Annotated in this window: 43 protein-coding genes; 24 read left to right on the top strand and 19 right to left on the bottom strand. The window is 61.3% G+C overall.

Going from position 1 to position 48,910, the window contains the following annotated elements; translation table 11 throughout:
- The first annotated feature begins 226 nt into the window (after positions 1-226).
- On the top strand, positions 227-1,288 hold the full coding sequence (locus AB5Y68_RS09275) for an IS110 family transposase (RefSeq protein ID WP_080770117.1): 1,062 nt from the start codon (positions 227-229) through the stop codon (positions 1,286-1,288).
- 42 nt (positions 1,289-1,330) lie between these two features.
- Positions 1,331-2,326 carry a hypothetical protein gene (locus tag AB5Y68_RS09270; protein WP_152610183.1) on the top strand — a complete coding sequence of 332 codons (996 nt, stop codon included), beginning with the start codon at positions 1,331-1,333 and terminating at the stop codon, positions 2,324-2,326.
- Positions 2,327-2,419: 93 nt separating this feature from the next.
- Here the strand turns inward: AB5Y68_RS09270 and AB5Y68_RS09265 are convergent, their stop codons facing one another.
- Positions 2,420-3,343, bottom strand: a complete 924-nt coding sequence (locus AB5Y68_RS09265; RefSeq protein WP_039040105.1) for a WYL domain-containing protein — start codon at positions 3,341-3,343, stop codon at positions 2,420-2,422.
- A 100-nt stretch (positions 3,344-3,443) separates the two neighbouring features.
- Between AB5Y68_RS09265 and AB5Y68_RS09260 the strand changes: the two genes are divergently transcribed.
- Both AB5Y68_RS09260 and AB5Y68_RS09255 read left to right on the top strand, forming a co-directional pair.
- Complete coding sequence (locus AB5Y68_RS09260; protein ID WP_005300164.1) at positions 3,444-3,734, top strand: DUF4258 domain-containing protein; 291 nt, start codon at positions 3,444-3,446, stop codon at positions 3,732-3,734.
- 6 nt (positions 3,735-3,740) lie between these two features.
- Positions 3,741-4,382 carry an ADP-ribosylglycohydrolase gene (locus AB5Y68_RS09255; RefSeq protein WP_234704020.1) on the top strand — a complete coding sequence of 214 codons (642 nt, stop codon included), beginning with the start codon at positions 3,741-3,743 and terminating at the stop codon, positions 4,380-4,382.
- 527 nt (positions 4,383-4,909) lie between these two features.
- Here AB5Y68_RS09255 and AB5Y68_RS09250 read toward each other — a convergent pair.
- Positions 4,910-5,620, bottom strand: coding sequence for a metallophosphoesterase (locus tag AB5Y68_RS09250; RefSeq protein WP_039040103.1), 711 nt, complete (start codon positions 5,618-5,620; stop codon positions 4,910-4,912).
- A 219-nt stretch (positions 5,621-5,839) separates the two neighbouring features.
- On the opposite strand from AB5Y68_RS09250, the gene mprF reads away from it, so the two are divergent.
- Together mprF and AB5Y68_RS09240 are read left to right on the top strand one after the other, a co-directional pair.
- Positions 5,840-8,395: a bifunctional lysylphosphatidylglycerol flippase/synthetase MprF gene (gene mprF, locus AB5Y68_RS09245; protein WP_039040102.1), complete on the top strand. Its 2,556-nt coding sequence runs from the start codon at positions 5,840-5,842 to the stop codon at positions 8,393-8,395.
- A gap of 10 nt (positions 8,396-8,405) precedes the next feature.
- A complete protein-coding gene (locus tag AB5Y68_RS09240) occupies positions 8,406-9,119 on the top strand; it encodes an AcvB/VirJ family lysyl-phosphatidylglycerol hydrolase (RefSeq protein WP_039040101.1) in 714 nt (237 codons plus the stop codon).
- Between the two features lie 92 nt (positions 9,120-9,211).
- On the opposite strand, the gene AB5Y68_RS09235 is transcribed toward AB5Y68_RS09240, so the two are convergent.
- From AB5Y68_RS09235 to AB5Y68_RS09225, 3 genes are read right to left on the bottom strand one after another with little or no spacing between them, the layout of a single operon-like run.
- Positions 9,212-9,982, bottom strand: a complete 771-nt coding sequence (locus AB5Y68_RS09235) for an ABC transporter substrate-binding protein (protein WP_039040100.1) — start codon at positions 9,980-9,982, stop codon at positions 9,212-9,214.
- Between the two features lie 53 nt (positions 9,983-10,035).
- Positions 10,036-10,851 (bottom strand): carbon-nitrogen hydrolase family protein, encoded by an 816-nt coding sequence (locus AB5Y68_RS09230; protein WP_039040107.1) that lies wholly within the window; start codon positions 10,849-10,851, stop codon positions 10,036-10,038.
- Between the two features lie 8 nt (positions 10,852-10,859).
- A complete protein-coding gene (locus AB5Y68_RS09225; RefSeq protein WP_039040099.1) occupies positions 10,860-12,011 on the bottom strand; it encodes a methionine aminotransferase in 1,152 nt (383 codons plus the stop codon).
- 115 nt (positions 12,012-12,126) lie between these two features.
- On the opposite strand from AB5Y68_RS09225, the gene AB5Y68_RS09220 reads away from it, so the two are divergent.
- Positions 12,127-13,017 carry a LysR family transcriptional regulator gene (locus AB5Y68_RS09220; protein WP_039040098.1) on the top strand — a complete coding sequence of 297 codons (891 nt, stop codon included), beginning with the start codon at positions 12,127-12,129 and terminating at the stop codon, positions 13,015-13,017.
- Between the two features lie 78 nt (positions 13,018-13,095).
- On the opposite strand, the gene araA is transcribed toward AB5Y68_RS09220, so the two are convergent.
- The 3 genes from araA to AB5Y68_RS09205 are packed head-to-tail and all read right to left on the bottom strand — an operon-like array spanning position 13,096 to position 16,981.
- Complete coding sequence (gene araA / locus AB5Y68_RS09215; RefSeq protein WP_039040097.1) at positions 13,096-14,595, bottom strand: L-arabinose isomerase; 1,500 nt, start codon at positions 14,593-14,595, stop codon at positions 13,096-13,098.
- 14 nt (positions 14,596-14,609) lie between these two features.
- The gene (locus AB5Y68_RS09210) at positions 14,610-15,308 is read right to left on the bottom strand and encodes an L-ribulose-5-phosphate 4-epimerase (RefSeq protein ID WP_039040096.1); all 699 of its coding nucleotides are present in this window, start codon (positions 15,306-15,308) and stop codon (positions 14,610-14,612) included.
- Entirely contained in the window at positions 15,305-16,981 is a 1,677-nt protein-coding gene (locus AB5Y68_RS09205; RefSeq protein ID WP_039040095.1) for a ribulokinase, read from the bottom strand. Before AB5Y68_RS09205 ends, AB5Y68_RS09210 begins: the two co-directional genes overlap by 4 nt.
- A 360-nt stretch (positions 16,982-17,341) precedes the next feature.
- Between AB5Y68_RS09205 and AB5Y68_RS09200 the strand changes: the two genes are divergently transcribed.
- From AB5Y68_RS09200 to araC, 4 genes are all read left to right on the top strand, one after another.
- On the top strand, positions 17,342-18,325 hold the full coding sequence (locus tag AB5Y68_RS09200) for an arabinose ABC transporter substrate-binding protein (protein WP_039040094.1): 984 nt from the start codon (positions 17,342-17,344) through the stop codon (positions 18,323-18,325).
- A 66-nt stretch (positions 18,326-18,391) separates the two neighbouring features.
- Positions 18,392-19,888 (top strand): L-arabinose ABC transporter ATP-binding protein AraG, encoded by a 1,497-nt coding sequence (gene araG, locus AB5Y68_RS09195; RefSeq protein ID WP_039040093.1) that lies wholly within the window; start codon positions 18,392-18,394, stop codon positions 19,886-19,888.
- 48 nt (positions 19,889-19,936) lie between these two features.
- Positions 19,937-20,938: an L-arabinose ABC transporter permease AraH gene (gene araH / locus AB5Y68_RS09190; RefSeq protein WP_010674477.1), complete on the top strand. Its 1,002-nt coding sequence runs from the start codon at positions 19,937-19,939 to the stop codon at positions 20,936-20,938.
- 132 nt (positions 20,939-21,070) lie between these two features.
- A complete protein-coding gene (araC, locus tag AB5Y68_RS09185) occupies positions 21,071-21,982 on the top strand; it encodes an arabinose operon transcriptional regulator AraC (protein WP_039040092.1) in 912 nt (303 codons plus the stop codon).
- A 69-nt stretch (positions 21,983-22,051) separates the two neighbouring features.
- On the opposite strand, the gene ykgO is transcribed toward araC, so the two are convergent.
- Positions 22,052-22,177, bottom strand: coding sequence for a type B 50S ribosomal protein L36 (gene ykgO, locus AB5Y68_RS09180; RefSeq protein WP_010674479.1), 126 nt, complete (start codon positions 22,175-22,177; stop codon positions 22,052-22,054).
- Positions 22,174-22,443, bottom strand: a complete 270-nt coding sequence (locus tag AB5Y68_RS09175; protein WP_039040091.1) for a type B 50S ribosomal protein L31 — start codon at positions 22,441-22,443, stop codon at positions 22,174-22,176. The genes ykgO and AB5Y68_RS09175 overlap by 4 nt, the downstream gene beginning before the upstream one ends.
- Positions 22,444-22,657: 214 nt before the next feature.
- On the opposite strand from AB5Y68_RS09175, the gene AB5Y68_RS09170 reads away from it, so the two are divergent.
- The gene (locus AB5Y68_RS09170) at positions 22,658-22,912 is read left to right on the top strand and encodes a DinI family protein (protein ID WP_039040090.1); all 255 of its coding nucleotides are present in this window, start codon (positions 22,658-22,660) and stop codon (positions 22,910-22,912) included.
- A gap of 222 nt (positions 22,913-23,134) precedes the next feature.
- Here AB5Y68_RS09170 and AB5Y68_RS09165 read toward each other — a convergent pair whose 3' ends face one another.
- The 5 genes from AB5Y68_RS09165 to dcuC form a co-directional block, all read right to left on the bottom strand.
- A complete protein-coding gene (locus tag AB5Y68_RS09165) occupies positions 23,135-23,947 on the bottom strand; it encodes a DUF2927 domain-containing protein (protein ID WP_052258834.1) in 813 nt (270 codons plus the stop codon).
- 20 nt (positions 23,948-23,967) lie between these two features.
- Complete coding sequence (locus tag AB5Y68_RS09160) at positions 23,968-24,471, bottom strand: M48 family metallopeptidase (RefSeq protein ID WP_039040088.1); 504 nt, start codon at positions 24,469-24,471, stop codon at positions 23,968-23,970.
- A 131-nt stretch (positions 24,472-24,602) separates the two neighbouring features.
- Positions 24,603-26,246, bottom strand: a complete 1,644-nt coding sequence (locus AB5Y68_RS09155) for a hypothetical protein (protein WP_039040087.1) — start codon at positions 26,244-26,246, stop codon at positions 24,603-24,605.
- A gap of 280 nt (positions 26,247-26,526) precedes the next feature.
- The gene (locus AB5Y68_RS09150) at positions 26,527-28,176 is read right to left on the bottom strand and encodes a bifunctional UDP-sugar hydrolase/5'-nucleotidase (RefSeq protein WP_039040086.1); all 1,650 of its coding nucleotides are present in this window, start codon (positions 28,174-28,176) and stop codon (positions 26,527-26,529) included.
- A 90-nt stretch (positions 28,177-28,266) separates the two neighbouring features.
- On the bottom strand, positions 28,267-29,619 hold the full coding sequence (gene dcuC, locus AB5Y68_RS09145; RefSeq protein ID WP_039040085.1) for an anaerobic C4-dicarboxylate transporter DcuC: 1,353 nt from the start codon (positions 29,617-29,619) through the stop codon (positions 28,267-28,269).
- A 323-nt stretch (positions 29,620-29,942) separates the two neighbouring features.
- Between dcuC and AB5Y68_RS09140 the strand changes: the two genes are divergently transcribed.
- Positions 29,943-30,548, top strand: a complete 606-nt coding sequence (locus AB5Y68_RS09140) for a DUF922 domain-containing protein (protein ID WP_039040084.1) — start codon at positions 29,943-29,945, stop codon at positions 30,546-30,548.
- A 117-nt stretch (positions 30,549-30,665) separates the two neighbouring features.
- Here the strand turns inward: AB5Y68_RS09140 and mnmC are convergent, their stop codons facing one another.
- Positions 30,666-32,681, bottom strand: coding sequence for a bifunctional tRNA (5-methylaminomethyl-2-thiouridine)(34)-methyltransferase MnmD/FAD-dependent 5-carboxymethylaminomethyl-2-thiouridine(34) oxidoreductase MnmC (gene mnmC / locus AB5Y68_RS09135; protein WP_200886019.1), 2,016 nt, complete (start codon positions 32,679-32,681; stop codon positions 30,666-30,668).
- 90 nt (positions 32,682-32,771) lie between these two features.
- Between mnmC and fabB the strand changes: the two genes are divergently transcribed.
- Positions 32,772-33,983 carry a beta-ketoacyl-ACP synthase I gene (fabB, locus tag AB5Y68_RS09130; RefSeq protein WP_029314417.1) on the top strand — a complete coding sequence of 404 codons (1,212 nt, stop codon included), beginning with the start codon at positions 32,772-32,774 and terminating at the stop codon, positions 33,981-33,983.
- A 69-nt stretch (positions 33,984-34,052) separates the two neighbouring features.
- On the opposite strand, the gene AB5Y68_RS09125 is transcribed toward fabB, so the two are convergent.
- From AB5Y68_RS09125 to AB5Y68_RS09115, 3 genes are all read right to left on the bottom strand, one after another.
- Entirely contained in the window at positions 34,053-34,577 is a 525-nt protein-coding gene (locus AB5Y68_RS09125; protein WP_039040082.1) for a GNAT family N-acetyltransferase, read from the bottom strand.
- Between the two features lie 97 nt (positions 34,578-34,674).
- A complete protein-coding gene (locus tag AB5Y68_RS09120; RefSeq protein WP_039040081.1) occupies positions 34,675-34,989 on the bottom strand; it encodes a DUF4377 domain-containing protein in 315 nt (104 codons plus the stop codon).
- Positions 34,990-35,082: 93 nt separating this feature from the next.
- The gene (locus AB5Y68_RS09115) at positions 35,083-36,369 is read right to left on the bottom strand and encodes a citrate synthase (protein WP_039040080.1); all 1,287 of its coding nucleotides are present in this window, start codon (positions 36,367-36,369) and stop codon (positions 35,083-35,085) included.
- A 423-nt stretch (positions 36,370-36,792) separates the two neighbouring features.
- On the opposite strand from AB5Y68_RS09115, the gene sdhC reads away from it, so the two are divergent.
- The 10 genes from sdhC to AB5Y68_RS09065 all read left to right on the top strand — a co-directional run bounded on the left by sdhC (position 36,793) and on the right by AB5Y68_RS09065 (position 48,304).
- Positions 36,793-37,182 (top strand): succinate dehydrogenase cytochrome b556 subunit, encoded by a 390-nt coding sequence (sdhC, locus tag AB5Y68_RS09110; protein WP_029314418.1) that lies wholly within the window; start codon positions 36,793-36,795, stop codon positions 37,180-37,182.
- Positions 37,176-37,520, top strand: a complete 345-nt coding sequence (gene sdhD, locus AB5Y68_RS09105) for a succinate dehydrogenase, hydrophobic membrane anchor protein (protein ID WP_010674495.1) — start codon at positions 37,176-37,178, stop codon at positions 37,518-37,520. The genes sdhC and sdhD overlap by 7 nt, the downstream gene beginning before the upstream one ends.
- A 1-nt stretch (position 37,521) precedes the next feature.
- Positions 37,522-39,288: a succinate dehydrogenase flavoprotein subunit gene (gene sdhA, locus AB5Y68_RS09100; protein ID WP_029314421.1), complete on the top strand. Its 1,767-nt coding sequence runs from the start codon at positions 37,522-37,524 to the stop codon at positions 39,286-39,288.
- 17 nt (positions 39,289-39,305) lie between these two features.
- Complete coding sequence (locus AB5Y68_RS09095) at positions 39,306-40,022, top strand: succinate dehydrogenase iron-sulfur subunit (RefSeq protein WP_010674497.1); 717 nt, start codon at positions 39,306-39,308, stop codon at positions 40,020-40,022.
- A gap of 114 nt (positions 40,023-40,136) precedes the next feature.
- On the top strand, positions 40,137-42,947 hold the full coding sequence (gene sucA, locus AB5Y68_RS09090; RefSeq protein WP_039040079.1) for a 2-oxoglutarate dehydrogenase E1 component: 2,811 nt from the start codon (positions 40,137-40,139) through the stop codon (positions 42,945-42,947).
- Positions 42,948-43,034: 87 nt separating this feature from the next.
- Positions 43,035-44,225: a 2-oxoglutarate dehydrogenase complex dihydrolipoyllysine-residue succinyltransferase gene (gene odhB, locus AB5Y68_RS09085; RefSeq protein WP_039040078.1), complete on the top strand. Its 1,191-nt coding sequence runs from the start codon at positions 43,035-43,037 to the stop codon at positions 44,223-44,225.
- A gap of 106 nt (positions 44,226-44,331) precedes the next feature.
- On the top strand, positions 44,332-45,498 hold the full coding sequence (gene sucC / locus AB5Y68_RS09080) for an ADP-forming succinate--CoA ligase subunit beta (RefSeq protein WP_005300220.1): 1,167 nt from the start codon (positions 44,332-44,334) through the stop codon (positions 45,496-45,498).
- Positions 45,498-46,370: a succinate--CoA ligase subunit alpha gene (sucD, locus tag AB5Y68_RS09075; RefSeq protein ID WP_005300222.1), complete on the top strand. Its 873-nt coding sequence runs from the start codon at positions 45,498-45,500 to the stop codon at positions 46,368-46,370. The genes sucC and sucD overlap by 1 nt, the downstream gene beginning before the upstream one ends.
- A 286-nt stretch (positions 46,371-46,656) precedes the next feature.
- Complete coding sequence (locus AB5Y68_RS09070) at positions 46,657-47,262, top strand: PIN domain-containing protein (RefSeq protein ID WP_039040077.1); 606 nt, start codon at positions 46,657-46,659, stop codon at positions 47,260-47,262.
- Positions 47,263-47,848: 586 nt separating this feature from the next.
- Positions 47,849-48,304 (top strand): YcgN family cysteine cluster protein, encoded by a 456-nt coding sequence (locus tag AB5Y68_RS09065; RefSeq protein WP_039040076.1) that lies wholly within the window; start codon positions 47,849-47,851, stop codon positions 48,302-48,304.
- Positions 48,305-48,910: the final 606 nt, after the last annotated feature.

The raw sequence follows: 48,910 nt of genomic DNA, 5'->3' as shown, positions 1-48,910 counted from the left end.
AACTGCTGGGATACTCAGTTCATTATGCTCAAGAACATCAGCCCAATCTGACCCGTGCTGGGATTGGCGAACATAATGCCTTTGCGTTGACCTGTCGATTGGATGCTGGTGTTCCCTGGCATTGCTGGGCCCAGCGTCTGTGACCTAATAGGAGCCTTGTGCTGCATCTTGAGTGTCCTGTCCTGCGTATGGGGTTGGTAGTGCATATTCCTTGGAGGAATGAGCCATGAACAATTCCAGAAACAAAGCTGAAGTTATCCTTGGTGTAGACACCCATCTGGATACCCATGTTGGGGTTTTGCTTAATGCACAAGGACACCAGTTGGGATGCTTGATGGTCACGACCAATATCAGCGGATATGAGAGACTCGTGACCTGGGCAAACTCTTTCGGGTGCTTGAAGAGAGCAGGCGTTGAAGGCACAGGCACGTATGGTGCTGGCTTGGCCAGTGTACTGCGCAAGCACGGTATCGAAGTGTTCGAAGTTAATCGCCCTGACCGCTCCAAACGCAGGCTCCAGGGGAAATCGGATCCTACTGATGCTGAAAGTGCAGCGAGATCCGTTCTTTCCGGTAGTGCTAACGCGATAGCAAAGACCCAGTCAGGCGCGGCAGAAATGATGCGAGTGGTATCAGTAGCCAGACGCAGCGCCGTCAAAGCCAAAACGCAGGCAATGAATCAACTCAGAGCATTGCTTGTCAGTGCCCCCCAGGATGTTCGTGAACGACTCTGGAAAAGTAAGCCCGCTGACTGTGCAAAGGGATGCGCACGAGTGAGGTCATTGGGTACAACTGAACTCCTGCATACGTTAACGACTACCCTGTGTCTGCTGGCCAAGCGTTGGCTGCTATTGGCAGACGAAGTTGAAAAACTTGATGCCATGTTGGATGCCTTGACCCATCAACATGCTCGTCGTCTGCGCGAGCAATTTGGCGTCGGCCCTCAAACCGCAGCGGTGCTGCTTTCAACGGCTGGCGATAACCCGGAACGGTTAAGAAATGAAGCATCGCTTGCGGCACTTTGTGGGGTTAACCCTTTACCCGCATCCTCGGGAAAGACCGTACGACATCGCTTAAACCGAGGCGGTAACCGTGCCGCAAATAATGCGTTATGGACGATTGCAATGGTCCGGATGCGGGGAGATCCACAAACCCAATCTTACGTCGCACGACGTGGCGCCCAAGGGTTATCTTCGAAAGAGATCCAGCGTTGTTTGAAACGCTATATCGTCAGGGAACTCTACCCTTTGATCTTGGCCGATTTAGCTGACTCAGCGCGAGCCTGTTGACATAGGAGCGTCGATCACATCACTCCGGCGCAATGGTTGCGGTTGGCCAACTTCGATGCGCTGACGGGAGCCTATCAGCAGGCGCGCCGTGATCGCGAGCCACTGCTTAAACAGCAGAGAGAAGGGCTTGAGCAAGAGACCGAAGAGCGTCTGAGCCAGTGGCGCGATAACTTTGCCGAGCGGGTGACTCAGCGCATGACGCTGCTGCAAACTCAGGATCTGCAATCCCTGACCAAGCAGCAACAGGGCTGTGATAAGCGATTGTCGGCAATAGCCAATGAGCTGCGAACTTTGATTGAGGGAGTGAAAACCAAAGCGCAGCAGGATAGCCGTGCCATGTTGGGGCAGCTGGATTCGGACCGTGGACGTTTCAGCCGTCTGCAAACCCGTACCGCTACCCATGAGGAGGAGCGCTACCGAACGGTCAGTGACTCCACATGGTATAAGCCTTGGACATGGGGTGATACCAGAAGGGAGTATTACACTCGCACCGTCAGTTATGACTACCTCAGTGCATCTGATGCTATCGAACAGGTACGTGACTATGGCCACCAGTGTGCCGAGCAGATGCGTAACCATATCAACCGACTTATCTCTCCGTTAGAGTTGAAAAACAGTTTGCGCAAGGCACTGCTCAAGCATCTAGATACGGGCAATGAGCACTTCAACCCAGCTCTGTTCAAGGGGACGTTGGAGGGGGCGATCAACCGGTTGGCTCTGCCTACTCTTGAGTTATCACTTGGAGATGCTACCGCCATTATCCCCTTCAGTGGTGAGCTGAAAGAGCAGGGTGAAATGAACAGGCTACGAAGTTATCTGGATCAAGCCCTCTCGAATGTTTTCGCACAGCTGGAAACGCGATTGAAAAAGGGGGTAACTGAGGTAGTTGCGCAGTTGGATCACTTGCAGACAAGCATCCAGAATGATCTGACTCAAGATATTCAGAATGAACTGGAACTGGTTCGTCAGGGCTTGCAGCATAAAGAGCAGGAATTGGCCAATTATGATCAATTGCTGACTCGTCTTGGCACAATGTAATTTGGGGTTTTTGATTGGAGAAGGCTCCCGCCATGGCGGGAGCCTTTCTTGTTGAGTTTTCTTTGCCGGATGTGATGAGTGCAGGGAGTGCCACTAGTGTGGCTGCACTTGCAAATCCGCACTCTTGAGTTTGAAGGTACAGCCTTGCTGGATGAGCTCCTCCCGATTGGCCAGCACCAGCGGGTAGAGCAGGGGATGTTGTTGGTGTTCGCCGTTATAGCTCACCTGCATCCGCTCCAATGCGTAGTGCATCAAAGGGATGCGCTGGCTGATCAATAACTTGCCATCTGACATGGCGTAGTCGCTGGCGATGATGGCTTGCTGACCTTGACTAAGACTTGGATTGGGAACGACTACGCCGCTGACTTGGGTGTTCCACTCCAGATCCAGTTCCCTGCCATGGGGTGACGCATCCAGCAGGTCAGGTTCGCCACGAAAGCGGCTCATCACGAAATCCAGGTATTCCCCTTTCTTCTCGCAATAGGCCCGCACATGCCAGCGGATCCCGTCATAGACCAGGGTATGAGGCACGATATTGCGGCCGCTCTGCTCTTCTGAACTCAGTGAGACATAGTCCACATCTACCCGTAACTGGCCTCGAGCCGCTTGCACCAAACCACGTACGATCTTCGGGTCAATATGTCGGTTTGGCACATCCAGGATCTCGATATGGCCGTAGCGCAGATCCATCAAGGGTAGGGTCAGAACCCCGGATTCGTGCTGGCGCTGATATTGCTTCTCCCGGTGCAGCAGCATCAGATACTCGTCAACCTTGCCTTCACTAAAGCGGGGCACAAACTGGTCGGTTGGTTTGTATCCCTTTAGGCTCTTGTCATAAACCAGCCCCTCAGGTGCGTATTCGTTGAGGTAGAGGTTGATGTCTCGCGAGGCTTGCTGGCGACCGATATTGAAAGCGGTTGTCAGGTGGTTGGTGGTGAGTCGTCCTTCCCACAACAAGACGATCTCCAGCAGGCGAAAACGCAGGGTTTGATCCCAGGTGAGCTCTTTGGGTGTCATATGTGCTCCAAAATGCGACATGTGTATGTAACCAGTATCGGCATGAGTATACAGGCTACATATAATGAGTCCATCTAAAGCGGCACCAAAGGAGAATGTCATGAACGGTAAACTGGATACTACCTATAGCCATCATGCGTCATGCCGGATGCAGCAACGTGGCATCGCACCCGAGCTGGTAGAAGTGCTCCTGAACATCGGATGCTCTACTTATCACAAGGGGCGCGAACTGGTTTATCTCGATCGCAAAGGATTGGCAATGTTGCAAGCCAGCTGGGGCTTGCCAGCGGAATTCTGCCAGCGTCTGCGTCGTCACTATCTGGTGCTGCAGGGCGGCGAGATTGTCACCGTTGGCCACAAAACCACCCATTTCAAACGCGATCGCCACTGAGGCACTATGAACCAACATCTGGTACCGGGTCAGGGGGATGCCCCCCTGATCAAGGGGATTGCTTGCCTGCTGTCAGCTGAGCGAGTCACGGAACTGACCTCTTTACTTGGCAAGGGGGGGTCTCACCAAGTTCGTGGGGCATCACCACTAGCGGTTGTGACCGCATTGGCGATCCATATCGAACAACATCGGCTGGATCGCACGTTACTGCCCATATACCAGGGGCGTGAGCAACTGATGGCCGGAGCTGCTGACTTGCTGGGGAGAGAGGCAAGTTTTGAAGATCAAGACGCGTTTCGCCTGCTGGCACTGCTGCTCGACAAATTGCTGCGGGGAGGGGGTGACAGCCGTCAGGCCAAACTGGATGGACTCACACCTAGCGTGATGGAGCAGCGGGCACTGGCGGCCATATCCCCGAATACCGGTTCCGTAGTGCGCGGCAGCTGGCGGCGCAAGTCACGTAATCAGTTGGGTCATGCCAGTTGGTTGGATGTGGTGGAAGCGGCCCTTTGGTGTTTCTGGCATGGTGACGCCTTGGAAAGCGGCGAAGTATTGCTCGGCGTGCTGTTGGGTCGGGATGAGCGAGTAAGGGGGGTCTATGGTTTGCTGGCCGGGGCTTTCTACATGAATAAGTCAGCTGGGTGCTGATTAGGCTGTTTGAATGTTATTTCAAGGTATTGAAATATAACTGTAAATTGAACTTCTGCAGTTTATGATCACGAACTTCTGCATGTTGTGTTTCACACATGAAACAGCTGGACTGGCCTTACTTGTTTTTTGCGGCCAAAGTGGATGAAGTCCTGGCTGTTCAGTTGCTCAAACGAACACCGTTACTATCTGTAGCAATGGTCCTCAAATTTCATCATGTCCCAATTGTGTACCGCGCTCATCAGCGTAAGAACCATAAACCTTTATAAATCAGTTCATTAAAAAACACATATTGCAAAACGTGGAAGTAGAACGTGGGCCCGCTGGCCGGGTGCGCTGATGTGCTCATGTTGCTCGAAAGGAGTATCCGATGACGGCGGCGCCTGGCGCCTGGGTGGGGGTGCCATGCACCGCAATTGCCTGCATGGTAAACCATCGCGCTGGCAGAGCGAAGTCCGGGGCGTTCGCCTGGCGCTTTAATGGGCAGTGGGCGTTGTCCGTGAGCCTGGTCATCCCATCGGTCCGGCTCAGGGCTGGGGAAAGTGAGGAGTCAGGGTATTGAGGTCCAGCAGGGTGAAGTAGCCGCCCTCCTCGGGATACCAGCCGCCGGTGTCGATGTAGTGGACGTTGCCAAGGCGCACCGGCACCCTCACCGGGGTGTGGCCCACCACCAGGGCGGCGAGATCCGCGACCCCGCCCTCGTCCAGCCGTTCGATACGGCGCCTTGACCAGAGGCAGACGTTCTTGATGGCCCGAAGCCGTCCGCCGCTCACCCCGGCATCGAGTTGGTCCAGCAGCCCCTGCCAGGAGGAGAAGGGACAATCGGCGTGAAGCAGCCCGACGGGGCCGGCCGGGGTGGCCACCTCGATGGCCAGGGGCAGGCTGCGGTAGTGGACGGCGAACGCCGCCTGCTCGGCAGGGGTCAGCTGCTGAAACCAGCCGCCGCCGTTTCGGATCCAGTTCTCCCGATCGCAGCTCTCGTAACGGCAGACGTAGTCGTCGTGATTGCCGCAGACCGGGTGAAACCAGGGCCTGGCCAGCCAGTGGATCACCTCGCTGCACTCGGGTCCGCGATCTGCCAGATCCCCGACGCTGAAGAGACGGTCCCGGGCGGGATCAAAATCCAGGGTGTCGAGGGCCTGCTGCAACAGGGCGAAGTGGCCGTGGATGTCGCCGACGGCCAGATCGCGCCCCTGGGCGTTTTGGGGGAAGCGTCTTATCAGGGGGGAGGGTGTCATGGCGTCTCCTGCCTCTATCCTGGACGGGGATGTTTTGTCTGCCTGTACATAAGGTTACAGAAGAAAAGTGGCAAGCGGACAGGGCCTGGTAAATCATAGGATTGCCCCCGTGAACGTGCGGCGTCACGCGCTGCCTGTGGGGGAGTCACTCCGGGAGGGCGCCTTGTCCGCCCGCTTTCGGAGCCTCTCTTTCTCCACGCTTTTTGACAGGAATCTTGAATGCGGCGTCAGCTGTTGATCTGGATAGGCCCCCTGTGCAGCCTGCTGCTGCTGGGGGCGGCCTTGACCGTCCTCTATCATTTGACCCACCTGTGGCACTGGCACGACATCCGCCAGGCCATCTGGTCTCAACCCTTGCCGCAGTTGGGGGGCGCCCTGCTGCTCACCCTGCTCAGCTATGGCTGCCTCTGCTGCTATGATCTGCTGGCCCTGAAGGTGCTGGACAAGCGACTGCCCTGGCAGCAGGTGGGGATGACCTCCTTCATCGCCTACACCTTCTCCAACACCCTGGGCTTTGCGCTGCTCACCGGCTCCTCGGTACGCTACCGGCTCTACTCCTCCCTGGGGCTTGGCACCGGAGAGGTGGCCAGGGTAATCCTCTTTTGCTCCATCACCTTCTTCCTCGGTCTGCTGGGCTGGGGGGGCAGCGCCCTGCTGCTGGGGCAGGGGGCGGCCCTGCTGGTGGACTGGCCCCGCTGGGCGACCGGGTTGTTGCAACTGGCGGGGGGCCTGGCCCTGCTGACGGTGCTGGCGTATCTGGTGTGGCCGGGGGCAGCCCTGGTCTGGCGCGGGCACCCGCTGTTCCTGCCGCGCATCAGATACCGCCTGCTGCAACTGCTCATCGCCCTGCTCGACTGGATGGCCGCCGCCGCCGTGCTCTATGTGCTGCTACCAGCCGGCAGCGTGCCCTATCCGGTGCTGCTCAGTGCCTTCGTGCTCTCCAGCCTGCTCGGGGTGCTGGCCCATGTGCCGGGGGGCATCGGGGTCTTCGAGGCGAGCATGAGCCTGCTGCTCACCCACTATCTGCCGGTGGACAAGCTGCTCGCCTCCCTGCTTATCTACCGCTGCGTCTACTACTTCCTGCCCTTCCTCTGTGCCCTGCTGCTGTTCGCAGGTCAGGAGCTGCTGCAACAGCGGGCCCGCCTGCACCGGTTGCAGGGGGTGATGATGGCGACCCGGGAGTTTGTGCCCGCCCTGGTGAGCATGGGTACCTTCGCGGCGGGCACCCTGCTGCTTTGCTCCGGGATGATCCCGACCATGAAGGGGCGGATCGAAGCCTTCCTGGAGGTGTTGCCCCTGCACCTGCTGGAGCTCTCCCATGTGCTCGGCAGCGTCAGCGGCGTGTTGCTGCTGTTGCTGGCCCACAGCCTCTACCGCCGTCATGACGGGGCATTCAGGATCACCCAGTGGCTGCTGGGGCTTGGCATGCTGTTCTCCCTGTTCAAGGGGTTTGACTGGGAGTCGGCCCTGCTGCTCGGGGGCTTCTTGCTCATCATCACCCCCTGCCGCCCCCTCTTTTATCGCAAGGGTTCCCTGCTTCACGCCCGGTTTACCCCTTCCTGGCTGATGTCGGTGGGAGCCGTGCTGCTGGGGGCCTTGTGGTTGCTGCTCTTCTCCTATCGCCATGTGGAGTACGACCCCTCCCTCTGGCTGCACGTCTCGGCCCACGGGCCCGGGGCCGCCTCCCGCGCCCTGCGCGCCATGGGGAGTGTCATCGGCGTGCTGGCGGTGGTCGGGGTGGCCCATCTGCTGGCTCCCTTGCGCCTCGCCGCCTGCAAGCCGGATGCCGAGGCGCTCTCCCGTGCCCATGGGCTGGTGATGCGGGCAGGGGGAGGCCACGGCTACCTGGCCCAGCTCGGGGACAAGTCCCTGCTGTTCCACCCAAGCGGCGAGGCCTTCCTCATGTACGGGGCCGAGGGCAGCAGCTGGATAGTGATGGGGGATCCCGTCGGTCAGCCCTCCCTCGTGGAGGAGCTGCTCTGGCAGTTTCGCGAGCGCTGTGACGAGCACGACGTCAGCCCGGTCTTCTACCAGGTGTCGGCCCGATATCTGCCTGTCTATCTGGATCTCGGGCTCATCCCCTTCAAGCTGGGGGAGGAGGCCATCGTGGATCTGCCGAGCTTCGATCTTGCCGGCAGTCGCCTGCGCAACCTGCGCCAGAGCCACGCCAAGGGCAAGCGGGAAGGGCTGCGCTTCGAGGTGGTGGCCCCCGGTGAGATTGCCCCCCTGCTGCCCGAGTTGAAGAGGATCTCCGACAGCTGGCTGCACAGCAAGCAGGGCAGGGAGAAGGGCTTCTCCGTGGGCAGTTTCGATCCTGCCTACCTCACCCTCAACCCGATGGCGCTGGTGCGGCGGGAGGGGCAGATCGTCGGGTTTGCCAACCTCTGGACCAGCGACAACAAGGAGAGCCTCTCCATCGATCTGATGCGCTACAGCCTCGACACAGGGGCGGCGCCTGTCATGGATTTCCTGTTTGTCGAGCTCCTGCTGTGGGGCAAGCAGGAGGGGTATGCCAGCTTCAACCTGGGGATGGCCCCCATGTCGGGCTTCAACGACAACCCCCTGGGCGGTTACTGGGCCCGCCTTGGCAACACCCTGTTCACCCGGGGCAGCCGTTTCTACAACTTCCAGGGATTGCGGCGTTACAAGGAGAAATTCGGCCCAAGGTGGGAGCCCCGCTACCTGCTCTGTACCGGTCATCTGGTGCTGCCCCGGACCCTGACTCATCTCGTCTCCCTCATCAGTCGCGGCCCCTTCGGGCTCATGAAGAAATAGGAGTTGGCCCATGAGAGCCATGTTGTTGCTGTTGATTTGCTGTTTCGTCTCTTCGTTCACCTTGCCGGCAGTGGCCGCCCAGCCGGGGCGGGTCGGCGCGGATCTGGGGCTGGTGGAGTTGCCGGTGGCACAAGCCTCGTCTTCCCCCATGGTGGTCTTCATGAGCGGGGATGGCGGCTGGGCGGCGCTGGACAAGGGGCTCAGCGCCCAGTTGCAGGCCCACGGCATGCCGGTGGTGGGCTGGAGTTCGCTCTCCTATTACTGGAAGAAGAAGACGCCGGAGCAGGCAACGGCGGATCTGGTGCGCATCCTCACCGAGTACCAGTCCCGCTGGGGGCGCCAGCGCTGGTTGCTGGTGGGCTTCTCCTTTGGTGCCGAGATAGTGCCCTTCGTCATCAATCGTCTGCCGCCGGCCTATCGCGACAGCCTGGCGGGGGCCGTGATGCTCTCCCCCTCGACCGCGTCGGATTTCGAGATCCACGTCAGCGACATGGTGGTGCACGACAAGGGGGGCCGCTATCCCACCCTGCCGGAGGTGACACGCATTCAGAGTCTGCCGCTGCTCTGCGTGCAGGGAGCGGAGGACGACTCCCCGGTCAAACTCTGTCCGCGCTTGCAGCAGCCGAACGTGACGACGGTGACCCTGCCGGGCTCCCACCACTTCGACGACAACTACCAGACCCTGTATCAGGAGATTGCCGGGCACCTGGGCCTGGCCCAATAACGGCGAGAGGCCGGGAAAACGACACAGGGCGGCCAATGGCCGCCCTGTTGCCATGGCCCCTTGCAACTGTCCAGGGGGCCGGCATGCCGGGATCAGAGCAGATCTTCGAGCTGGTACTTCTTGAGCAGGGTGTTGAAGGTGCCGTCGGCCTTGACGCTGTCGATGGCGGCATCGAAGCGGGCCTTGAGCTTGTCATCGTGTTTGCGAAGGGCCACCGCCACCCCTTCTCCCAGAATCTTGTCCTGGGTGCCGTTGAACTGGGGACCGACGAAGGCGAACTGCTTGCCCATCTCCTTGTCGAGGAAGCCCACCTTCAACTGCACCATGTTGCCGAAGGTGTAGTCGGCGCGGCCGGACTGCAGATCCAGCATGGGGGACTGGGCGTTGACGTAGCGCTTGATCTTGGCCACCTCACCGTAGCGGGCGGTGACGAAGTTGTCCTGGGGGGTGCCCTCCTGCACCGCGATCACCTTGCCCTTGAAGTGGGCCGGATCGTCTGCAAAGTCGGCGGCCTTGTCGCTGCGCCCCACGAAGCGGTTCTGCATCATGTAGTAGACCTGGCTGAAGTCCACTTTCTGGCGCCGCTCGTCCGTGATGTTCATGGAGGACATGATGGCGTCGTACTTGCGCACCTGCAGGCCGGGTAGCAGGGCATCCCAGGGCTGGTTGATCACCTCGCACTCGGTCTTCATGGCCGCGCACAGGGCATAGGCGAGATCGACCTCGAAGCCGCCGAGCTGGCCGTTGCTGTCGACCATCTCGAAGGGGGGATAGGTGGCATCGGTGGCGATCACCAGGGGTTTGGCGGTGGCCTGGCCGGCGGTGGCCAGGGCCATCAGCATCATCAGTGTGTTGAGTTTCATGGTCAGTCCCTTGAAGTGTGGTGTCATTCCTAGCGTGCTAAAGGGTGCCGGCCTCAAGGGCCGACGGCTATCTTGCGATGGGTGAGGGCCGGCAACTGGCTGCGCACCGTGCGCTGTGCTGCCAGATCCAGGGTGGCGATGGCCAGGCCCTGACCCTCCTCTACCTGGGCCAGTATCCGGCCCCAGGGATCGATGATCATGCTGTGGCCGAAGGTGCGCCGCCCACCGGGGTGGTGTCCCCCCTGGGCACTGGCAAACACGAAGGCCAGGTTCTCTACCGCACGGGCCCGCAGCAGCAGCGCCCAGTGCGCGAGCCCGGTGGTGTGGGTGAAGGCCGCGGGCAGGGCGATAAAATCGGGGGCAGGATCGAGTCGAAACAGCTCCGGGAAGCGCAGGTCGTAGCAGATTCCGAGGCGCAGCACGCCCCAGGGCAGGGGATGGCTCACCACCTCCCGGCCCGGGGTCATGGTCGCGGCCTCGTCATACTGCTCCTGCCCGGTGCAAAAGCCAAACAGGTGCAGCTTGTCGTAGCGGCTTGCGAGCTGCCCTTGCGGGTCGATGAGCAGGCTGCTGTTGTGCATCTTGCCGGGCTCGTGGCTGGCAAGCGGCAATGTGCCCGCCAGGATCCAGACGCCGAGCTCCCGGGCCAGCCTCTGTACCCAGGCAAGCAGGGGGTGATCGCCAACGGGGGCGGCCAGGGCCACCCGCGCCCGCTCGTCAACCGGCATCAGGTAGAAGTATTCGGGCAGCAGGGCCAGCTCGGCCCCCTCGGCCGCGGCCTGACGCAGCAACGCCTCGGCCTGGGCCAGGTTGTGGTCAAGGTCATCCCCGGAGACCATCTGGAGGACGGCAACGCGCAGTGAATCCATGGTGCCCCCTAGACGGCGCACAGGCGCTCGGCGCCCGCCAGCAGGGTGTCGTCATCCTTGGAGAAGGAGAGGCGGATGACTCTTTGATCCGTGCCGTCGTGATAGAAGGCGGAGACCGGAATGGTGGCGACCCCGTGATCGCGGATGAGCCGCTGCACGAACAGGCTGTCCGGCTCGTCGCTTACCCGCTCGTAGCTCGCCAGCATGAAGAAGCTGCCCGCCGAGGGGAGCAGGGTCAGGCGCGAATCCGCCAGGGCCGTGGCGAGCAGGTCGCGCTTGCGCTGGTAGAAGGCTGCCAGCCCCTGATAGTGGGTCGGTTGTTGCAACAGGTGGGCGAAGCCGTACTGCATGGGGGTGTCGGCGGCGAACATGGCGAACTGGTGCACCTTGCGGATCTCCTCCATCAGGGGGCGGGGGGCCACGCAGTAACCCACCCGCCAGCCGGTGACGTGGAAGGTCTTGCCGAAGGAGAAGACGGCGACGGAGCGCTCCACCAGCTCCGGATAGCGGATGACGCTCTGGTGCAGGGCGCCGTCGAACACCACGTGCTCGTACACCTCGTCCGAGAGGATCAGGATGTCGGTGCCGCGCACCAGGCGGGCGAGGCGCTCCTGATCCCCAGCCTGCCAGACGGTGCCGGTGGGGTTGTGGGGGGTGTTGAGCACTATCATGCGGGTGCGGGGGGTGATGCGGGCGGCCACCTCGTCCCAGGGAATGGCGAAATCCGGCGCCTTGAGGGCGATCACCACAGGGGTGGCTCCCTGCAACTGGATCATGGGGCGGTAGCTGTCAAACGCCGGCTCGAACATGATCACCTCGTCGCCGGGGTGAACCAGGGCGGTGATGGCGCAGAACAGGGCTTCGCTGGCGCTGGCGGTAATGGTGATCTCGTCGCCCGCGTCATAGTGATGGCCGTAGCTGGCTGCAATCTTGGCCGCCAGTTGTTCGCGCAGGGCAGGCAGCCCCGTCATGGGGGCGTACTGGTTTTCACCGGCCAGCATGGCCTCGTGGGTCACCCGGATGAGTTCGGGATCGCAGGGGAAGCTCGGCGCCCCTTGGGAGAGGTTGATGCTGGGGTGGCGGGCGGCCAGATCCCCGATCACGGTGAAGATGGTGGTGCCCACCTGGGGCAGTTTGCTGGAAACCTGGGGGATGGACATGGGGCCGTCACCTGCGTGTGTGAAAGAGGTCCCTTTTTAGCCCCCCCAAGGCTTGCCGGACAACGGATTATTCGGCATGGTATGCATGAGTTTTTCTCAAGCATGGAGGCTTGTCATGTTGTCTACCCAGCCGCGTACTCAGTTGCCTCTCTATGGCCTGCAGGTCTTCGAGTGTTCTGCTCGCCACCTGAGTTTTACCCTGGCCGCCGACGAGCTGTGCGTGAGCCAGGGGGCGGTGAGCAAGCAGATCGCCCAGCTGGAGGCGCGCCTGGGCCACCTGCTGTTCGTGCGCGGCACCCGTTGTCTCACCTTGACCCCCGCCGCCGAGCGGCTGCTGCCTTTCGTTCGTGAAGGGCTGGCCCGCATGGGGGAGGGGCTCAGCGCCTTGCAGACCCTGCCCCACGAACAGGCGATCAGCATCAAGGTGCCCTCCTGCGCCAGCCGCTGGCTGCTGCGGCGGTTGCAGGCGTTCGAGGGGGAGGCGGTGGAGGTGCGTGGCAGCCACAGCCATGGCATCGACTTCTCCCGGGAGCCCTTCGATCTCGCCATCGTCTACCAGCCCTGCCTGGGGCGCTATCCCCACAGCCAGCCCCTGTTCCGGGAACGGCTGACCCCGGTCTGCGCCCCCGCCTTTGCCGCCAAGCACCGTCTGTTCGAGCGCGATCTGAACGAGCTGCCCCTGCTGCCCCTCATCCATGCCAGCGCCGATCGGCGGGACTGGCGCAACTGGTTTGCCGCCTTCCTCGACATCCCCTGGCAGCCCCAGGGGGGGCAGCTGTTCGATACCCTGGACTTGGCGATGAATGCTGCGCTGCAGGGGTTTGGCCTCTCTCTCGGGGATCCCACCATAGTGGCCGAGGAGCTGGAGAGCGGCGCCCTGGTCGCCCCCTTTGCCCCCGTGCTGGAGACGGATCACGAATACGCCCTGCTCGCCCGGCCCGACAGCCAGCGCCACGGGGTGCAGCGAGTCTGTCACTGGCTGCTGGAGGGGGAGGGTCATCCCTGAGGGGGCGCGAAATGAAACAGCCCCGCGGGCGGGGCTGTTGTCATTGTGATGGCCGCTGGCCGCTGGCCGATTAAGGGGTCACTGGCAGATCTTGTAGTAGACCTCGTTCCAGCGCAGTTGCTCCTTGAGCGCGGGGATGCGGGTGTACTCGTCGATGACCACAAACTCGATACCCATGATGTCGGCGAAGGTGCGCAGCTGCTCGATGTCCACCGCCTGGGTGAACACCGAGTGGTGGGCGGCGCCCGCCAGGATCCAGGCCTCGGCACTGGTCTGCAGGTCCGGCAGGGGTTTCCACAGGGCGCTGGCCACCGGGAGTTTCGGCATGGCCTCTGGCAGGTCCACCACTTCCAGCTGATTGACCACCAGGCGGAAACGGTTGCCGAGATCGATGAGGCTGGCGTTGACCGCCTTGCCCGCCGGGGCGGCGAACAGCAGGCGGGCCGGATCGGCCTTCTTGCCAATCCCCAGGTGCTGGGCGTCCAGCACGGGTTTGCCGGCGGCGATAGAGGGGCAGACCTCCAGCATGTGGGCCCCCAGCACCAGGTTGTTGCCCGCCTCCAGATGGTAGGTGTAGTCCTCCATGAAGGAGGCGCCCCCCGGCAGGCCTGCCCCCATCACCTTGAGGGTGCGCAGCAGGGCCGCGGTCTTCCAGTCCCCTTCTGCCCCAAAACCAAAACCTTGCTCCATCAGGCGCTGGCAGGCGAGGCCCGGCAGCTGGTGCAGACCATGGAGATCCTCGAAGGTGGTGGTGAAAGCGCCAAAGCCACCGTCGGTGAGGAACTTCTTCATCCCCAGCTCCTGGCGCGCCGCCTCATACAGGGAGGCACGAAGCCCCCCGCCCGCCTGCACCGCCTCGGTCAGGGTGTAGGTCGCCTCATACTCGGCCAGCAGCGCCTCGATGTCGCTGTCGGGCACGGCATCGATCACCTTGACCAGATCGCCGACCGGGTGGTAGTTCACCTGATAGCCGAACTGGATCTGGGCCTCAATCTTGTCGCCCTCGGTGACCGCCACGTTGCGCATGTTGTCGCCAAAACGGGCGATCTTGAGGTGGCGGCTGTCGTGGATGGCGGCGGCAACCCGCATCCAGTTGCCAATCTTCTGTCTGGCCTCTTCATCTTGCCAGTGACCCACCACCACGGTGCGGGGCAGCCGCAGGCGGGCCCCCATGAAGCCGAACTCGCGCCCGCCGTGGGCGGTCTGGTTCAGGTTCATGAAGTCCATGTCGATCTCGCTCCAGGGGAGATCCCGGTTGAACTGGGTGTGGAACTGCAACAGGGGCTTTTGCAACTGGCTCAGCGCCGGGATCCACATCTTGGCGGGGGAGAAGGTGTGCATCCACACCATGAGCCCGGCGCAGCGCTGGTCGTGGTTGGCATCCCGGGCCACCGCGCTGATTTCATCGAGGGTGGTGCCGGTGGGTTTGAGCACTATCTTGAGGGGCAGGTTCGCCCCCTCGTTGAGCTGGCTGGCGATGGTGTGGGCGTGATCGGCCACCTGCTTCAATGTGGTGGCGCCATACAGGTGCTGGCTGCCGACCAGGAACCACACTTCCAGCTGTTTCATCAATTCCATGAGTTTGTCCTCTTTTAGGCTTTTGTCTGGCCGTAATAGGCGTGTTTGCCATGCTTGCGCTGGTAGTGCTTCTCCAGCAGGTAATCGGGCAGGGGGCGGGCCCCCGGGTTGATCTGGCCGGTGAGCCAGGCCATGCGGGCCACCTCTTCCAGCACCACGGCGTTGTGCACTGCGTCCTCGGCGCTCTTGCCCCAGCTGAAGGGGCCGTGGTTGGCCACCAGCACCCCCGGCATGGTGAGGATGGGGGTCTGCTTGAGGGTTTCGACGATGAGATGACCGGTCAGCCCCTCGTAGTCCTCCTCCACTTCGCCCGGGGTGAGCAGGCGGGAGCAGGGGATCTCGCCGTGAAAGTAGTCGGCCTGGGTGGTGCCGAAAATGGGGATGGGACGCCCCGCCTGGGCCCAGGCGGTGGCATGGGTGGAGTGGGTGTGCACCACGCCGCCAAGCTCCGGATAGGCGCGATAGAGCACCAGGTGGGTGGCGGTGTCGGAGGAGGGGCGAAGGTCCCCCTCCACCTGCTTGCCCGCCAGATCCAGCACCACCATGTCCTCGACCCGCATCCGCTCATAGCTGACGCCGCTTGGCTTTATCACCACCAGATTGCGCTCTCGGTCGATGCCGCTCACGTTGCCCCAGGTGAAGGTCACCAGGCCATGGCGCGGCAGATCCAGATTGGCGGCGAGCACCTGCTCCTTGAGGGTCTTGAGGTTCATGCCGGCACCCCCCGGTTGTAGAGGGGTTCGGCGGCGGCGCCCCAGGCGAGGTAGCGCTGGTAGAGGCGCTCGTATTCGGCGACCCGCTCGGGGTGTGGCTGGTGGGTGCGCTCCACGGCGCTTGCCATGTGGTGCTGGGCCTTGGCCACATCGGGATGGATCCCGGCCGCCACGGCGGCAAAGATGGCCGCCCCCAGGGCGCAGCACTGATCCGAGGCCACCACCTGGATAGGCCTGTTCATCACGTCGGCGCAGGTCTGCATCACGGTGGTGGACTTGCGGGCGATGCCGCCAAGGGCGATCACCTGCTCCACCGGCACCTGCTGACTGGTCATGCACTCCATGATGCTGCGGGCACCGAAGGCGGTGGAGGCCACCAGGGCGCCGAAAAGATCGGGGGCATCGGTGCCGAGGTTGATCCCCGTGAGGGTGCCCTGCAGGCGCTGGTTGGCATAGGGGGTGCGCCGGCCGTTGAACCAGTCGAGCACCACCGGCAGGTGCGCCAGGTCGCGCTGCTGATCCCAGGCGGCGGCGAGGCTGGGTAACAGGGCCTGCTTGTGGCGCTCGATGGCGGTGCGAAGCTCCGGATACTGGGCGGCGAGGCTGTCCAGGGGCCAGCCGAGCTGGCGCTGATACCAGGCATAGATGTCACCGAACGCGGACTGTCCCGCCTCCAGCCCCACCATGCCCGGCACCACGCTGCCATCCACCTGGCCGCAGATCCCGGCAATGGCCCGATCACCAATGGTGGCTTCGTCGGCGATCAGGATGTCGCAGGTGGAGGTGCCGATCACCTTCACCAGCGCATTGTTGCCGGCCCCGGCTCCCACCGCCCCCATGTGGCAGTCAAAGGCGCCGCCGGCGATCACCACTTCGCAGGAGAGGTGCAGCCGCTCCGCCCACTCCGGGGTCAGGGCGCCGACCGGGAGATCGGCGGTCCAGCTGTCGGTAAAGAGGGGGAAGTCGAGATCCTCCGTCAGCAGGGGATCCAGGGCATTGAGGAAGTCGGCGGGGGGCAGGCCGCCCCAGCTCGGGTGCCAGAGGGACTTGTGGCCGGCGGCACAGCGCCCGCGCTTGAGGGTGGCCGGGGCCTGGGTGCCGCTCAGGACGGCGGGGACCCAGTCACACAGCTCGACCCAGTTGCAGGCGGCGGCGCGCACGGCGGCATCGGCTCGGGAGACGTGCAGGATCTTGGCCCAGAACCACTCGGAGGAGTAAATGCCGCCGATGTAGCGGCTGTAGTCGGGGAACTGGCCGCCGTGGCACAGGGCGGTGATGGCCTCCGCCTCCTCGATGGCGGTGTGATCCTTCCACAGCACGAACATGGCATTGGGGTTGTCGGCAAACTCCGGACGCAGGGCCAGCACGCGCCCCTCTCTGTCGATGGGGGCGGGGGTGGAGCCGGTGCTGTCCACCCCGATGCCGCGCACGGCGGTACGCTGACTCGGCGTGAGCTGGCTCACCACCGCCACCACTGCCTGCTCCATGGACTCCAGATAGTCGAGGGGGTGGTGGCGGAACTGGTTGTTGACCGGTTGGCAGTAGTGGCCTGCCTGCCAGCGCGGGTAATAGACGACATGGGTCGCCAGCTCGGCGCCGTCCTGGCAGCGCACGGCGAGTGCCCTGACCGAGTCGCTGCCGAAATCGAGTCCGATGACGATGTGCTCAGACATAAGTGCTCCTGACCATCAATGAGGGGTGACTGGGGGGAACCATAGGAGATGGGCAGGAGGGGCGGTTAGCCATTGGCTGCTGGAAATATGGATTTTAACGCTGTCAGTGCGACAGGGTGACGGCTCTCTAAAATTCAATATGTGACGAAATTGCTAATTATATAGACGAAATGGCTGCAATCTCATGGCGTGATCCTGCTCTCCATTTTTAATTGTGAAAACGATTACAACTTGGTTCGCTCAACCAGCAACAACAATAACGTCCTGTTTAAGCATGTTTTTATATGGCTGCGACTTGATTGACTCAACGAGCAGCACTGCGTGGATACATGGATTGATAGAACCGTTGGAGACATTCGCATGAACAAAATCGTTAAAGGCATGATCGCGATGGGGTTCGCCCTTGGTATGGCAAATTCTGCTTTCTCGGCCGAAGCGCTGAAGCTGGGCTACCTGGTCAAGCAGCCCGAGGAGCCCTGGTTCCAGACCGAGTGGAACTTCGCCGACAAGGCGGGCAAGGATCTGGGCTTCGAGGTGATCAAGATAGCCGTCCCCGACGGGGAGAAGACCCTCAATGCCATCGACAGTCTGGCGGCGAATGGCGCCAAGGGTTTCGTCATCTGCACCCCTGACCCAAAGCTCGGGGCCGCCATCATGGCGAAGGCCAACAGCATGGATCTGAAGGTCATCACGGTGGATGACCAGTTCGTCAACGCCAAGGGCCAGCCCATGGAGCAGGTGCCGCTGGTGATGATGGCCGCCACCAAGATTGGCGAGCGTCAGGGGCAGGAGCTCTACAAGGAGATGCAAAAGCGCCAGTGGGACGTAAAGGCGACCGGGGTGCTCGCCATCACCGCCGACGAGCTCGACACCGCCCGTCGCCGGGTCGAGGGCTCCCTGGGCGCGCTCAAGGCCGCCGGTTTCCCCGAGGGCCAGATCTTCCGCGCACCCACCAAGAGCAACGACATTCCGGGGGCGCTGGATGCCGCCAACTCCATGCTGGTGCAACACCCCGAGGTGAAGAACTGGCTCATCGTCGGCATGAATGACAACACAGTGCTCGGCGGCGTGCGCGCCACCGAAGGGCAGGGCTTCAAGGCGGAGAACGTCATCGGCATCGGCATCAACGGGGTGGATGCGGTGAACGAGCTCTCCAAGTCCAGCGCCACCGGCTTCCTCGGCTCCCTGCTGCCAAGCCCGGACGTACACGGCTACAAGAGCATCCAGATGCTCCATGACTGGGTCGTCAACGGCGCCGAGCCTGCCAAGTTCACCGAGGTGACCGACGTGGTGCTCATCACCCGCGACAACTTCAAGGCCGAGCTGCAAAAGAAAGGGCTGTGATCCCCATCCCTTGATACCCATGCCGGCATGGCGGAGTGCGCCGTGCCGGCTGGCTGGAGTCATCTCATGAATCAAGTTCCATATCTGGAGTTTTGCGGCATCAGCAAGGAGTTTCCCGGCGTCAAGGCGCTGCAGAACGTCTCCTTCGCCTGCCAGCGGGGCACGGTACACGCGCTGATGGGAGAGAACGGGGCCGGCAAGTCCACCCTGCTCAAGATCCTGAGCGGTTTTCAGGCGCCCACCCGCGGGGTGGTTAAGCTGGCGGGTCAGGAGAAAGTGTTCCAAAACACGGTCGATGCCCTTGAGAGCGGGATCGCCATCATCTATCAGGAGCTGCACCTGGTCCCTGAAATGAGCGTGGCGGAGAACATCTACCTGGGGCAGTTGCCGACCCGGCGCGGCGTCATCGATCGGGAGAAGCTCTATCAGGATGCAGCCAGGCAGTTGGCGCGCCTCGGGATGGATGTCTCCCCCGAGACGCCTCTCAAGTACCTGTCGCTCGGGCAGTGGCAGATGGTGGAGATCGCCAAGGCCCTGACCCGGGACGCCAGCGTCATCGCCTTCGACGAGCCGACCAGCAGCCTGTCGTCCCGCGAGATTGAGCAGCTGTTTCGGGTCATCCGCCAGTTGCGGGATGAGGGCAAGGTCATTCTCTACGTCTCCCACCGCATGGACGAGATCTTCGCCCTGTGCGATGCCATCACGGTGTTCAAGGATGGCCAGTTCGTGCGCACCTTCGCTTCCATGGCCGAGGTGGACCGGGATCTACTGGTCAAGACCATGGTGGGGCGCGAGCTGACCGACATCTATGGTTACAGCCCAAGGCCGCTTGGCGAGGCGGGCCTCAAGGTGGAGCACCTGATGGGACCCGGCCTCAAGGCGCCGGTGTCGCTCGAGGTAAAGAGAGGGGAGATCCTCGGCATCTTCGGGCTGGTGGGGGCCGGGCGCAGCGAGCTGATGAAGCTTATCTTCGGCGCCGAGACACCTCGAGGGGGCGAGATATCGGTGTTTGGCAAACAGGTGGTCATTCAGAGCCCCATCGACGCCATTCGCAGCGGCATCATGCTCTGCACCGAAGACAGGAAGGCGCTCGGCATCATCCCCATCCATTCGGTGCAGGAGAACATCAACATCAGCGCCCGCCGCCACCACGCGTGGGGAGGCTTCTGGATCAACCAAAAGTGGGAAGACGAGAACGCGAGGCTGCGGATCCGCGACATGCGGGTCAAGACCCCGTCTCCCCAGCAGGCCATCATGAACCTCTCCGGCGGCAACCAGCAGAAGGCCATTCTGGGGCGCTGGCTGTCGGAAGACATGAAAGTGATCCTGCTCGATGAACCGACCCGGGGCATCGACGTCGGGGCGAAGAACGAGATTTACAACGTGATTTACGATCTGGCCAAGGTGGGCATCGCCGTGGTGGTGGTCTCGAGCGAGCTGCCTGAGGTGCTGGGCATCGCGGATCGGATCCTGGTCATGCGGGAGGGGGAGATCGCCGGCGAGCTTTCCCATGACGAGGCCAACGAGGTCAAGGCGCTCAATCTGGCCATGCCGGCCCGTTGATCTGCTGACCGCAACGAGATAGCACCCGGAATTTTCAGGAGAAATACCATGACAACAACGACCTCGGTCGGCCAAGCCGCCAACGACACCGCGGCGAGCGGTACCCGCCTGCAACTGACCCGCATCTGGGATCAGTACGGCATGCTGGTGATCTTCGCCATCCTGTTCCTGCTCGCCTGCGTGCTGGTCCCCAACTTCGCCAGCCTGATCAACATGCGGGGGCTCGGGCTTGCCGTCTCCATGTCGGGCATGGTGGCCTGCGGCATGCTGTTCTGCCTCGCCTCCGGCGAGTTCGACATGTCGGTGGGCTCCGTGGTGGCCTGCTCCGGCGTCGCCTGCGCGGTGGGCATCAACGCTACCGAGAGCATCCCCCTCGGCATTCTGGCCGGTCTCTCGGTGGGCCTTGTCTTTGGCCTCATCAACGGCATCGTCGTGGCCAAATTCAAGATCAACGCCCTCATCACCACCCTTGCCACCATGCAGATGGCGCGCGGGGTGGGCTACATCATCTCCGACGGCAAGGCGGTGGGCATCGTGGAGGAGGGCTTCTTCGAGCTTGGCAACTCCGCCCTGCTCGGCATCCCGACGCCCATCTGGCTGACGGCGGTCTGCTTCGTGCTGTTCGGGCTGCTGCTCAACAAGACCACCTTCGGGCGCAATACCCTGGCCATGGGGGGTAACGAGGAGGCGGCACGTCTGGCCGGGGTCAACGTGGTGCGCACCAAGATCATCATCTTCACCATGACCGGGCTCATCGCCTCGCTCGCCGGCATCATCCTCGCATCCCGCATGACCTCGGGTCAGCCCATGACCTCCATCGGCTTCGAGCTGGTGGTGATCTCCGCCTGCGTGCTGGGTGGGGTCTCCATGAAGGGGGGGATCGGCAAGATCTCCTACATCATCGCCGGGGTGCTGATCCTGGGGCTGATGGAGAACGCCATGAACCTGCTCAACATCTCCCCGTTTGCCCAGTACGTGGTGCGTGGCCTCATCCTGCTCGCCGCCGTGCTGTTCGACCGCTACAAGCAGGTGCGCAAAGCCCGTATCTGAGCGATGTCTTTCCTCGTCACCGGGCCGGCCTCGCGCCGGCCCGGTGTTTTCCCCGGCAAGCTGTGAGCCAGTTCAACAATTTCACAACGAACAGCTTGCGAACTTAGGGGGTTCCTACGCCGGATCTCTACAATGGCCCATGTCGACTTTTTTACCGAAACCCTGTTTTCCGCCATGTCCTCGATGCAAAAAGAGAAGCCGAAACAACTCAATCCCCTGCTGCCCGGCTACGCCTTCGACGTCTTCCTGGTCTCGGGGATGACTCCCATCGAGCAGGGGAGCGCGCTGGATTTCACCATCGACAGGCCCCACGGCATGAAGGGGTTCATCGTCAATCTGACCATCAAGGGCAAGGGGCAGATCTTTCAGGGGGACAAGGCCTTCACCGTGGAGCCCGGCGACCTGCTGCTCTTTCCACCAGCTGCGGTGCACCATTACGGCCGGGCGCCGGATGCCCGGGAGTGGTATCACCGCTGGGTCTATTTCCGTCCGCGGGCCTATTGGGCTGACTGGCTCAAGTGGCCCCAGGTGACGGAGCAGGTGGGGCGACTGCAACTGGCGGACAACCAGCTGCTCACCGAATTCGACGCCCTCTTCCTCGACATCGAGGAGACCCACAAGCAGCTGCGGCCCATGTCGGAGCAACTGGCCATGAACCTCTTGGAGCGGTTGCTCATCCGCTGCTACGAGGCATCGTCCCAGAATGCCTATCCCGCCATCGATCACCGGGTCCACGAGGCGTGCCAGATCCTGAGCGAGTCCCTCTCGGCCGAGATCTCGGTGGAAGCGCTGGCGGAGCAGGTGTTCTTGTCCCCCTCGCGCCTCGCGCACCTGTTTCGCGAGCAGGTGGGGGTGAGCATAGTGCGCTGGCGCGAGGATCAGCGCATCATGCGGGCCAAGCTGCTGCTGCAGACCACGCCGCTGTCGGTCGCCACCATAGGCCAGCAGGTGGGCTATGACGATCAGCTCTACTTCTCGCGGGTGTTCCGAAAGCGGGTAGGGGTCAGCCCCACCGAATACCGCAAGTGCGCCACCCCGCTGTGAGCAGAGCCCAGAGATGACAAAGCCCTCATGACGAGGGCTTTTGTTATCCATGAGGGGGCGGATGCGCAATCAGCCCTGACGAGCCTTGAACCTGGGATTGCTCTTGCAGATGACGAACAGCTTGCCGCGTCGACGCACGATCTGGCAGTCCGGGTGACGCGACTTGGCGGATTTCAGGGAGGCGAGGACTTTCATTGTTTCTCTTTTCCTTTGCTGAAGAACTGACCGAATCGCTGGCCGAAGCGAGCGACCTGACCTTCCTTGCCGACCTGCTTTTGTTTGCCGGTATAGAAGGGGTGGGACGCGCTGGAGACATCCAGCGTCACATAGGGGTAGGTGTTGCCATCTTCCCACTCTCTGGTGCGATCGGTGGCCAGCGTGGAGCCGATCAGAAAGTAGGTATTGCTGGCGAGATCGTGGAACAGAACCTTGCGGTATTCAGGGTGAATATGGGGGCGCATGATTGCCTCTTTTGTTATGTTATAACAAGGTATGAATAATGCGATGGATGAGAATCAATATCAACTGTTTTTTCCATGATGACAGCGATGGGGGAAAATCGGGGCCGTTCGGCTGCACATCGTCAGCGAGAAGGCATGGCTATGTGCAGCCACCATCTTTACTTTTTAAAATCACTGTATAAAAATACAGTAAATTATCATGGAGACGTACCCTATGCGCCTGGAAATCATCATCGACAGAAAACACCAGATCCCCACCTCGACCATGGAGGCCTTACGCCAGGAGCTGCTCAAGCAACTGGGTGAGCGCTTTCCCGATCTGCATGTGCGGGTGGCACCGGGTAGTGCCATGGCTCTGACGGTCAGTCGCGCCAGCAAGGAAGACAAGGAGCTGGCCGAAGCCATGGTTCAGGAGGTGTGGGAAAACGCCGATAGCTGGATGCCGGAAGAAGAGGCTCTGGAGGACTGAAGATAAGCTCTCAGCAGCAAGCATCGTCGTGATCTGCAGGCCGAGAGGAGGAGTCTCCAGCCGGATGATGATCCCTGTACTGGCTTTTCCGAACCGCTCTTCAAAACACGCAGCCATGGGCTGCGTGTTGCGTTGATGGGGTAAGCGCATGACCATGAAGGCGAAAGGCGAAAGGCGAAAGGCGAAAGGCGAAAGGCGAAAGAGTAATGTCTCTGGCTGCGCTCAGAGTCCCGCCCAACGCTTGAGGCTGTCGACTTGCACCCGTTGGGTGGCCTGTGCGATGTCGCCATTGGCACGCAGTGCCTTGAGGGCGGTGGGGAGCGCCGCGCGTACCTCGTCCGCCGTCATGCCCGGTTGCAATGCCGGGTGGTAGGCAAGCCTGAGCAACACGTAATCGAGCCCGGTCAGAAAGCTGTCGATGCTGCTGTCATTGAAGATGGAGGGGAACACCTTGTCCGAGTCGTTGGGCAGCCCCATCACCTGGCTCAACTCTTCCACTACGCAGTCCAGAAAACGGCCCTTTGCCCGGCTGTAATCCACCGGAATGATGATGGTGGCACGGGTGATCTCGTAGCGAGCGTTGGTGGCGAAATTGGCCAGGCAAATCCCCTCCTTGAGGGCGATGCGCACCGACTCGTCCTGGCGCATGGTGCGCGCAGCCCAGCTCGCCATCTGTTTGTGCCGGGTCATGATGAGGGTGAGATTGGGGTTGTCGTTGACAATCTCGATGGGGTGACCGGTGATCCTGCTCAGGTGACGGGTCTGTACCTTGACGACCTCGGCCTGCAGCGGCTTGTCGCCGAATTCGTTGACGAGCTTGAGACGCACGGGGCCCGGCCAGCGGGAGAAGTGCTCCTGTTGTTCATGGCCATACTCCCGTTTCATGGCGATTTCCATGAAGCTCTGGACAAGGTAGTCATCACGCTGCCAGCGTTCGGTGGCCGACAGCGGCAGGGAGAAGAGCCAGAGCATCAGCCCCGGGAGCAACCAGTGCCCATGGCGAACGGGCTGGAGAGGTGTGTGCCATGGGCGCATCTTGCCTCCTTGCAAGGGGATCAGCGGGCGGTACGCTCGATATCACGCCAGGTGAGCCAGAGCCTGAGATCGAACTCCAGTTGATGATAGTCCGGTTCCATGTGCTGGCAGAGCTGGTAGAAAGCCTTGTTGTGATCCTTCTCCTTCAGGTGGGCCAGCTCATGCACCACTATCATCTTGAGAAAGGCGGGATGGGCCTCCTTGAACAGGGCGGCGATGCGGATCTCGTTCTTGGCCTTGAGCTTGCTGCCTTGCACCCGGCTGACATAGGTGTGCAGTCCCAGGGCATCCTTGATCACGTTGATCTTGCCGTCGAAGATCACCTTGGAAAGCGGCGCCGAGCTTTTCAGGTAGCGGTTCTTCAGCTCCATGGTATAGGCGAGCAGCGCCTTGTCGCTCTGGACGGGGTGGGTTTGCGGGTAGCGTTTGGCCAGCATCTCGCCGAGTTTGCCCGCCGCAATCAACTGCTGTACCTGAGCCTTGAGTGGCTCCGGATAGCCCCCCAGATAAGTCAGCTCCGCCATGATTCTTCCCTCTGCCGCAAAAAAGAGCGCCATTGTAGTCAGGATGGAGCGCCTTGAACATGGTCGGCCCCCCTCTTTATGACGACAACGAAAAGGGGCCATCACCAGGATGGCCCCTTCTGTGTGCCTGATTAGCGGCGCCGGTACAGGCCCGGGTCCACCTCTTCATACTGACCTGCCAGATACTGGTAGAAGGCAAGGTGGGAGGGGGAGGTCGGAGTCTTGAGCTCCTGTGCCACCCGCTCCGGTTTGGCGATGATGAATTTGGGTTGTTGGCGCTGGATGTCAGCCAGCACCCGCTCGCGCACATCGTAGGGCGGGTTGACGTTGGCAAAGAACAAATAGGCGGAGGCCGGCTGGCGATCGGTCCAGAGGTAGTATTGCGGCTGGATACCATCGACCCAGATCTTGTCGGTGGGGGTCGTCTCGGCGAGGATACGGTCGACCCTGACCTGGGCGGGGGGATTGAACGGCCTGCCCTTGAGATTGCCTTCCCAGGCGTTGTTGACCAGCAGCGCCAGCATGGCCAGCGAGGCGAGCCAGGGGGTGGCGCTTCGCACGTCCCAGGCGCGCCAGAGCGGGACCAGAATGAGCACTGGCAAGGCCCACAGCAGGCTGTTGCCGAGCACCTCGCGCACCCGCTCCAGAGACCACTCCTTGGTGCTCCAGCCGTAGCCGAGCTGCTGGGCCAGCAGCCAGCTGGCGGTCAGTACCACCAGAGAGATGCAGAGCAGCCCCAGGGCATCGGATCGCTGCTCGCTTCTGTCCAGCAGGCAGGCGAGCGGCAGCAGGCCAAGCTGCAGATAGAGCACGTCATAGTGATCGAACACATGGCCGGAGACCGAGTTGGCGATCAGGGTGAACAGCACACCCAGGAGGGTGGCGCACAGCGCGGGGAGATACCACTCCTGGCGGCGCCCGAGCATCAGGACGAGGAAGGCGGGCAGCAGCATGATGAGGCCGGTGCGCAGCAGACCGACGGCGCCCACCTCAGGAGAGAAGCCGTTGCCGTAGCTCCCTTCAAAGAAGATGCCGAAGGCGTAGTATTTGAACTCGGCCAGCACGTCGTGGTGCTGGAAGTAGGCATAGAGCGGGCCGCCGACGAGAGCCAGTCCAAGCAGGCTGGAAAAGAGCAGGGCAAAGGCGCAGCGCCACTGCTCGCGCAGGCACCAGTGACAGAAGAGCACCAGATACCAGGCACCCCAGAAGGCGCCGTTGTTGGTGCGCATCCAGGCCACGATGGCGAAGGTGAGTGCGGCGACTAGAGCCGGTCCCCAGCTGAATCGCTTGTCCAGCAGCAAGGTGATGAAAGCCCACTGGGCGATGAGGGCCAGATGGAATGTCCAGTCCTCTGTCATGTTGCCGTAGTAGTAGCGAGTGCTGTAGAGCGCCAGCAGGGCCAGCATGCTGCCAAGTCGCGCCCGCACCGAGAGCCCGAGCTGCGAAAAAGCCTGCCAGCTCGCCATGAGGCCCAGCCAGCAGAGCACCCACTCCAGCAGCCAGATCCCGAAGAAGCCACCAAGGCCATAGCCCAGTGCATCGAGGGCGAAGATCATGGGACCCTTGATGTCGATCATGTCCCGATAGAGTACGCCCCCCTCGCTCCACATCTTGCCCATCACCGCAAACAGGGAGGCATCAAATCCCGGGGCCATGCCGTGGAACAGCGGATTGCGCAGACAGAACAGCAGAGCCATCAGGGCGGTGAGCAAGATGACCGACGGCCTGATCCCGGGATTGTGGCGGTTCGGGGTAAAGCGGATGGCGTGATTCATGGGTGACCTGTTCCTGCGGGAAAGACTGAAAAAGCGGGCTTATCTTGCCGAGCCGGGCTGCACGATGCAATGGAAGAAGTGTAGGCACCTGAAATAATTCGTAAAAGTATCGTTTTCACGCCTCTGGCTGCAGTGGCAGGCCCCATCACAAGACAGGGCTGGCGCAGTCGGGCGTCACAGCCTGAGGTTGCATGGTAGGGGGGCCTGCGCCTGGGAGCGGATCAGGATGCCCCTATGCGGTGGAAAGGCGGCACCGACCCGGGATGGGCCGGTGTCAGATTCACTGGCCGTGATACTCCACCAGGGCCGGCAGAGGGCTGAGTTCCGGCAGGTGGCGTGCCCAGCGCAGGAAGGCATCCGCCAGGGTGATGCCGAGCTCCTGATTGTGCTGGGTCAGGGTGCGGGCAAGGGCCGTGTAGCCCTCCTTGCCGGAGGCGGTATAGGCACTGGAGACCCCGCGATAGATGGCATCCGGCTCGACGTGCAGCCACTGACCCGGGCTGGCTTCCCATTCCAGGCGAGTGATCCTCTCCCCTTTGGGCCTGTCGGCCTGATAGCAGAAGCGCACCCCGGCGGTGTAGGGGAAGCTGCCGCTGCCATTGCCCGTCACCCCGTTGTTGGTGGCGTTGTCGATGGCCCCCTCCAGTGCCTCGGCCAGTTCATGGCCGTGCACCCGGTAGAGGGTAAGGGGAATGGCAAAGGGCAGCAGGCGTCCGGCAACGTCTGCTTCGGTCAGGGGACCGGGCTCGAGGGAGCAGCGCACGCCCCCGGCATTGTGCAGGGCAAAGTCCACCTGACCCACCTGTTCGCGGGCACTGGCCAGCATGGCACTCGCTACCAGGGGGGCGACCTGGCTGCCGGCGGGCAGGTTGGCATCGGGCAGGCGCTGGTGGTGCAGTGGCCCGGCGAGGCGGGTCACGATGCGGCGGGTCATGGTCTCGAGCTCGGGGCGATAACGCCGGGCCAGATGCAGCTCGAGCTCGGGGGCCGGTTCGCAGAAGTGCAGCCCCGCAGGAGGCGGGGAAGCAAAGGGCCAGGGATCCCAGGGTAACCACTCCAGCTGGCCGCGGCTTTGGCACACGCGTCCCTGCTCGTCGAAGGTGAGTTCGCACACCCCGAGACAGAGGGCGCTGTGGGCGGCGTGCAGGATGGCCACCCCGTTCACCATGAGGGGATAGCTGCCTTCGCTGTCGAGCCCGAGCGGCGCCAGATCCCCCAGCAGGCTGTGGGTGTGCCCGCCGACGATGAGGCTGAGCTCGGGGAAGCGGGTCGCCAGTTGCTTGTCCTGCGCCAGACCCAGGTGGCTGAGCAGGATGATGTGCTGGATGCCGGCGGCCTTGATCTCTTCGAGGGCGCGGCTCAAGGTCTCTTCGATACCGTGGAAACGGGTGTGGGGATCGGGGCTCGCGATGGCGGCCATCTGCGGCAGCGTGATGCCGAGCAGGGCGAAGGGCACGTCGTCGATGACGCGCTTGTGCCAGGGGCGGCTCGCGTCAAACAGCTGCGGCAGTCCCTGCAGCCGCAGCTGGGCATCGGCGGGCTCCTGACGGTTGTCGATGTTGGCGGCGAGCACCGGGAAATCGAGCTGGCGCAAAAACTCCACCAGCGGCCCGTTGCCCAGATCGAATTCGTGGTTGCCGATCACCATGGCATCCGGTCGCAAGAGGGCTAGCAGGTCCGCATTGGCCCGCCCTTTGAAACGGTTGAAGTAAAGTGACCCCTGGAAGGTATCGCCGCCATGCAGCAGCAGGCAGGTCTGGCCGGCTGCCTCGGCCTGTTGGCGCAGGGCGGTGAGCCGGGTCAGGATGCGGCCATAGCCGCCGCACTGGGTGCGCCATCCGGACTCGCCATCGGGGGAGAAGCGCATGGGGGCGCCATCGAAATGGGAGTGGCAGTCGCTGAAGTGGGCAAGTTGAACCGTCATACTCAAGGCTCGGTCCTCCTTAGGAAAAAAGAGCACCGAGTCTACTGCATGGGGTGGGGGGGATACCAGCCCGGCGGCAGCCGGGCCGGTAAAGAGTCAGGCGGGAACCATGATCTGGGTGGCGAGGATCACTACCAGCAGGCCGACGGCCACCGGCAGCGAGGTACGTTTGACCACCTCGAACGGAGAGAGATTGCCCATCCCCGCACAGGCGACCACCACCCCGGAGACCGGCGAGATGGTGCGGCCGAGGTTGGATGCCTGCAGCATGGGGATCACCAGATAGGCCGGGTTGACGCCGAGGCTGGTGGCCAAATGGGGGATGAGCTCCACGAAGGCGTAGAAGGGGGCGTTGCCGGAACCCGTGGTGAAGGCCGCCAGGGTGGTGATGACCACCAGCACCAGCATGATGACGATGCCGCCGGTACCGAAGCTCTGGGCCAGATCCAGGAGGTTGGCGATGAAACCAAGCCCCATCAGACCCTGGGCAAAGACCCCGGCACCCACCAGCAGCATCACCACGCCGGCGAAAGCGTCGGCCATGTTGCGCCAGCACACCTGCAGCCCGTCCAGCAGCTCGCGGCCGTTGCGCTTGCGCACCAGCTCCAGCAGGGCGGCCAGCACCAGGCAGATGACGATGATGGTGACGATGTCGAGCTTGGGCCCCAGTTTGCCGTCAAACAGCAGCACACCGATGATGGGGGTGAAGGGCAGGATGGCGTAGAAGCCGGGGGCGTCGGTGACGAGATCGCTCGGGGCGACCGCGGCGTTGTGCTCCCCGGCCTTCTGATCCAGATAACGCTGCCAGAAGAAGTGGGTCACCGCCATGGCGGCGATGGCCACCAGGGAAATGGGCAGGGTCAGCTTGAAGGCAAACTCGATGAGCTCCATGTTCGCGGCCTGGGCTGCCATCACCACGTCCCCCGAGGTGGGGGAGAGGATGATGGCGGCCGGCGAGGCGCACACCGCCGCCGCCGCGCCACGGGAGATCCCCATGTTGACCATCAGCGGGAAGAGGGTGGCCATCAGCAGAACCCCGAGGCCGGTCGCGGAGCTCACCGCCAGCGACATGGCGCAGGCGACCAGATAGGCGGCCACCAGCAGGATGTAGGGGGACTTGATGACACCGAGGGGCTTGCTCGCGATCTTCACCAGTATGGTGTTGGCGCCGATGTGGCTCATGTAGCCGGCAAAGCCGCACAGCACCATGATGAGCATGCCGAGGCCACCCCCCCTGTCGACCAGCAGGAAGCGCACGTATTCGAAGATGTCGGTGGCCATGTGGCCGGTGGAGGGGACGCTCGCCGGCAGCACCGCCTTGCCCATCAGGGCGGTGATCGCCAGCAGCAGCAGGCCGCCGCTGAGCAGTACCCCGGTGGCGGAGTAGCCCTTGAAGATGTAGCGACCCACGGCCAGGGTGACCAGGGTGCCGATCAGGAGTTCTATCATAAAACCTTCCCAAGAGTTGAAGTGAGGGGGTGGCCTGCCAGGGCTCACCAGAGGGTTGCGCTGGACTATCCGGTATCGGCCAACAAAAACACTGCGAATATTACCCACTAAGGAGTATTTCACCATCCATTCGATGGCAGCTTGTGATCTCGACTGCAAATCCCCGCCTGAGCCGGGGTGATGACTCGCACGTTTGCAGCAACCGGGTGCCAAGAGCGGATGACAGGGGGCTGGATCAGGGGTAATCTCCCAATCGGGTTATTAATTCATTGATTATTAATTGAAATTAAGCCGGGACTCACAAGGAGCAAAGCCGCGGACAGATGGGACTCTTCAGCAAGACAGGGGTGACGGTGGCCCTCATTTATGCCGCCTCAATCGGTGCTGTACCTTCCCACTATGCCGGTGTGAAGGTCGCCCCCGATATCAAGGTCGACTTCCAGTTCTATCGGGTCTCCGGGGCCGATGTGGGGGCCGTGATGCGCCAGATCACCGCCTTGTCGCCCACCCAGGCGGACGGGCACATCGGCAAGGCCAGCTATCAGCTCTCCTGGCAGTTGCAGACGAAGGCGACGGCGACACGCTGCGAGCTGGAGCAGGCCAGCGTTCGTGCGCGCATCCAGGTCAGGGTGCCCAACTGGATGGACAAGGCCCGTGCGCCCGCGAAGGAGCGCCAGAAGTGGGACAAGCTGGTGGCCGCCATGTTTGACTACGAGAGCCGTCACAAGGACATCCTGCTGGAGAGCGTGAGCCAGCTTGGCACGCGCCTCGCCCAGTTGCCGGTGACCCGGGATTGCCCAACCCTGGAGCATCAGGGCTGGCAGGCAGGGCAGGCGGTGCTGGAGGCCACCCGGTCGCGGTTCGACACCCTGGCCAGCCAGACCGATCAGGGTCGCAAGCTGGGGGTCGTCTGGCCCAGGGCTGGCTGATAACACGTGTACAGTCCCATGGGCGCTCATGGGAAACATAAAAAACGGGCTGATTGAGCCCGTTTTTTGTTGGTGCGCCCAATGGCGTGGAGGCGGGTAGCCCCGGCTCCTGGGTGGCTAGTCTCGCAGTGGCTTGCCCCTGCGCAGTCTTCGCACCCAGTAGCGGGCGGGATGGAGCGCCTCCAGCAGATCGGCCGCCAGCGGCAGGGGATCGCCGCAGATCTCGCTGGCGACCAGTTCGCCGCACAGGGGCGCCGAGCACAGACCCCGGGAGCCGAGCGCCCCCAGCACGTAGAGGCCGGCGTGCAGGGGCAGTGCGCTCTGCTGATCCGCGGGGGCGTGGACGTCATGATCCGCCAGCGCCGCCAACCGGGCGACGGGCCCGGCGACCGGCAGGTGATCCCGGCTGGCGCAGCGCACCCCGATGCGGGCCTGAGCACCGCTCACATCCACCTCGGCAGGCCAGCGCTGCTGGGGCACACAGGCTTGCAGCCGCGCCCTGTTCTGGTCCTGCTCGTCGGTGCGGTAAGCTAGATCGGTCTGGTTGCGGCCATAGCTGGCCCCGATGCAGTGCGCGCCGTTGTGGGCCGGTGTGAGGTAGCCATCGTAGCAGAGCACGGTCTTGAGCTGGCTCAAGCCAGCCGTGGTCGGCACATGGCTCACCTGGCCGCGCACCGGATAGAGAGGAAGCTCGGCAAAGGGGAGAAGGGTTGGCAACTGATGCCCGGCCGCCACCACCAGATTGGGGGCGTGCCACTGGCGGCCATCCCGGCTCTCCAGGTGCCAGCCACCGTCCTCTTCGGCAATGCGGGTTACAGCGGCATTGAACACCACTTCCAGCCGCCCGCTGGCCTGCGCCTCCCTGATGGCGGCGCGGGTGAGATCCGCCGGACAGAGCCAGCCCCCCAGGGGATAGCTCACACCATCCGCATCGCAGGGCAGGCCGACCACCTGCTCAACCTCCGCTGCCGAGAGTGGGTGCATCAGCTCGGGGGGGAAGGGGCCCTGGCTCATCTTGGCAAGCTTGGCGGCGGATTTGTCGTCGTAGCCGAGTTGGGTGACGCCACACAGCGAGAAGGCGACGGGGTGGTGCTTTGCCAGGGCCAGCAGCCGGTTTCTGGCAAAGCCAAAGGCCAGCGAATAGAAGCGCGACAGGGCATCGTGCTCGCCGTTGAGCAGGGGGTAGAGGGCTCCTTGTCGATTGCCGGAGGCGCCGCTGGCCGGTGCGCCATCTTCGCACAGCAAGGTGACGTGCCGACCCCGCTCCACCAGAGAGAGCGCCGTCATGGCGGAAGCGATGCCGCCACCGATGATGAGCACCTCTCCCTCCCGCCCTGCGGGGCGGGCATACCAGGGGGCGATGCTCTGCTGCGGCACTTTGCCTTCCCGAACACCCGCCAGCATCTCCCGCTTGCTGCCGTGGCCCTTCACCTTCTTCATGGCAAAGCCGGCGGCAATCAGCCCCCGTCGCACGAAACCGGCGCAGGTAAAGGTCGAGAGGGTGGCATCGGGGCGGGCGAGGCGAGCGAGATCGTTGAAGAGATCCTGGGTCCACATCTCTGGGTTCTTGGCAGGGGAGAAACCGTCCAGATACCAGGCGTCCACCAGACCGGTTGCCGGATGGGGCACCTGGGGCAGCATCTCCTTGATGTCGCCAAACCAGAGATCGAGGCGGATGCGGCCATCGGCAAAGAGCAGGCGATGGCAGCCGGAGACCGGCAGCGGCCACTGGTCAATCAGGTCCTGGCTCAGGTGGGAGAGCTCGGGCCAGGCGGCCAGGGCCTTGCGCAGATCGGCCTGGGTAAGAGGGTATTTCTCGACGCTAATGAAGTGCAGCCGGGATCCGTTGCCGGACAGGGGGGCCTGTTCCAGAAAGGCGGCCATTGTGGCCAGAAAGTTAAGTCCTGTACCGAAACCTGTTTCACCAATCACGAAACTGTCACTATCGTGGTGCGAAAATCGCTCTGGCAGTCGATTTTGCTGCAAAAAGACGTAGCGGGTTTCACTTAGACCGTTATCATTGGAAAAGTACACATCCCCGAACTCACTGGAGACTGGAGTTCCCGCTTCGTTCCAGTCCAATCGGGCATGATGTAAGGATGTTTGACTCACGTTTTCCTCGGCTCGCGTCACAAAATCGCGGGCATTCTACGTGAAAGCAGACCAGTTTGGCAGCCGAAAGCGGGTAGACTCGGTGCCAGTTTTTCCAGACGAGATGAATTAATGAGAAGAGCAGTGATCACCGGTATCGGCGTCATCTCCAGTATCGGCAACAACAAGGAAGAGGTGCTGGCCTCCCTGAAAGCAGGTAAATCCGGCATCACCTATTCCGAGCAGTTCGAGCAGTACAACCTGCGCAGCCGTGTCTGGGGTAACATCAAACTCGATCCGTCTGAACTGATCGACCGTAAAGTCATGCGTTTCATGGGTGACGCCGCGGCCTACGCCTACCTCTCCATGCAGCAGGCCATCGAAGATGCCGGCCTGCCGGAAGAGATGGTCTCCAACGAGCGTACCGGCATCGTGACCGGTTCCGGCGGCGCCTCCGGCAAGAACACCTCCGAATCTGCCGATATCGCCCGTGAAAAGGGCGTCAAGCGGGTGGGTCCCTACATGGTGCCGCGTACCATGTCCTCCACCACCTCCGCCTGTCTTGCCACCCCGTTCAAGATCAAGGGTGTCAACTACACCATCAGCTCCGCCTGTGCGACCTCTGCCCACTGCATCGGTCACGCTCTGGAACTGATCCAGCTTGGCAAGCAGGACATCATCTTTGCCGGTGGCGGCGAGGAGCTGGACTGGTCTTCCACCATCCAGTTCGACGCCATGGGCGCGCTCTCCACCAAGTACAACGACAACCCGGAAAAAGCGTCCCGCACCTATGATGCGGACCGCGACGGCTTCGTCATCTCCGGTGGTGGCGGCATCCTGGTGGTCGAGGAGCTGGAACACGCCCTGGCCCGTGGTGCCCACATCTACGCCGAAATCACCGGTTACGGTGCGACTTCCGACGGCTACGACATGGTAGCCCCGAGTGGTGAAGGCGCCGTGCGTTGCATGAAGATGGCGATGCAGGGTGTCGGCAAGGTGGACTACATCAACACTCACGGTACCTCTACTCCGGTTGGTGACACCAAGGAGCTGGAAGCCATTCAGACCCTGTTTGGCAGCAATGCCCCCAAGCTCTCCGCCACCAAGGCGATGACCGGCCATGCCCTGGGCGCCGCCGGCGTGCACGAGGCCGTCTACTCCCTGCTGATGATGGAACACGGCTTCATCGCCCCCAGCATCAACATCGAGAATCTGGACGAGAAAGCCGTGGGCCTGCCCATCGTGCGTGAATACGAAGCGGCCGACCTCAATACCGTCATGTCCAACAGCTTCGGCTTTGGCGGTACCAACGCCTCTCTGGTGTTCAGCAAGTTCAAGGCTTGATCTCCCTGTGGGGAGCGCAACGCGAAATAGAAAAAGGCGCCGAAAGGCGCCTTTTTTATTGAATTCTTTTTATTGAACTCTGCTGATGGTTCCCGGTTTGGGACTGCTGTCTGCCAGGGGCAACCGCATATAGACTGCCCCGTCACCATACTCCACCAGCGATTTGCCGGTGTCGGCGGGCACAAACCCCTGCTTGCGCCAGAAGGCGGGGGCATCCTGAACCGCCACCAGGCCTGCATGGCGATATCCTGCATGGCTCGCGAAAGTGAGCGCCCTTGCCAGCAGTCGCTGTCCGACACCCAGGCCGCGTGCCTTGCTCGAGACAGCGAGATCGTGCAGATAGAACTCGTCGTGACCGGCCAGCGCCTTCATCGGCACCGAGAGGGGCGGGGGCTGGTGGGCACGCCAGGGGTGGCAGAGCAGGTAACCCAGCACCTTGCCCTGACGCTCGGCCACCCAGCAGGAGGCGGGGGCCAGCTCGGTCTTGTTCTGCATCACCTCGAGGGGCTCGGGTTCGAACTGGTGATAACACTCGTGCTGGATGGCCATGATGGCGGGCCAGTCTGGCGTGCGGATGGTGCGGATGGTGATCATGATGCGGGTCGGGTCCGTACTCAAACCGTGGCAAAAAGGGGTGACAGCATACCCCAGAGAGCATACAAACGAAACCGGGTTACCTGTCAGCGACTCGTCAGCGAACCGCCTCCTTGCTCACGATCTTGACCAGCTGGTAGCGCAAGGAAGGGGCATCGGCCGGCACATCGGCAAGTTGCTCCTTGCTCACTTCGAGTTGATAGCGAAAGCCCGGTTCAAAGGTGAAGCCTTCGATCTGCTGATAGAAGAGACTCCAGCTCTCGCCCGGCTGACTGCGCACCTGCATGCACTTCATGGGGGCGACACCGACGCAGTCTGCCAGCTTGTCCTGGATATAGAGGGTTTCGGTGGTCGGGGCGCTCTGGCAGGCGCTGAGCAGGAGGGCGGAGCTGAGGAGCAGGGGAGATTTCATGATGAGTGTCCTTGGCGTAAAAGGGCGCGATTAAACCTGCAAAAGAAAAGGCGGTCAATGACCGCCTTTGTAACAAACCATGACAGATCGGGCTCAGCGCTGGTCGAGGGGCACGAACTCGCGCAGAGGCTGACCGGTGTAGAGCTGACGGGGACGGCCGATCTTCTGATCCGGGTCTGAGTGCATCTCGTTCCAGTGGGCAATCCAGCCGATGGTACGGGAGATGGCGAAGATCACGGTGAACATGGACATGGGGATACCGATGGCCTTCATGATGATGCCGGAGTAGAAGTCCACGTTCGGGTAGAGCTTCTTCTCGATGAAGTAGGGGTCGGACAGCGCGATGCGTTCCAGCTCCATGGCCACGTCCAGCAGCGGATCCTTGATCTGCAGCTCGGTCAGTACCTCGTGGCAGGTTTCACGCATCACGGTGGCACGGGGATCGTGGTTCTTGTAAACCCGGTGACCGAAGCCCATCAGACGGAACGGATCGTTCTTGTCCTTGGCCTTGGCAATGTACTCGGGGATGCGATCCACGGAGCCAATCTCTTCGAGCATCTTGAGGCAGGCTTCGTTGGCACCACCGTGGGCCGGGCCCCACAGGGAGGCGATCCCCGCGGCGATACAGGCAAACGGGTTGGCACCGGAAGAACCGGCCAGACGCACGGTGGAGGTGGAGGCGTTTTGCTCATGATCCGCATGCAGGGTGAAGATGCGGTCCATGGCGCGCTCGACGATGGGGTTGACCTTGTACTCTTCGGTCGGCACGCCAAACATCATGTGCAGGAAGTTGCCTGCATAGGAGAGGGCGTTGCGCGGCTGCATGAAGGGCTGGCCGATGGAGTACTTGTAACACATGGCGGCCAGGGTCGGCATCTTGGAGAGCAGACGGAAGGCACAGATCTCGCGATGCTCCTCGTTGTTGATGTCGAGGGCGTCGTGATAGAAGGCGGACAGCGCGCTGACCACGCCGCACATGACGGCCATGGGGTGGGCGTCGCGGCGGAAGCCGCGGAAGAAGAAGGCGATCTGCTCGTGCACCATGGTGTGGCGGGTGACCAGACGTTCAAATTCCGCATATTGGGTCTTGGTGGGGGCCTCGCCGTACAGCAGGATGTAGCAGACTTCGAGGTAGCTGGCCTGGGTGGCCAACTGGGCGATGGGGTAACCGCGGTGCAGCAAGACACCCTGGTCGCCATCGATGTAGGTGATGGAAGATTTGCAAGAACCGGTGGCCATGAAGCCGGGGTCGAAGGTGAAATATCCTTGCGTGCCCAGCTTTCTGACATCGATCACATCGGGTCCAACGGTACCGGAGAGGATCGGCAATTCAACCGGCTCTTTTCCGGGCAGATGTAGGGTGGCTATCTTATCAGCCATAGCACGTCTCCTTTGCTCTTTTATAATTTGGTTCCAGCCCTACTTTATTACGACTGTTATGACGCTGGCAAAGGTTCTTACCCGTACCACGGCGGCTGGAGCGCCTTATTTGAACCAGAGAACCATGTCTTTGTCAATTTTGCTGGATGATCATTAATGACTTGTTAAAGCTGTTGTGAGATCTGGTTTACGGTTTTGGATTTTCTGTGTAGCTATTTGATTGTCATTGGTTAAGGCCGCCGATATACTGCGCCACGTGGGTGATGGTCGTCGGTGTTTGAAACGCTTTCGCAAAGCCAGATGTGATATCGAAAATGTTATTTTTGGCTTTCCTGAGTTGTTTTGGTAACAAAAACCTAACAAATGCCACTCCTCGCCCTCAAAGCGTGTGAAAACAATAACTAACGTGCTCAATGGAGCTGAGTGGGCAAAGCCGTGAAAAACAAACAGAGACCTGTAAACCTCGACCTACAGACGATCAGCTTTCCTGTCACCGCCATCGCTTCCATCTTGCATCGTGTCTCAGGGGTCATCACCTTTGTGGCATTGGCCATCTTGCTGTGGATGCTTGGTACTTCACTCGCCTCTCCCGAAGGATTTGAATCGGTCGTTGCCATCATGGACAACTTCCTGGTCAAGTTCGTGCTGTGGGGGATCCTGACCGCGCTGGCTTACCACATCGTGGGCGGTCTGCGGCACCTGGTCATGGACATGGGCTATTGGGAAGAGCTGGAATCCGGTAATCAGAGTGCCCGTGTGGCCTTCGTGATCACCGCGGTTTTGGCGGTATTGGCGGGGGTACTGGTATGGTAACCAATTCTGCAACTTTCGGGCGCAGCGGTGTTCATGATTACATCCTGATCCGCGCCACCGCCCTCATCATGACGTGCTACGTCCTCTATCTGGTTGGCTTTGTCGCGTTCAACGACATCACCTACGAGGTGTGGACCGGTTTCTTCTCCAACACCTTCACCAAGGTCTTCACCCTGCTGACGCTCGTATGCGTCTTGATCCACGCCTGGATCGGTCTGTGGCAGGTGCTGACCGACTATATCAAGCCGGTCGGACTGCGCGGTGCGCTGCAGTTTGTGCTGGTGGTGGTGCTGTTTGTCTATGTGATGACTGGTTTCGTCGTGCTGTGGGGTGTGTAAGGTGACTATTCCAACTCGTGAATTTGATGCGGTCGTGATCGGTGCCGGTGGCGCCGGTATGCGCGCCGCGCTGCAGATTGCCCAGTCCGGCAAGAGCTGCGCCCTGTTATCCAAGGTTTTCCCGACCCGTTCCCACACGGTCTCCGCCCAGGGCGGGATCACGGTCGCCCTGGGCAATGCCCACGACGACAACTGGCAGTGGCACATGTATGACACCGTCAAGGGCTCCGATTACATCGGTGATCAGGAAGCCATCGAATACATGTGCAAGACCGGCCCCGAGGCCATCTATGAGCTGGAGAACATGGGCTTGCCTTTCTCCCGCTTTGACAACGGTACCGTCTACCAGCGTCCATTCGGCGGTCAGTCCAAGAACTTCGGCGGTGAGCAGGCTGCCCGCACTGCGGCGGCAGCCGACCGCACCGGTCACGCCCTGCTGCACACCCTGTATCAACAAAACGTCAAGAACAAGACCACCGTCTTTTCCGAGTGGTATGCCCTGGATCTGGTGAAGAACCAGGATGGCCATATCGTCGGCTGTACCGCCATCGACATGGAGAGCGGTGAAGTCGTCTACTTCAAGGCCAAGGCTACCGTGCTCGCCACCGGCGGCGCCGGTCGCATCTACCAGTCCACCACCAACGCACACATCAACACCGGTGACGGCGTCGGCATGGCGCTGCGCGCCGGGGTCGGCGTGCAGGACATGGAGTTCTGGCAGTTCCACCCCACCGGTATCGCCGGGGCAGGGGTACTGGTGACCGAAGGTTGCCGTGGTGAAGGCGGCTACCTGCTGAACAAGGACGGCGAGCGCTTCATGGAGCGTTATGCGCCGAACGCCAAGGACCTGGCCGGTCGCGACGTGGTGGCCCGTTCCATCATGATCGAGATCCGCGAAGGCCGTGGCTGCGACGGTCCCTGGGGCCCGCACATCAAGCTCAAGCTGGATCACCTCGGCAAAGAGGTACTGGAATCCCGTCTGCCGGGTATCTGCGAGCTTTCTCGCACCTTCGCCCACGTGGATCCGGTCAAAGAGCCCATCCCCATCATCCCGACCTGCCACTACATGATGGGCGGCGTGCCGACCAGCGTGAACGGCCAGTGCCTGACCCAGGACAAGGATGGCAACGACGTGCCGGTTGTCGGTCTGTTCGCGGTGGGCGAGATCGCCTGCGTCTCCGTGCACGGTGCCAACCGTCTGGGTGGCAACTCCCTGCTGGATCTGGTGGTGTTCGGTCGTGCTGCCGGCATGCACCTGGTGGAGACCCTTGGTTCGATGGAGCACGGTGTGGAAGCCACCGACGCCGATATCGCCAAGGCGCTGGAGCGCTTCAACCGCTGGGAAAACAACCGTGACGGGGAAGACCCGGCCCAGATCCGCAAGGATCTGCAGCGCTGCATGCAGAACAACTTCTCCGTGTTCCGGGAAGGGGATGCCATGGCAGAAGGGCTGGCCGAGCTGAAACTCATCCGCGAGCGTCTCAAGAACGCCCGTCTGGACGACACCTCCAAGGAGTTCAATACCCAGCGCATCGAGTGCCTGGAGCTGGACAACCTGATGGAGACCGCCTATGCCACCGCGGTGGCGGCGAACTTCCGTACCGAGAGTCGTGGCGCCCACAGCCGCTTCGACTTCCCGGAGCGTGACGATGAGAGCTGGCTGTGCCACAGCCTCTATCATCCGGACACCGAGTCCATGACCCGTCGCGCTGTCAACATGTCACCCAAGACCCGTGAGGCGTTCCCGCCCAAGGTCCGGACTTACTGATTGCGGAGCCAAGCACAATGAACGTCACATTCTCTGTCTACAGATACAATCCGGACGTTGATAACGTCCCGTATATGAAGGATTATCGTCTTGATATTCCTGAAGGTTCCGACATGATGGTGCTCGACGCACTGATCCAGCTCAAGGAGCTGGATCCCACGCTCGCCTTCCGCCGCTCCTGCCGCGAAGGGGTCTGTGGATCTGACGGTCTCAACATGAATGGCAAGAACGGTCTGGCCTGCATCACGCCGCTCTCCGATCTCTTGAAGAAGGGCAGCAAGGTCGTCATTCGGCCCTTGCCCGGTCTGCCGGTGATCCGGGATCTGGTGATCGACATGACCCAGTTCTACACCCAGTGGGAGAAGGTCAAACCCTTCCTCATCAACGACGAAAAACTGCCGCCCGTGCGTGAGCACCTGCAATCCCCCGAAGAGCGCGCCAAGCTGGATGGCCTGTACGAGTGCATACTCTGTGCCTGCTGCTCCACCTCTTGCCCCTCCTTCTGGTGGAACCCGGACAAGTTCATCGGTCCGGCCGGCCTGCTCGCCGCCTATCGCTGGCTGGCGGACAGCCGCGACACTGCGGCCAGTGAGCGACTGGGCAACCTGGATGACGCCTTCAGCGTGTTCCGCTGCCACGGCATCATGAACTGCGTGAACGTCTGTCCCAAGGGCTTGAACCCGACCAAGGCCATCGGTCAGATCAAGTCGATGTTGCTCAACCGGGCCGTGTAGTATCGGGGCCAGGGCGCCTTGCGCCGGGCCCGACCTCTGGATAGCCATCCCGCCCCGGGATGGCTATGACCCTACAAGCTGCAGTGCAGCGAACAAGATGTACAAGGGATAGAAATGCATAACGGCGTGATGAAGGCCTGGTTGGAGTCATCTCACCTGGCTGGTGCGAATGCAAGCTACATTGAGGATTTGTACGAATCCTTCCTGGAAAACCCCGACTCCGTTGCCGACGAATGGCGCAGCCTGTTCCAGTCGCTGCCCCAGGTCAACGGACATGCAGTAGAACAACCCCACTCCCAGGTTCGCGACTATTTCCGCCGCCTGGCCAAGGACTCCTCCCGTTACAGCGCTCCCGTCTCCGATCCCCAGGTGGATGCCAAACAGGTTCGCGTACTGCAACTGATCAACGCCTTCCGCTTCCGCGGTCACCAGAACGCCAACCTGGACCCCCTGGGTCTGTGGCAGCGCGAGCCGGTCGCCGAGCTGGACCCGGCCTTCCACAACCTGCAAGGTGCAGACATGGAGGCCACCTTCAATGTGGGCTCCTACGCCATCGGTCGCGAGACCATGGTGCTCTCCGATCTGTATGCCTCGCTGAAGAAAACCTATTGCGGCAGCATCGGCGCCGACTACATGCACCTCACCTCCACCGAGGAGAAGCGCTGGCTGCAAGACAGGCTGGAATCCATCGAAGGGAAGGGCAACTATACCCTCGAAGAGAAGACCCGCTTCCTCGAGAGCCTGACCGCCGCCGAAGGGCTGGAAAAATACCTGGGTGCCAAGTTCCCGGGGGCCAAGCGTTTCTCCCTGGAAGGGGGCGATGCCATGGTGCCCATGCTCAAAGAGCTTATTCGCCGCGCAGGTGAGCAGGGTTGCAAGGAAGCCGTCATCGGCATGGCCCACCGTGGTCGCCTCAACGTGCTCATCAACGTGCTGGGCAAGCGCGCCCAGGACCTGTTCGACGAGTTTGCCGGCAAGCACGGCGAATCCTGGGGCACAGGGGACGTGAAGTACCACATGGGCTTCTCCTCCGACTTCGCCACCCCGGGCGGCAACGTCCACCTGGCGCTCGCCTTCAACCCGTCTCACCTCGAGATCGTCAACCCCGTGGTCATCGGCTCCGTGCGTGCCCGTATGGACCGTCGCGGTGACAAGGACGGCTCCAGCGTCCTGCCCATCACCATCCACGGTGACTCCGCCATCGCGGGGCAGGGGGTCGTTGCCGAGACCTTCAACATGTCCCAGACCCGAGCCTATGGCGTGGGCGGCACGGTGCGCATCGTCATCAACAACCAGGTAGGCTTCACCACCTCCTATATCCGTGACCTGCGCTCCACCGAATATTGCACCGACATCGCCAAGGCGGTGCAGGCCCCTGTGCTGCATGTCAACGGGGATGACCCGGAAGCCGTGGTGCTGGTGACCCAGATCGCCCTGGATTACCGCAACACCTTCAAACGCGACGTGGTGATCGAGCTGGTCTGCTACCGTCGTCACGGCCACAACGAGGCTGACGAGCCGAGCGCGACCCAGCCCCTGATGTATCAGAAGATCAAGCAGCACCCGACTCCGCGCAAGATCTACGCCGATCAGCTGATCGCCGAAGGAGCCATCGCGCCTGAGCTGGCCACCACGCTAGTCAACGACTATCGCGATACCCTGGATCGGGGCGAGCGGGTGAGCAAGGAATGGCGCCCCATGGAGCTGCACTCCGTGGACTGGACCCCGTATCTGGGTCACGACTGGGCCATGGCCTATGACAGCACTGTGCCCATGGATCATCTGAAGGCCCTGGGCGAGCGCATCAGCCAGTACCCGGCCACCCATGTGCTGCAACGTCAGGTCGAGAAGATCTACGAAGACCGTCGCCTGATGGCCGCCGGTGAGAAGCTGGTGGACTGGGGCTTTGCCGAGACTCTGGCCTACGCCACCCTGGTGGACAAGGGCTCCCGCATTCGCTTCACCGGGGAAGACTCCGGCCGCGGTACCTTCTTCCATCGCCACGCCGTGCTGCACAGCCAGACCGATGCCAGCACCTACACCCCGCTGTGCAACCTGCATGACGAGCAGGGTCCGTTCGAGGTGTACGACTCCGTGCTGACCGAGAACGCGGTCCTGGCGTTTGAATATGGCTACGCCAGCGCGGAGCCAGCTGGTCTCACCATCTGGGAAGCCCAGTTCGGTGACTTCGCCAACTGCGCCCAGGTGGTGGTGGATCAGTTCCTCTCCTCCGGCGAGCAGAAGTGGGGCCGGATGTGCGGCCTGACCATGCTGCTGCCCCACGGTTACGAGGGCCAGGGCCCGGAGCACTCCTCCGCCCGTCTGGAGCGTTACCTGCAGATGTGCGCCCAGCACAACATGCAGGTGTGCGTGCCCTCCACCCCGGCGCAGGTGTTCCACATGCTGCGCCGTCAGGTAGTGCGCCCCATGCGCCGTCCGCTCATCGTGATGACGCCCAAATCCCTGCTGCGCCACCCGCTGGCGGTGAGCAAGCTCGAAGAGCTGGCGGAGGGCACCTTCCAGAACGCCATCGGCGAAATCGATGCACTGGATCCCAAAGGCGTCAAGCGCGTGGTCTTCTGCTCCGGCAAGGTCTACTACGACCTGCTCGATGCCCGTCGCAAGGCCGAGCAGCAGGATGTGGCCCTGGTACGGATCGAGCAGCTCTACCCCTTCCCGGAAGAGGAAGTGCGCGCCATCCTGGCCGATTATGCCCACGTCACCGACTTCGTCTGGTGTCAGGAAGAGCCGCAGAACCAGGGCGCCTGGTACAGCACCCGTCATCACTACGACAGCGTGCTGCCAAGTCATGCCCGTCTGCGTTATGCCGGTCGCCCGGCCTCGGCCTCACCGGCCGTCGGTTACATGTCCGTCCACGCCAAGCAGCAAAAAGCCCTGGTGGAAGACGCCCTTACCCTGGAATGAACGAGTTGTGGATGAGAGGGCCCGTGTCGGGACCCTCTCTGACCTGGAACAAGCCTGCTGGCCAAGAAGTAACAAGGAACTGATTACATGACTATCGAGATCAAGGTACCGGACCTGCCGGAATCAGTGGCGGATGCCACCATCGCGACCTGGCACAAGAAACCGGGTGATCTGGTTGCCCGTGACGAAGTGCTGGTTGACATCGAAACCGATAAAGTCGTGCTGGAAGTGCCCGCGCCGGAAGCCGGCGTACTGGGCGACATCCTGCAGAGCGAAGGGGCGACCGTGCTCTCCCGCCAGCTGATCGCCATGCTCAAGCCGGCCCCCGTTGCCGGTGAAGCGACCAGCGAGAAGCCGGTGGAAGCCGTGGCCGATGACGCTGCCGATGGCCTGAGCCCCTCCGTGCGCCGCATGGTGGCCGAGCACGACATCGACGTCGCCAAGCTGACCGGCACCGGCAAGGGGGGTCGTGTCACCAAGGAAGACGTGGAAGCCTTCATCAAGAATCTGGGCAAGCCGGCAGCCCCTGTCGCTGCCGTGGCCGCCGCACCGGTTGCGCCCATAGCCCCGCTGGCTGGTCGCACCGAGAAGCGCGTGCCCATGACCCGTCTGCGCAAGCGCATCGCCGAGCGTCTGCTGGAGGCCAAGAACACCACCGCCATGCTGACCACCTTCAACGAGATCAACATGGCGCCCATCATGAAGCTGCGCAAGCAGTACGGCGAGATCTTCGAGAAGAAGCACGGCATCAAGCTCGGCTTCATGTCCTTCTATGTGAAGGCCGTGGTCGAATCCCTCAAGCGCTACCCGGAAGTGAACGCGGCGCTGGACGGTGACGACATCGTCTACCACAACTATTTCGACGTCAGCATCGCCGTCTCCACCCCCCGTGGTCTGGTGACCCCGGTGCTGCGCGACTGCGACAACATGAGCCTGGCGGACATCGAGAAGGCCATCAAGGATCTGGCCGGCAAGGGCCGTGACGGCAAGCTGACCGTGGATGAACTGACTGGCGGCAACTTCACCATCACCAACGGCGGCGTGTTCGGCTCCCTGATGTCCACCCCCATCATCAACCCGCCCCAGAGCGCCATTCTGGGTATGCACAAGATCCAGGACCGCCCCATGGCCGTCGACGGCAAGGTCGAGATCCTGCCGATGATGTACCTGGCGCTCTCCTACGATCACCGCATCATCGACGGCCGCGAGTCCGTGGGCTTCCTGGTCTCCATCAAGGAGCTCCTGGAAGACCCGACCCGTCTGCTGTTGGATGTCTGAGCAAGCGTGACTGAAAGATAACGAGGGGCCGCCCAGGCCCCCATTCACAGGGGATTGAGAAACACGAGCCCCGGACGGAAATACCTACAACACGGATAGAGCATCTATGAATCTGCATGAATATCAGGCAAAACAGCTGTTTGCCGAGTATGGCCTGCCGGTCTCCGAAGGTTATGCCTGTGCCACCCCGCAGGAAGCGGCCGAAGCGGCCGACAAGATTGGCGGCAACACCTGGGTCGTCAAGTGCCAGGTCCACGCCGGTGGCCGCGGTAAAGCGGGCGGCGTCAAGCTGGCCAAGAGCAAGGACGAGATCCGCGCCTTCGCCCAGAACTGGCTCGGCAAGAACCTGGTGACCTATCAGACTGACGCCAACGGTCAGCCGGTCACCAAGATCCTGGTAGAGTCCTGCACCGACATCGCCAAGGAACTGTACCTGGGCGCCGTGGTCGACCGTGGCTCTCGCCGCGTGGTCTTCATGGCTTCCACCGAAGGTGGTGTGGAGATCGAGAAAGTTGCCCACGAAACCCCGGAACTCATTCACAAGGCCGCCATCGATCCCCTGGTGGGCCCGCAGCCCTACCAGGCCCGCGAGCTGGCCTTCAAGCTGGGTCTGGTCGGCGATCAGATCAAGCAGTTCACCAAGATCTTCATGGGTCTGGGCCAGATGTTCCTGGACTGCGACTTCGCCCTGCTGGAGATCAACCCCCTGGTCATCACCGACAAGGGCAACCTGCACTGCCTCGACGGCAAGATCAACATCGACGCCAACGCACTGTATCGCCAGCCCAAGCTGCGCGAGATGCACGATCCCTCCCAGGATGACCCCCGCGAAGCGCACGCCGCCCAGTGGGAGCTGAACTATGTGGCGCTCGATGGCAACATCGGCTGCATGGTCAACGGCGCGGGCCTGGCCATGGGCACCATGGACATCGTCAACCTGCACGGCGGTTCCCCGGCCAACTTCCTGGACGTCGGCGGCGGCGCCACCAAGGAGCGCGTGACCGAGGCCTTCAAGATCATCCTCTCCGACAGCAAGGTACAAGCCGTGCTGGTCAACATCTTCGGTGGCATCGTGCGCTGCGACATGATCGCAGAAGGCATCATCGGCGCCGTGAAGGAAGTGGGGGTGAAAGTGCCCGTGGTGGTGCGTCTGGAAGGCAACAATGCCGAACTGGGTGCCCGTAAACTGGCCGACAGCGGCCTCAATATCATCGCCGCAACGAGTCTGACTGACGCAGCTCAGCAAGTGGTAAAAGCAGCGGAGGCCAAATAATGAGCGTTCTGATCAACAAAGACACCAAGGTGATCTGCCAGGGCTTTACCGGCGGTCAGGGTACCTTCCACTCCGAACAGGCCATTGCCTACGGTACCCAGATGGTCGGCGGCGTGTCCCCGGGCAAGGGTGGCACCACCCACCTGGGCCTGCCGGTGTTCAACACCGTCCGTGACGCCGTGGAAGCCACCGGCGCCACTGCCTCCGTCATCTATGTACCGGCCCCGTTCTGCAAGGACGCCATCCTGGAAGCCATCGATGCCGGCATCAAGCTGATTGTCACCATCACCGAAGGCATCCCGACCCTGGACATGCTGGACGTCAAGGTGAAGCTGCAGGAAACCGGCGTGCGCATGATCGGCCCCAACTGCCCGGGCGTCATCACCCCGGGTGAGTGCAAGATTGGCATCATGCCGGGCCACATCCACAAGCCGGGCAAGGTGGGCATCGTCTCCCGCTCCGGCACCCTGACCTATGAAGCGGTCAAGCAGACCACGGATGAGGGCTTCGGCCAGTCCACCTGCGTCGGTATCGGTGGCGACCCCATCCCGGGTTCCAACTTTATCGACATCCTCGAGATGTTCCAGAATGACCCGCAGACCGAAGCGATCGTGATGATCGGCGAGATCGGCGGCAACGCCGAGGAAGACGCGGCAGCCTACATCAAGGCCCACGTCACCAAGCCGGTGGTCTCCTACATCGCGGGTGTCACCGCCCCGGCTGGCAAGCGCATGGGTCATGCGGGCGCCATCATCGCCGGTGGCAAAGGCACCGCGGCCGAGAAATTTGCCGCCCTGGAAGATGCCGGCGTGAAAACCGTGCGGTCGCTCGCCGATATCGGCAAGGCCCTGCGTGAAGTGACCGGCTGGTAAGTTAGCCTGTTATCTCAGATAGCAAAATGCCGCCCTAGGGCGGCATTTTATATGGAGATTAGTGATAGCGGGGTCGCCAAGAAGTAGTTTTATTTACACGACGTCAGAGTGTTCCTTGCTTTAGAGAGTACATAGCACCAGTCTATGCATAAATAAAAATGTGTGGCATATTTTTAGACATAATAGCAAGTTACGACAATATACTCTAATTACAATCTTTAGCTTGGTGGTAAGTTAACTTTGAGTAGATGGGAAATATTGGCATCATCAATCGTTAGGCCCCTCTATGCGCACTAATTACGTCCTTATTGATTTTGAGAATGTTCAGCCTGAGCGTCTCGCTGTTTTGGCCAAAGATCACTTCAAAATCTTGGTCTTTGTTGGAGCTAATCAGTCTAAGCTCGCCTTCGATACGGTCTCAGTGATCCAGCAGCTTGGCGATAAAGCTCAGTACATCAAAATTGCGGGAAGTGGTCCGAATGCTCTGGACTTTCATATAGCATTTTACATCGGACAACTGGCAGCATCAGATCCTACAGGTTTTTTTCATATAATCTCGAAGGACAAGGGTTTTGATCCGCTAATACAACATCTGAAAGACAAGAAAATATTCGCAGCTCGAACAGAACAAGTTGTAGACATACCTCTTATTAGGAGTTATAGCGCAAAGACTCCTTTGGAGCGAATGGCGGTCGTGCTTAAGAAGCTCCAACAGATGAAGACATCTCGACCTCGAGTTCTAGCTACATTGAACAGCACGATTGCTGCGTTATTTCAGAAGCAACTCACAGATGAAGACGTACAAAATATCATTCAAGCGTTGCTCAGTGCTGGTTATATCTCTGTTAATGGAAATAAAGTCTCCTATCCGCTTTGCTTAGACACTTTATGAAATGGTTCGATCATTGCATTGCTTAAGAGCATTGGTTCGATTCGCAAAGCGTATTCGGACGATCGGGGGATTAGTGTGCCGTAGAGATTGCCTGCGGCCAGAATCGAGGGCTCAAAATTGTTACGTTGCTGCAACCAAGTTGGCTGATGCTGTTTCGCTGGTGAATCAATCTGTCGCCGTTTTGGGCAATAAGCCGGCCACGGTGGTTGCTAATGCCTCCTCCGTCCAGGTCAAAGGGTCATGCTGAACCCGGGTTAGCTCCCGCTTATTGACCCTTGCACAACGTTCCTCGCTATCAGGGCTGGCTATCACTCGCGTCATAAAAATGCGGACCCAATAGTCTGCATGTCGCAGGCAAAGGCGTCGGGCTTACGGCATTTCGCTTTGCTCGCAGTGCATGGCAGGCTTAGCCTTGATTGGGTAAATCGGTCTTGCTGTAAAAGACGATGTGAGTAACGTGGGGATCGTTGATCTGTTCCAGAATACCGACCTAGAGTTCATAGGCGAAACCGCCACCAACCTTGAAAAATCGGGCCATAGGGCGTATAACCACGCGCTTGTCAGTGTATTGAGTGAGCCAACTTTTATGCAGCAGAGTGAACCCGTGCAGAACGCCCCCTTTTGGCAGGTAAAAAGCCTGCAGCAGATGACCATGACCGAGTGGGAGTCCCTGTGCGATGGCTGCGGCAAGTGCTGCCTGAACAAGCTGATCGACGAGGACACCGAGGAGCTGGTGTTCACCAACGTGGCCTGCAACCTGCTCAATACCAAGACCTGCCAGTGCTCCGACTACGGCAACCGCTTCAAAAAAGAGCCGGACTGCCTGCAGATCACCCACGACAAGATTGCCGAATATGACTGGCTGCCCTCGACCTGTGCCTATCGCCTGCTGGCGGAGGGGCATAGCCTGCCGACTTGGCATCCCCTTATCACCGGCAGCCGCAGCGCCATGCACCAGGCCGGTCAGTCGGTGCGCGGCAAGGTGATCCATGAGGTACATGCCGGCGATTGGGCCGACCATATCATCACCTGGGCGAGCTAAGCCTCAAACCACCGTTTATTGCTTACTATAGGGGCAGGGGAGTGAGACTCCGCTGCCCCTGTAGTTTTTGGCATATAAATGATGAGTTTTTTGCGATCAAGGCAGTTTAAAGCGTCATGGTGAGATGAAAGCATCGTGAAGTCGTGAGAGGTCGCCCCTGACGCAGCCAGCCCCCGTTAAACCGCATCCATGACACAAGGGCTGCAGAGCACACTCTGCAGCCCTTGTTGCTTTCTGGCGCTTGCTAGCGATGTAGAGTGGTTTCCCCTCACCCTGACCCTCTCCCAAGGGGAGAGGGAATAGATCGAGGTTGCTATGCAAAACTCGTGGTGGTCGAGCATGGTTCTGCTCTGCTTTTCTGAGTACCTGAGTACCTGAGTACCTGAGTACCTGAGTACCTGAGTACCTGAGTACCTGAGTACCTGAGTACCTGAGTACCTGAGTACCTGAGTACCTGAGTACCTGAGTACCTGAGTACCTGAGTACCTGAGTACCTGAGTACCTGAGTACTTGAGTACCTGAGTACCTGAGTACCTGAGTACCTGAGTACCTGAGTACCTGAGTACCTGAGTACCTGAGTACCTGAGTACCTGAGTACCTGAGTAC

The sequence above is a fragment of the Aeromonas sp. R6-1 genome (genome assembly GCF_040908165.1).
GTDB classification, from domain to species: domain Bacteria; phylum Pseudomonadota; class Gammaproteobacteria; order Enterobacterales; family Aeromonadaceae; genus Aeromonas; species Aeromonas caviae.
The sequence above is the reverse complement of the archived record's forward strand: the minus strand, read 5'-3'. Positions and strand labels throughout refer to the sequence as shown.

What these genes read in the sequence shown, in the direction of transcription:
- araC (WP_039040092.1), top strand. Translation starts at nt 21,071, where the DNA reads ATGGCCCATGTCGACTTTTTTACCGAAACCCTGTTTTCCGCCATGTCC.
- AB5Y68_RS09140 (WP_039040084.1), top strand. Translation starts at nt 29,943, where the DNA reads ATGGGACTCTTCAGCAAGACAGGGGTGACGGTGGCCCTCATTTATGCC.
- AB5Y68_RS09265 (WP_039040105.1), bottom strand. Translation starts at nt 3,343, where the DNA reads ATGACACCCAAAGAGCTCACCTGGGATCAAACCCTGCGTTTTCGCCTG.
- AB5Y68_RS09205 (WP_039040095.1), bottom strand. Translation starts at nt 16,981, where the DNA reads ATGTCTGAGCACATCGTCATCGGACTCGATTTCGGCAGCGACTCGGTC.
- sdhD (WP_010674495.1), top strand. Translation starts at nt 37,176, where the DNA reads ATGGTAACCAATTCTGCAACTTTCGGGCGCAGCGGTGTTCATGATTAC.
- AB5Y68_RS09275 (WP_080770117.1), top strand. Translation starts at nt 227, where the DNA reads ATGAACAATTCCAGAAACAAAGCTGAAGTTATCCTTGGTGTAGACACC.
- mprF (WP_039040102.1), top strand. Translation starts at nt 5,840, where the DNA reads ATGCGGCGTCAGCTGTTGATCTGGATAGGCCCCCTGTGCAGCCTGCTG.
- AB5Y68_RS09230 (WP_039040107.1), bottom strand. Translation starts at nt 10,851, where the DNA reads ATGGATTCACTGCGCGTTGCCGTCCTCCAGATGGTCTCCGGGGATGAC.
- araG (WP_039040093.1), top strand. Translation starts at nt 18,392, where the DNA reads ATGAATCAAGTTCCATATCTGGAGTTTTGCGGCATCAGCAAGGAGTTT.
- AB5Y68_RS09235 (WP_039040100.1), bottom strand. Translation starts at nt 9,982, where the DNA reads ATGAAACTCAACACACTGATGATGCTGATGGCCCTGGCCACCGCCGGC.
- AB5Y68_RS09125 (WP_039040082.1), bottom strand. Translation starts at nt 34,577, where the DNA reads ATGATCACCATCCGCACCATCCGCACGCCAGACTGGCCCGCCATCATG.
- AB5Y68_RS09250 (WP_039040103.1), bottom strand. Translation starts at nt 5,620, where the DNA reads ATGACACCCTCCCCCCTGATAAGACGCTTCCCCCAAAACGCCCAGGGG.
- araA (WP_039040097.1), bottom strand. Translation starts at nt 14,595, where the DNA reads ATGGAATTGATGAAACAGCTGGAAGTGTGGTTCCTGGTCGGCAGCCAG.
- sucD (WP_005300222.1), top strand. Translation starts at nt 45,498, where the DNA reads ATGAGCGTTCTGATCAACAAAGACACCAAGGTGATCTGCCAGGGCTTT.
- sucA (WP_039040079.1), top strand. Translation starts at nt 40,137, where the DNA reads ATGCATAACGGCGTGATGAAGGCCTGGTTGGAGTCATCTCACCTGGCT.
- odhB (WP_039040078.1), top strand. Translation starts at nt 43,035, where the DNA reads ATGACTATCGAGATCAAGGTACCGGACCTGCCGGAATCAGTGGCGGAT.
- AB5Y68_RS09065 (WP_039040076.1), top strand. Translation starts at nt 47,849, where the DNA reads ATGCAGCAGAGTGAACCCGTGCAGAACGCCCCCTTTTGGCAGGTAAAA.
- AB5Y68_RS09120 (WP_039040081.1), bottom strand. Translation starts at nt 34,989, where the DNA reads ATGAAATCTCCCCTGCTCCTCAGCTCCGCCCTCCTGCTCAGCGCCTGC.
- AB5Y68_RS09115 (WP_039040080.1), bottom strand. Translation starts at nt 36,369, where the DNA reads ATGGCTGATAAGATAGCCACCCTACATCTGCCCGGAAAAGAGCCGGTT.
- AB5Y68_RS09170 (WP_039040090.1), top strand. Translation starts at nt 22,658, where the DNA reads ATGCGCCTGGAAATCATCATCGACAGAAAACACCAGATCCCCACCTCG.
- AB5Y68_RS09225 (WP_039040099.1), bottom strand. Translation starts at nt 12,011, where the DNA reads ATGTCCATCCCCCAGGTTTCCAGCAAACTGCCCCAGGTGGGCACCACC.
- fabB (WP_029314417.1), top strand. Translation starts at nt 32,772, where the DNA reads ATGAGAAGAGCAGTGATCACCGGTATCGGCGTCATCTCCAGTATCGGC.
- AB5Y68_RS09200 (WP_039040094.1), top strand. Translation starts at nt 17,342, where the DNA reads ATGAACAAAATCGTTAAAGGCATGATCGCGATGGGGTTCGCCCTTGGT.
- AB5Y68_RS09160 (WP_039040088.1), bottom strand. Translation starts at nt 24,471, where the DNA reads ATGGCGGAGCTGACTTATCTGGGGGGCTATCCGGAGCCACTCAAGGCT.
- AB5Y68_RS09095 (WP_010674497.1), top strand. Translation starts at nt 39,306, where the DNA reads ATGAACGTCACATTCTCTGTCTACAGATACAATCCGGACGTTGATAAC.
- AB5Y68_RS09165 (WP_052258834.1), bottom strand. Translation starts at nt 23,947, where the DNA reads ATGCGCCCATGGCACACACCTCTCCAGCCCGTTCGCCATGGGCACTGG.
- AB5Y68_RS09240 (WP_039040101.1), top strand. Translation starts at nt 8,406, where the DNA reads ATGAGAGCCATGTTGTTGCTGTTGATTTGCTGTTTCGTCTCTTCGTTC.
- ykgO (WP_010674479.1), bottom strand. Translation starts at nt 22,177, where the DNA reads ATGAAAGTCCTCGCCTCCCTGAAATCCGCCAAGTCGCGTCACCCGGAC.
- AB5Y68_RS09155 (WP_039040087.1), bottom strand. Translation starts at nt 26,246, where the DNA reads ATGAATCACGCCATCCGCTTTACCCCGAACCGCCACAATCCCGGGATC.
- AB5Y68_RS09255 (WP_234704020.1), top strand. Translation starts at nt 3,741, where the DNA reads ATGAACCAACATCTGGTACCGGGTCAGGGGGATGCCCCCCTGATCAAG.
- AB5Y68_RS09260 (WP_005300164.1), top strand. Translation starts at nt 3,444, where the DNA reads ATGAACGGTAAACTGGATACTACCTATAGCCATCATGCGTCATGCCGG.
- dcuC (WP_039040085.1), bottom strand. Translation starts at nt 29,619, where the DNA reads ATGATAGAACTCCTGATCGGCACCCTGGTCACCCTGGCCGTGGGTCGC.
- sucC (WP_005300220.1), top strand. Translation starts at nt 44,332, where the DNA reads ATGAATCTGCATGAATATCAGGCAAAACAGCTGTTTGCCGAGTATGGC.
- AB5Y68_RS09220 (WP_039040098.1), top strand. Translation starts at nt 12,127, where the DNA reads ATGTTGTCTACCCAGCCGCGTACTCAGTTGCCTCTCTATGGCCTGCAG.
- AB5Y68_RS09070 (WP_039040077.1), top strand. Translation starts at nt 46,657, where the DNA reads ATGCGCACTAATTACGTCCTTATTGATTTTGAGAATGTTCAGCCTGAG.
- AB5Y68_RS09210 (WP_039040096.1), bottom strand. Translation starts at nt 15,308, where the DNA reads ATGAACCTCAAGACCCTCAAGGAGCAGGTGCTCGCCGCCAATCTGGAT.
- araH (WP_010674477.1), top strand. Translation starts at nt 19,937, where the DNA reads ATGACAACAACGACCTCGGTCGGCCAAGCCGCCAACGACACCGCGGCG.
- AB5Y68_RS09175 (WP_039040091.1), bottom strand. Translation starts at nt 22,443, where the DNA reads ATGCGCCCCCATATTCACCCTGAATACCGCAAGGTTCTGTTCCACGAT.